The sequence below is a fragment of the Cyclobacterium sp. SYSU L10401 genome (genome assembly GCF_010993705.1).
Taxonomy (GTDB): Bacteria; Bacteroidota; Bacteroidia; order Cytophagales; family Cyclobacteriaceae; genus Cyclobacterium.
The window spans coordinates 115343-173013 of sequence record NZ_WOFO01000001.1; the positions used below are offsets into that span (position 1 = coordinate 115343).

General features: G+C 45.1%; 44 protein-coding genes, 1 tRNA gene and 1 pseudogene (2 of these 46 running past the window's edge). 34 read left to right on the forward strand and 12 right to left on the reverse strand.

Going from position 1 to position 57671, the window contains the following annotated elements; translation table 11 throughout:
• The 3 genes from pheS to GL182_RS00530 all read left to right on the forward strand — a co-directional run.
• Positions 1-537: the 3' portion of a phenylalanine--tRNA ligase subunit alpha gene (pheS, locus tag GL182_RS00520; protein ID WP_163377620.1), read on the forward strand. It extends 492 nt beyond the left edge of the window; only the last 537 of its 1029 coding nucleotides appear in the window; its start codon lies beyond the left edge, outside the window; the stop codon is at positions 535-537.
• 85 nt (positions 538-622) lie between these two features.
• Positions 623-1456 (forward strand): FkbM family methyltransferase, encoded by an 834-nt coding sequence (locus GL182_RS00525; RefSeq protein ID WP_163377621.1) that lies wholly within the window; start codon positions 623-625, stop codon positions 1454-1456.
• Entirely contained in the window at positions 1453-2232 is a 780-nt protein-coding gene (locus GL182_RS00530; RefSeq protein ID WP_163377622.1) for a glycosyltransferase family 2 protein, read from the forward strand. Before GL182_RS00525 ends, GL182_RS00530 begins: the two co-directional genes overlap by 4 nt.
• A 343-nt stretch (positions 2233-2575) precedes the next feature.
• Here the strand turns inward: GL182_RS00530 and GL182_RS00535 are convergent, their stop codons facing one another.
• A complete protein-coding gene (locus GL182_RS00535) occupies positions 2576-3220 on the reverse strand; it encodes a collagen-like protein (protein ID WP_163377623.1) in 645 nt (214 codons plus the stop codon).
• 552 nt (positions 3221-3772) lie between these two features.
• Positions 3773-3844, reverse strand: a tRNA-Arg gene (locus tag GL182_RS00540).
• 344 nt (positions 3845-4188) lie between these two features.
• On the opposite strand from GL182_RS00540, the pseudogene GL182_RS00545 reads away from it, so the two are divergent.
• From GL182_RS00545 to GL182_RS00655, 23 genes and pseudogenes are all read left to right on the forward strand, one after another.
• Positions 4189-4755, forward strand: a pseudogene (locus GL182_RS00545) (30S ribosomal protein S16); the annotation flags it as partial.
• Positions 4756-4937: 182 nt separating this feature from the next.
• The gene (gene rimM / locus GL182_RS00550) at positions 4938-5468 is read left to right on the forward strand and encodes a ribosome maturation factor RimM (protein ID WP_163377625.1); all 531 of its coding nucleotides are present in this window, start codon (positions 4938-4940) and stop codon (positions 5466-5468) included.
• A 1-nt stretch (position 5469) separates the two neighbouring features.
• The gene (trmD, locus tag GL182_RS00555; RefSeq protein WP_163377626.1) at positions 5470-6195 is read left to right on the forward strand and encodes a tRNA (guanosine(37)-N1)-methyltransferase TrmD; all 726 of its coding nucleotides are present in this window, start codon (positions 5470-5472) and stop codon (positions 6193-6195) included.
• Between the two features lie 57 nt (positions 6196-6252).
• A complete protein-coding gene (rplS, locus tag GL182_RS00560; protein ID WP_163377627.1) occupies positions 6253-6618 on the forward strand; it encodes a 50S ribosomal protein L19 in 366 nt (121 codons plus the stop codon).
• Between the two features lie 313 nt (positions 6619-6931).
• Complete coding sequence (locus GL182_RS00565) at positions 6932-10009, forward strand: SusC/RagA family TonB-linked outer membrane protein (RefSeq protein WP_240469491.1); 3078 nt, start codon at positions 6932-6934, stop codon at positions 10007-10009.
• A 19-nt stretch (positions 10010-10028) separates the two neighbouring features.
• Positions 10029-11537: a RagB/SusD family nutrient uptake outer membrane protein gene (locus GL182_RS00570; protein ID WP_163377628.1), complete on the forward strand. Its 1509-nt coding sequence runs from the start codon at positions 10029-10031 to the stop codon at positions 11535-11537.
• A gap of 360 nt (positions 11538-11897) precedes the next feature.
• Positions 11898-14993, forward strand: a complete 3096-nt coding sequence (locus GL182_RS00575; protein ID WP_163377629.1) for a SusC/RagA family TonB-linked outer membrane protein — start codon at positions 11898-11900, stop codon at positions 14991-14993.
• 30 nt (positions 14994-15023) lie between these two features.
• Positions 15024-16529, forward strand: a complete 1506-nt coding sequence (locus tag GL182_RS00580) for a RagB/SusD family nutrient uptake outer membrane protein (RefSeq protein ID WP_163377630.1) — start codon at positions 15024-15026, stop codon at positions 16527-16529.
• A 205-nt stretch (positions 16530-16734) separates the two neighbouring features.
• Entirely contained in the window at positions 16735-19395 is a 2661-nt protein-coding gene (locus GL182_RS00585) for a c-type cytochrome (RefSeq protein ID WP_163377631.1), read from the forward strand.
• A 77-nt stretch (positions 19396-19472) separates the two neighbouring features.
• Positions 19473-20270, forward strand: a complete 798-nt coding sequence (locus GL182_RS00590; RefSeq protein ID WP_163377632.1) for a DUF1080 domain-containing protein — start codon at positions 19473-19475, stop codon at positions 20268-20270.
• Positions 20271-20374: 104 nt separating this feature from the next.
• Complete coding sequence (locus GL182_RS00595; RefSeq protein ID WP_163377633.1) at positions 20375-21442, forward strand: aldose 1-epimerase family protein; 1068 nt, start codon at positions 20375-20377, stop codon at positions 21440-21442.
• A gap of 28 nt (positions 21443-21470) precedes the next feature.
• Positions 21471-22676, forward strand: coding sequence for a hypothetical protein (locus GL182_RS00600; RefSeq protein WP_163377634.1), 1206 nt, complete (start codon positions 21471-21473; stop codon positions 22674-22676).
• A gap of 173 nt (positions 22677-22849) precedes the next feature.
• Positions 22850-23881, forward strand: a complete 1032-nt coding sequence (locus GL182_RS00605) for a sugar phosphate isomerase/epimerase family protein (RefSeq protein ID WP_163377635.1) — start codon at positions 22850-22852, stop codon at positions 23879-23881.
• Between the two features lie 48 nt (positions 23882-23929).
• The gene (locus GL182_RS00610) at positions 23930-25084 is read left to right on the forward strand and encodes a Gfo/Idh/MocA family protein (protein ID WP_163377636.1); all 1155 of its coding nucleotides are present in this window, start codon (positions 23930-23932) and stop codon (positions 25082-25084) included.
• 166 nt (positions 25085-25250) lie between these two features.
• The gene (locus GL182_RS00615; RefSeq protein ID WP_163377637.1) at positions 25251-26135 is read left to right on the forward strand and encodes an EboA domain-containing protein; all 885 of its coding nucleotides are present in this window, start codon (positions 25251-25253) and stop codon (positions 26133-26135) included.
• 105 nt (positions 26136-26240) lie between these two features.
• Positions 26241-27152 carry a TatD family hydrolase gene (locus tag GL182_RS00620; protein ID WP_205603558.1) on the forward strand — a complete coding sequence of 304 codons (912 nt, stop codon included), beginning with the start codon at positions 26241-26243 and terminating at the stop codon, positions 27150-27152.
• 8 nt (positions 27153-27160) lie between these two features.
• Positions 27161-28051, forward strand: coding sequence for a UbiA-like protein EboC (eboC, locus tag GL182_RS00625; protein WP_163377638.1), 891 nt, complete (start codon positions 27161-27163; stop codon positions 28049-28051).
• Positions 28052-28121: 70 nt separating this feature from the next.
• Positions 28122-29282, forward strand: a complete 1161-nt coding sequence (locus GL182_RS00630) for a 3-dehydroquinate synthase (protein ID WP_205603559.1) — start codon at positions 28122-28124, stop codon at positions 29280-29282.
• 37 nt (positions 29283-29319) lie between these two features.
• Positions 29320-30528 (forward strand): metabolite traffic protein EboE, encoded by a 1209-nt coding sequence (gene eboE, locus GL182_RS00635; protein ID WP_163377639.1) that lies wholly within the window; start codon positions 29320-29322, stop codon positions 30526-30528.
• Complete coding sequence (locus GL182_RS00640; RefSeq protein ID WP_163377640.1) at positions 30525-31892, forward strand: alkaline phosphatase family protein; 1368 nt, start codon at positions 30525-30527, stop codon at positions 31890-31892. The genes eboE and GL182_RS00640 overlap by 4 nt, the downstream gene beginning before the upstream one ends.
• A gap of 47 nt (positions 31893-31939) precedes the next feature.
• Complete coding sequence (locus tag GL182_RS00645; RefSeq protein WP_163377641.1) at positions 31940-32350, forward strand: transmembrane 220 family protein; 411 nt, start codon at positions 31940-31942, stop codon at positions 32348-32350.
• Between the two features lie 49 nt (positions 32351-32399).
• Entirely contained in the window at positions 32400-33407 is a 1008-nt protein-coding gene (locus GL182_RS00650) for an adenosine kinase (protein WP_163377642.1), read from the forward strand.
• Positions 33408-33528: 121 nt separating this feature from the next.
• Positions 33529-33930, forward strand: a complete 402-nt coding sequence (locus GL182_RS00655) for a hypothetical protein (RefSeq protein WP_163377643.1) — start codon at positions 33529-33531, stop codon at positions 33928-33930.
• Positions 33931-33985: 55 nt separating this feature from the next.
• Here the strand turns inward: GL182_RS00655 and GL182_RS00660 are convergent, their stop codons facing one another.
• The 6 genes from GL182_RS00660 to GL182_RS00685 all read right to left on the reverse strand — a co-directional run bounded on the left by GL182_RS00660 (position 33986) and on the right by GL182_RS00685 (position 39447).
• Positions 33986-34402 (reverse strand): hypothetical protein, encoded by a 417-nt coding sequence (locus GL182_RS00660; RefSeq protein WP_163377644.1) that lies wholly within the window; start codon positions 34400-34402, stop codon positions 33986-33988.
• Positions 34403-34506: 104 nt separating this feature from the next.
• The gene (gene mnmD / locus GL182_RS00665; RefSeq protein WP_163377645.1) at positions 34507-35196 is read right to left on the reverse strand and encodes a tRNA (5-methylaminomethyl-2-thiouridine)(34)-methyltransferase MnmD; all 690 of its coding nucleotides are present in this window, start codon (positions 35194-35196) and stop codon (positions 34507-34509) included.
• A 10-nt stretch (positions 35197-35206) separates the two neighbouring features.
• Positions 35207-35686 carry a 2-C-methyl-D-erythritol 2,4-cyclodiphosphate synthase gene (ispF, locus tag GL182_RS00670; protein WP_163377646.1) on the reverse strand — a complete coding sequence of 160 codons (480 nt, stop codon included), beginning with the start codon at positions 35684-35686 and terminating at the stop codon, positions 35207-35209.
• Positions 35687-35732: 46 nt separating this feature from the next.
• On the reverse strand, positions 35733-36971 hold the full coding sequence (locus tag GL182_RS00675; protein ID WP_163377647.1) for a M16 family metallopeptidase: 1239 nt from the start codon (positions 36969-36971) through the stop codon (positions 35733-35735).
• A 48-nt stretch (positions 36972-37019) separates the two neighbouring features.
• Positions 37020-37226 (reverse strand): heavy-metal-associated domain-containing protein, encoded by a 207-nt coding sequence (locus GL182_RS00680; RefSeq protein WP_163377648.1) that lies wholly within the window; start codon positions 37224-37226, stop codon positions 37020-37022.
• Positions 37227-37233: 7 nt separating this feature from the next.
• A complete protein-coding gene (locus tag GL182_RS00685; RefSeq protein ID WP_410492700.1) occupies positions 37234-39447 on the reverse strand; it encodes a heavy metal translocating P-type ATPase in 2214 nt (737 codons plus the stop codon).
• A 182-nt stretch (positions 39448-39629) separates the two neighbouring features.
• Between GL182_RS00685 and bshC the strand changes: the two genes are divergently transcribed.
• Genes bshC through GL182_RS00700 form a run of 3 tightly spaced genes read left to right on the forward strand, consistent with a single transcriptional unit; the run spans position 39630 to position 42273 of the window.
• Positions 39630-41219, forward strand: coding sequence for a bacillithiol biosynthesis cysteine-adding enzyme BshC (gene bshC, locus GL182_RS00690; protein ID WP_163377649.1), 1590 nt, complete (start codon positions 39630-39632; stop codon positions 41217-41219).
• A complete protein-coding gene (locus GL182_RS00695) occupies positions 41185-41760 on the forward strand; it encodes a 5-formyltetrahydrofolate cyclo-ligase (RefSeq protein WP_163377650.1) in 576 nt (191 codons plus the stop codon). The genes bshC and GL182_RS00695 overlap by 35 nt, the downstream gene beginning before the upstream one ends.
• Before the next feature lie 21 nt (positions 41761-41781).
• Complete coding sequence (locus GL182_RS00700) at positions 41782-42273, forward strand: hypothetical protein (RefSeq protein WP_163377651.1); 492 nt, start codon at positions 41782-41784, stop codon at positions 42271-42273.
• A gap of 49 nt (positions 42274-42322) precedes the next feature.
• Here GL182_RS00700 and GL182_RS00705 read toward each other — a convergent pair whose 3' ends face one another.
• Positions 42323-43468, reverse strand: a complete 1146-nt coding sequence (locus GL182_RS00705; protein WP_163377652.1) for a PQQ-dependent sugar dehydrogenase — start codon at positions 43466-43468, stop codon at positions 42323-42325.
• Between the two features lie 491 nt (positions 43469-43959).
• Between GL182_RS00705 and GL182_RS00710 the strand changes: the two genes are divergently transcribed.
• The 5 genes from GL182_RS00710 to GL182_RS00730 all read left to right on the forward strand — a co-directional run bounded on the left by GL182_RS00710 (position 43960) and on the right by GL182_RS00730 (position 52527).
• On the forward strand, positions 43960-44394 hold the full coding sequence (locus tag GL182_RS00710) for a hypothetical protein (RefSeq protein ID WP_163377653.1): 435 nt from the start codon (positions 43960-43962) through the stop codon (positions 44392-44394).
• Between the two features lie 56 nt (positions 44395-44450).
• Positions 44451-45998: an LruC domain-containing protein gene (locus GL182_RS00715; protein ID WP_163377654.1), complete on the forward strand. Its 1548-nt coding sequence runs from the start codon at positions 44451-44453 to the stop codon at positions 45996-45998.
• 274 nt (positions 45999-46272) lie between these two features.
• Positions 46273-49134, forward strand: coding sequence for a gliding motility-associated C-terminal domain-containing protein (locus tag GL182_RS00720; protein ID WP_163377655.1), 2862 nt, complete (start codon positions 46273-46275; stop codon positions 49132-49134).
• Between the two features lie 40 nt (positions 49135-49174).
• Complete coding sequence (locus GL182_RS00725) at positions 49175-50149, forward strand: type IX secretion system membrane protein PorP/SprF (RefSeq protein WP_163377656.1); 975 nt, start codon at positions 49175-49177, stop codon at positions 50147-50149.
• 2 nt (positions 50150-50151) lie between these two features.
• The gene (locus tag GL182_RS00730; protein ID WP_163377657.1) at positions 50152-52527 is read left to right on the forward strand and encodes an OmpA family protein; all 2376 of its coding nucleotides are present in this window, start codon (positions 50152-50154) and stop codon (positions 52525-52527) included.
• A gap of 70 nt (positions 52528-52597) precedes the next feature.
• On the opposite strand, the gene GL182_RS00735 is transcribed toward GL182_RS00730, so the two are convergent.
• The 3 genes in view from GL182_RS00735 to GL182_RS00745 are tightly spaced (at most 28 nt apart) and all read right to left on the reverse strand, a layout consistent with a single transcriptional unit that may run on beyond the window.
• Complete coding sequence (locus tag GL182_RS00735) at positions 52598-53170, reverse strand: hypothetical protein (RefSeq protein ID WP_163377658.1); 573 nt, start codon at positions 53168-53170, stop codon at positions 52598-52600.
• A gap of 28 nt (positions 53171-53198) precedes the next feature.
• Positions 53199-54827: a SusD/RagB family nutrient-binding outer membrane lipoprotein gene (locus GL182_RS00740; protein ID WP_163377659.1), complete on the reverse strand. Its 1629-nt coding sequence runs from the start codon at positions 54825-54827 to the stop codon at positions 53199-53201.
• A gap of 12 nt (positions 54828-54839) precedes the next feature.
• Positions 54840-57671 carry the 3' portion of a SusC/RagA family TonB-linked outer membrane protein gene (locus tag GL182_RS00745; protein ID WP_163377660.1) on the reverse strand. Its footprint extends 453 nt past the window's final position, so only the last 2832 of its 3285 coding nucleotides appear in the window; its start codon lies beyond the right edge, outside the window; its stop codon occupies positions 54840-54842.

The window sequence follows — 57671 nt, forward strand, 5'->3', positions numbered from 1 at the left end:
GCTTTGAGGACGCACACCTCCTCGGTACAGGTGAGGGTAATGGAAAATGAACAACCACCGATCCGAACCCTTTCCCCGGGAAGGGTATTCCGGAATGAAGCCATTTCCGCCCGGGCGCATTGTATTTTCCATCAGGTCGAGGGCCTCTATGTGGATGAGAATGTCAGTTTTGCCAATTTGAAGCAAACCCTGTATCACTTTGCCAAAGAAATGTTTGGCAAAAACACCCAGGTACGGTTCAGGCCCTCCTTTTTCCCTTTTACGGAACCCAGTGCAGAAATAGACATTTCCTGCCAACTTTGTGGAGGTAAAGGATGTAACATTTGTAAGGGGACCGGTTGGGTAGAAATTGGCGGTTCAGGCATGGTGGATCCCAATGTGCTGGAAAATTGTGGCATAGATTCGGAAAAGTATACCGGCTTTGCCTTTGGTATGGGTATAGAGCGGATCGCCATGCTCAAATACCAGATCAATGATCTCAGGTTGTTTACCGAAAATGACATCCGCTTTTTGCAGCAGTTTAGGGGTTTGCTTTAGGCATGATTCCCATCAGCAAAGCTTTGATGTAAATGATGGGCCTGAGGGAAAGCTAATAGAATAGGAGTTTCTGGACAGAAGGACTATGCAATCAATATTTTTGCCACTCAAGAGAAAATTACAAAGCCAGTGGAAAACCTTGCGTTTTCAGTTGAGCGCTTCCAATAACCCGGCTTTTGTAGGCTTCTACAAGTATTTTTACCAACCCGGTAAAGGAAGCCTGAGTGAATTTCTCAGTGTGTATTCCTTGTCCGGAAAACCGGACTTTACTGTGATCCAGATAGGGGCAAACGATGGCATTACCCATGATCCTATCCATAAATTCATCAAAAGGGATGGCTGGAAAGGTGTATTGCTGGAACCGCAATCTGAGGTGTACCACCAGTTTCTGAAAAAGATCTACGCCAAAAATAAAGGGATAAAAACGGTTTGTGCGGCTATAGGTGAGGAAGATGGCACCCAATCCATTTATAAAATAGGTTTCTCCGGGATGCGTTGGGCCACTGGATTGACTTCCTTTTCCAGGGAAAAAATCGAACAGGCCTTTGAAGAGGGGATTGTGGCAAGCAATTGTGAAAAATTCGGTATTCAAATTCCGGAAGATAAAAATCAATGGATCAGTCGGGAAGAGGTGGAAGTTATTTCCCCGCAAACCCTGATGCACCGGTATGGTATCGATCACATAGACCTGCTCCAGATCGACGCAGAGGGCTATGACCTGGAGGTGATCCGCATTTTTGATATAGCCAAAAGCCAACCTGAGGCCATCGTTTTCGAAAACGTAGGCTTGAAGGAGGCTGATTACGCTTCCTGTCTTTCCCTTTTGCAGGAAAATGAATATGGGACCCGGAAGTTTGGTCCCAATACCCTGGCCCTGAAGCGATCCAACCCGCTTTTCTCTCAATTTTTTGATCAATGAAAAATCCATTGGTTTCCGTAGTCATCCCCTGCTACAACCAGGGAAAGTACCTGCCGGAAACCCTGTATGCGGTTTTGGCTTCGGATTACCGACCCATTGAAGTGCTGATTGTCAATGATGGCTCTACCGACCATTCCCTGGAGGTAGCCCTTGAGCTGGAAAAGCAGCACCAGGAGATTCGGGTCATCGAGCAGCCAAACGGAGGAGTGGCCAAGGCCAGGAATACCGGGATAAAGGCAGCACAGGGAGGGATTATCTTGCCGCTGGATGGGGACGATAAAATTTCCAGGGATTACATCCGGCAGGGGGTGGCCGTTCTTCAGCAGCGTGCGGCGGTAAAAGTCGTCTATTGCCGGGCCGTTAAATTTTCTGCTGCAGGGCAAAAACCCTGGAAATTAAAGCCCTTCAGCCTTCGGGCCCTGGCCAGGGACAATATGATCTTTGTGGCGGCCTTGTTCCGGAAAGCAGATGCAGAGGCTGTTGGTGGTTTTTCGGAAGACATGCACATGGGCAGGGAAGATTGGGAATTCTGGATCAAAATGCTCAAAAACGGCGGCGAGGTAGTACAACTACCATTCGTAGGTTTTTATTACCGGATGACGCCGGATAGCAAAAGGAAAAAAACCGGCACCGGCCGGAAAAAGCGGGAGCGAATTGATTATTTGAATAGAAAGCACGCTGATTTTTTTCGGCAGCAGCTGAACGGCCCCCTGCGGTTTCAGCGCAGCTGGTCCAGGGCATACAATACCTTGTTGAGTTGGTTGGGGAGGAGCTGATCCTGGGAGGCCGTCCCTCAAATGGGATAAAATCCGGATAGGTGCCCTAAGGGGAACTTTTTGGCCCAATTGAGCAAATGCAGCCAAACCTTTCATGGGCTTATCCACATAGAAAAAAGGCCCACAGGGCAAAATCCTCAAGACGGATGTTTCGGTAGCTGAAAACCACCTGAACGAAAAAGAGTTCAGCATAGAGCGGACCTTTGAGCTACTGGTTTTTGAGCATGCCAATACGCTTTATGGACAGGGAAGTTTGCGCATAGATGTCAAGAAGAAAATTGACCATCAGTCGCTTGGGGCTACTATTCCGGATGCTTTCCTGTTTGGCAAAAATCAACTTAAATCATTCTTGTATTCCCAAAATTTTCCTAAACTGGTTAAAGTCCCTTATATCGGTAGTAGGTTGAATGACGGTTGGAACCAAATTTTCCGTGGTTTCGATGGCCACTACTTTTACTTCTTCGTAAGTTTCTCCCGGTCCGGTTGTGTTCACCCGTGCTATGGTAATCTGGGCAGCACTCCTGTTTGAAATATACTGATGATAGGTTCTGTAATAAGTCCGTCCAGCATTACCATAATTCGGCAAAATGTACCAGACGTTACCCCTTTTCATATAGGTATAGAAAAGCTTTTTGTTAAAAGCGTCAATTGACATTGAAATTTCTAATTGTTTGAGGCTATTTATAGCAAAGTCTTGTCCATCAAAGGTATATACCGTTACATTGGCATTTCCCGGAGCACCTTGTTCACCTTTGGGACCTTGAGCTCCCCTTGGTCCAGCCGGACCAATTTCTCCCTGATCGCCCTTCTGACCCGGCTCCCCTCTCTCTCCCCGGGGGCCAACCGGGCCCATTTCACCCTGTGGGCCTACCGGACCTGTCTCTCCCTGTGGGCCTTCAAACAAACTACATGACCCAAATAAACTCATTGTAAAAGCCAAGGTCATAATGGTCAGAAATTTTTCACTTAAAATTCGGTTCATTTTCATAGGAATTAAGTTTTAAATTTTAAAATAATTTTATTTTTTGGATTTATGGGCTGACCAAGTGAATTTTTTAATTGGTTCTTAGTTGTTATTATATATCCTCAAAAATGAGCAATAAACCGGAAATCCTATTTAGTCATTGTTGCCATCGTTTTATATCATGTTGCAAACTGAAAAGAAACAACTGTTTTTAGCCTTAATAGGTCCGTCTTTAAAAATTGGCTATCCCTGATAATCAACTGACACTTTTACCCTATTTTCGTTAATTTCTTACAAGAAAGCCAGCCATCAGGTGGTTGGTTTGACTCCTTTCTTAGATGCCGTTATTGCTGTTCAACAGATTTGTTATATTACCTATAAAAATTGGGTCGTTACGATATAAAGATCCCCGGAGCGATTAATTTTCTTGCTTAAAAACGATTTATTATTAAAATTCAAAAAGTGAATTCGAAAAAGCGGTATTACCAGCTTTTGTCCAATTATTTTGGGAGCCAAAGTTAAACTGTCCCCCAAAACACAAAAACCCCAAACACAGCTTGTATAAGGGGTTTTTTGTAGCCTCGACAGGAATCGAACCTGTATCTAAAGTTTAGGAAACTTCTATTCTATCCATTGAACTACGAGGCCATATTACTATTACTCCAATGATTTCAAAAATTCTTTACCAATTCCAGAATTCAGGTATTTTTCTTTATCTCGTACTTTCTTCCTGCCGGCAGGTACTCTATCCATTGAATTACGAGGCCATGCTATCTTGAAGGGGCTAATTTATTGAAAAACAGCCCTTAAGGTTTTATTTAAGCCAAAATCAAGGGCTTATCCCCCGAAAAACACCGCAATTTAAACCATTATTTTACTATTTCACAAATAAAATATAGCCTTATTATTCTTTTTAATATTAATGCCTTATCTTTGCAGTCCAAAAAATAAAGATGGACGGGTTCCATCAATTCACTAAAAGTCAATATAATATGGCAGTAAAAATCAGATTAGCACGTAGGGGCCGGAAAAAAATGGCCATCTATGATGTAGTAGTAGCTGATGCAAGGGCTCCACGGGATGGACGCTTTATTGAAAAGATCGGGTCTTATAACCCCAATACTGACCCTGCATCCATTAACATCAACAACGACCGGGCGTTGAAATGGTTGATGAATGGAGCTCAGCCCACCGATACGGTGAAAGCCATGCTTTCCTACCGGGGTGTGATGTTGAAAAAACACCTGCAAATCGGTGTGGTTAAGGGTGCCATCACCCAGGAACAGGCAGATGAAAAATTCAATGCCTGGTTAGAAACCAAGGAAAAGGCCATCGCCAGCAAGGTGGATAAAATTCAGTCTGCAAGAGATAGTGTCAAAAAGGCTGCATTGGAAGCGGAAGCTGCCAAGAATCAGGCCCGACTTGATGCCATCAAGAAGCGCGAAGACGATGCCGCCGCTGCGGTTGCAGCTGCTGAAGCTGAAGCCAGAGCCGCCGAAGCACCTAAGGAGGAAGCTCCCAAGGAAGAACCGGTAGCCGCTGAAGAACCTAAGGAAGAGGCTCCGGCACCTGCAGCAGAAGCACCTAAGGAAGAAGAAGCACCTAAGGAAGAAGAAGCACCTAAAAAAGAGGATGCACCAAAAGCCGAAACCAAAGCCGCTGATGCTCCTCAGGAGGAGACTCCTTCAGCTGATAAGTCTGCTGATTCAGAAGACAAAAAAGATTAAATCTACCTTCAGCCATGAACAAAGACAATTGTTTTCAATTGGGCCATATAGCCAAGGTTCATGGATTGCAAGGGGAGTTATTGTTGGTTTTGGATGTGGATTTTCCGGAAGACTATGAGGATTTGAATCATGTTTTCGTAGAGAAATCCGACCGGTTGGTTCCTTTCATTCTGGAACATATGGTACCACAACCCAACAATAGGTTCCTGGCTAAATTTGAGGAGTTTGACCATGTAGATCAGGTCAAGCCCATGGTGGGAGCAGCTCTTTTTCTTCCCCTGTCTTCCTTACCGGAACTCAAGGAGGACCAATATTATTTTCATGAACTGGTAGGTTTTACCGTAATAGATGAGAATATGGGCGAATTGGGAAAGGTAAAGGTGATTTATGACCTGGATACCCAGGACCTGATAGGAATGGAATACCGGGAAAAAGAGGTGCTTATTCCCATTCAGGAAGGAATCTTACAAAAAGTAGATAAGGCAGAAAAAAAAGTTTTCTGCCGTTTGCCGGAAGGCTTACTTGACATTTATCTGGAAGATTGATATGCGGATTGATATCATTACCGTGCTACCGGGACTCCTGGAAGGACCCTTCTCCCATTCCATATTGAAAAGAGCGGAAGATAAGGGTTTGGCTGAGGTCAGGCTCCATGATTTGCGAAAGTATGGTATCGGTAAGCAGAAAAATGTGGACGATTATGCCTTTGGCGGAGGAGCCGGAATGGTCATGATGGTAGAACCCATTATCAATTGCATAGCCGACTTGAAAAAGCAGCGCCCATATGATGAGGTCATCTACATGACTCCGGATGGGGACTGTTTCAATCAGTCTATGGCCAATAATCTCTCCCTTAAAAAAAACCTGATCATCCTTTGCGGTCATTACAAAGGCGTAGATGAGCGGGTTAGGGAACATGTGATCACCAAAGAAATCAGTATTGGTGACTTTGTGCTTTCCGGAGGAGAATTGGCTGCAGCGGTGGTGACGGATGCCATCATCCGTTTACTTCCGGGAGTGTTGAACGATGAGACTTCCGCACTCACAGATTCCTTTCAGGACGGTCTTTTGGCCCCTCCTGTTTATACCCGACCGGCCAATTTTGAAGGCTGGAAGGTACCTGAAGTCCTGCTGTCAGGCCATGCGGCAAAAATCGAATCATGGAGATTTGAACAATCGGTTCGCCGGACCAGGGAAAGAAGACCAGATTTGATTGCTGGGGACTTTTCCTCTGAAAAAGGCGAGATTAATAAAGAACGAAACGATAATTGAGACAATCAAGGGCATCCCCCGGGTGTCCATATAAGCGAGAAGCAAAATAGTAAAGCAATGAGCGAACTACTTAAATTCGTAGAACAGGATTACAAGGACGCAAGATCGAAATTCCCTGCTTTCAAAGCCGGCGACACCGTCAATGTTCACGTGAAAATTACTGAGGGAACCAAAGAGCGTATCCAGCAGTTTCAGGGAACTGTAATTCAGAGAAAGAATGTCAATACCAACGGGGAAACTTTCACAGTAAGGAAAGTATCCAATGGCATTGGTGTGGAAAGAATTTTTCCTATCATTTCTCCCAGTCTGGAAAAGATTGAAGTACTCCGAGAGGGTAAGGTAAGAAGGGCAAGACTTTTCTACCTGAGAGGCAGACAGGGAAAATCCGCCAAGATCAAAGAGAAAATCAGGGTAAAGAAATAAGCTTTATCTTGCATCTGAAACAAAAAAGAGGGCCATATGGCCCTCTTTTTTGTTTCACTAGCTGTAACATTTCCTAACAAGCCAGATGCGGAAAAATATTTTTTACCTTCAGATCCCTCATTTAATTGGCTGGCTTATCCATCAGCTTAAACTTTCACTATTGAATTTTTATTTGTCAAAAACCATATAAAGCACTTTTTAATTAGTTATATGCCGGTATATAATTTTATTTAAGCAGGATAGTGCAGGATAGTATTCCATTAGAATATGAGTTTATTTATTGGTATGAATCAATATTAACTAAACTCAAAAGATGATGAAAAAATGTTACTATTCTGCCCTGCGAGGGTCTGGAATTGCAGTAATGGCTTTTCTGATGTTACTCACCTTTAATGGCTATGCCCAGCAGGCAGGTCAGATTACAGGAAAGGTTGTAGCAGCAGAAGATGCCGAACCCCTACCGGGGGTTTCCATCCTGGTCAAGGGATCCACCCGTGGCACAGTCACCAATATGGACGGGGATTTTGCCATACAGGCAGCCTCCGGGGAAACCCTTACCGTAAGTTTTATTGGCTTCGAAACCAAAGAAGTAGCCGTTACAGGAGGGCAAACCAACTATGAAATTTCCATGGAAGCCTCTATCGGCGACCTGGGTGAGGTTGTGGTCGTAGGATACGGCTCACAAAGAAAAGCAGATATCACTTCTGCGGTCTCCGTTATCAACATGGAAAATATTGGAGATGTGCCGACTACCAATGTTTCCCGTTTGCTTCAGGGGCAGGCAGCAGGTGTGCAGGTAAGGCAACCGACCGGAAGGCCGGGTCAGGAAATGGAAGTAACCATTAGGGGTATAGGTTCTCTAGGTGCCGGTAGCCAGCCGCTTTATGTAGTGGATGGGTTTCCGGTGGGTACCTCCCTGGGTCAGAACCTGAACCCCGCTGATATTGAAAGCATGACCGTACTGAAGGACGCTGCTTCTACCGCGATTTACGGAGCCAGGGGTTCCAATGGGGTGATCCTGATTACCACCAAATCTGCTAAGGAAGGCACGGTAAACCTGGATTTTGTGGTCAATCACGGGATTCAGAATGTACCGGATGGACGCAGAACCCGGATGATGAACGGGCCGGAATTTGCGCAGTTCAAGCATGATAGCTTTGTGGACAGGATCCGGTATTTCGAACAAAGGGAGCCTGATCTGGAAGAAATCCCCATGGAATTCAGGTTCCCGGAGCAGACCACCATCTCTACCGATTGGTTTGAGGAAATCATGAACCAGAATGCCAGGTTCCAGAATTACAATGCCACCTTATCAGCAGGAAAAGGAGATATCCGCTCCCTGGTTTCGGTGGGATATGTCAACCAGGAAGGGGCTGTCATTGAAACCGGTTTCGAAAGATTCAACGTAAGGGCCAATATTGATGGCAAGATCAATGACTTTATCAGCATGGGTTGGAACATTGCTGCCTCCCATTCCAGAGAGGATTATGCTTCCACAGAGGGAAGGGATGCCCTGATCGGCAGGGCTTTGTGGGCAGACCCCAGGAATCCCGTTTATAATGAGGATGGCAGTTTCAATGACTTTATCGGCGGTACCCATGGTGTGTTTGGGACAGCCAATGTGGTACAGGAACTACACGAGATGGAGCGTACCTTGAATGAAAACAACCTTTTGACCAACGGTTATCTGGAGTTTTCCTTTCTGAAAAATTTCAAATTCCGGACATCGGTCAATGCCATCCTTGAAAATACAGATCAGAAGGAATTCAGACCATCCACCTTGGCCGGTACCGGATTCAATCAGGCACCTCCCAGAGAGGCTACCCTTTACCAAAGAAGGAACGAGGTCCTGAATATTTCTGCAGACCAGTTGTTGTCTTACAGTAAGATTCTGGGTAATCACCGGGTGGAGGGCCTGGTAGGGTTTTCAGCCCAGGAAGAAACGTTTAAATATTTGCAAGGCAATGGCAATGAATTTGCCAACGACCAGGTGCGCTACCTGAGCGCAGCTATCCGGCAGGTATCCACTTCCGGTGAGGCGGACTGGAGCCTGTTGGCCTATTTCGCCAGGGCCAATTATTCTTTCAATGATCGGTACCTTTTTTCAGCATCCTTCAGGAGAGAGGGAAGCTCCCGATTTGGTGCCAACAACAAATGGGGAAACTTTCCTGCTTTTTCTGCAGGTTGGAGAATATCTGAAGAATCCTTTATGCCCCAGACCAACTGGATCACGGATCTAAAGTTACGGGCAAGTTATGGTGTGACCGGCAACAATGCCATCGGTAACTATTCCAGTTTGTCTAATATGAGTATTTCCAACTATGTATTGGGAGGATCTATTGCCAATGGTCAGGTGCTGGCCAATTTTGCGAATGCCAACCTGGGTTGGGAGCAGTCCCAACAAACAGATATCGGCCTGGACTTGGCCATGTTTGACAACCGCCTTATTTTCACCGCTGAATATTACAACCGGTTAACTGATAACATGTTGCTTTCTGTAGAAATGCCGGTCATCTCGGGTTTTACCCAATCGCTGGATAATGTGGGACAGGTTCAAAATAGAGGCTTGGAACTGGCCCTGGATTACAGGACCCGGATCAACCAACTCAACCTGAGAAGTAACCTGAACCTGACCATCAACAGAAATAAAGTGCTTGAAATCAGGGGTGAGAATGACGAAATCTGGTCCGGAGGCTTCTACAGTACCTATAATGTTTCCAAGGTAGGTCGTCCTCTGGCCATGTTGCATGGTTTCCGAATGTTAGGTATTTTCGATACCGAAGATGAAATCGAAGCCTGGCCAACCCAGGATGGGGCGATTCCAGGTACCTACAAATATTTTGATGCGAATGGCGACGGAGAGATTTCCTACGATCAGCAAGACATGATAGAGATCGGTAATCCCCATCCGGCTTATATACTGGGATTCACCCTGGGAGGAGATTACAGGAATTTTGATTTTAATTTCATGTTTACCGGAGCTTTCGACTACGATGTTTTCCGGAATATAGAAGCCACCACCATGAACATGGATGGGGTGTTCAATATCCTTCAGTCAGGTGTCAACCGGTGGAGGTCAGCAGAAAATCCCGGAGACGGCCGTGGCGCTACCACCAACACCTGGAAGTGGCAACGGGAGTCCAATTCCAGGTATGTGTACGATGCGTCACATGTGTGGTTGCGAAACATCACCCTGGGTTACAGCGTCCCTCAAAATCCGGTGATTCCCAATGCGAGGGTGTTTTTCAGTGCGGAGAATCCTTTCCTTTTCACCTCATTTCCCGGGACCAACCCGGAGATCAACAGAAGGGGAGGAATCAATATCGGGGTAGATGACGAAGCTTATCCCATGCCCAGAACCTTTACCCTGGGTGCGACCATCAGATTCTAAACATAAAACTACCGAAGAGATGAAAAAATACACGCAAATAAAAACATTTTGTTTGGGCACTTTGCTGGCCTTCACGGCTTGCGATGAAGAGTTTCTGAACAAAACCGACCCAACCGTATTGGTAGCCGAGAATTTCTACCAAACCGAGACTCAGGTTATTCAGGCAGTAAATGGGGTATACGGACAATTACGTCCATTGCACTTAAACCAGTGGCAATACACAGAATTTATTTCCGACAATACCACCCTGCATTTTAATCCCGGGAACAGAGGTTCCGGACCCTCGCTGGAAGCCCTGGAATTTTGGCAATACAATCCCGCTACTCCTAACATTACCAACCTGTATAACAGTACCTATGGGATCCTGGTAAATGTAAATACCACGCTTCAAAAACTTCCGGAGTCTAATGCAGGCGATGCCATCAAAAGCCGTTCGGAAGGAGAATTGAAATTTATACGTGCATATCTATATTTCCATCTGGTACAACATTTTGGAGATGTGATTGTCATCACCGAACCGGTGAGTTCGCCAGCGGAAGCCTTCGAATACCAGAGACAACCGGTAGAAACGGTTTACCAGCAGGTTTTTTCCGATTTGAATGCTGCTGTAAATGCACTGCCCGCAAGCTATGATGGGGATAATATAGGCCGTGTCACTAAAGGTGCTGCCTTGAGTCTTCTTGGGAAAGTTCATTTGACGAGAAAAGAATATCCTCAGGCGATTGAAGCACTGAATCAGGTCACCACACTGGGATACGATTTATTGTCTGATTATGCAGATATTTTTGACCCCCAGAACAAAAACCACCAGGAATCTATCTGGGATATTCAGTACCAGGGAGACAATCAGTTTGGCGTAAATAGTAATTTCATTTATACTTTTGCGCCCAGGGAGTCCTTTGGAGCAGTGATTGATTTTCCCGGGCAGGAAGGCGGAGGCTGGAATACGCCCAGCAATGATATCATTGCCGCCTATGAAGAGGGTGACCTGAGAAAAGAGGTTTCCCTGAAAGAAGGCTATACCAATCTGGAGGGAGAATACGTAGCTGTTCCTTTTATCAACAAATACAATCACCCCCATTCTATTCGGGGTGTCACCAATGATAACTGGCCGGTGATCCGGTATGCAGATGTTTTACTGATGCTGGCGGAGGCCATTAATGAATCAGATGGTCCTACCGGAACAGCCTATGGCTACCTGAATGAGGTGAGAGAAAGAGCAGGCCTGGATCCCTTAAGTGGTCTGGGGCAGGATGCTTTCCGTGAAGCCCTGATGCAGGAACGAAGGATAGAGCTGGCATTTGAAAATCACCGCTGGTTTGATTTGAAGAGGACCATGGGTACCCAGGAGTTGGTAAGTTTTCTGAATGATTATGGATTGAGAGAACGGGCAGACCCCACTACATCCAGGGAAGGCATTCCATTTTCCAACGGAGATTTTATCTTTGAGGCGCATGAAATTTTGTTTCCCATCCCTCAGGATCAAATCAGGATCAATTCGGAACTGACCCAGAATCCAGGCTACTAGGCCACAAAATAAATTCATGATTTTTATCACCGGAAACCAAAGGTTTTGGCTTTGTTTTCCGGTGATCTTTTTTTTGCCGTTGCTTAAATTTCAGTAGTAAATTTCTTGTAGATGGAAATTTTTCGACAAAATTTTATTTATTCCATTTTTATTTCTACAAATCAAAATTAAATTTTTATTTAGAATGATTTTCCCATTAAAATTATAGACTTGATAATTTTTTCAAAATGAGTATCGGAAAAATTCGTTCAGCACAGTACAGGATGGCTGTAATAAAAATATATGATTAATTTAGGAAGATTTTCACAGGTACAACTGTGGGAATGCTTGAATAAATCCATGTAAATTAACCTATGTATTATGAAAAAAGATTGTTACCCAATTTTGGATAGCAGGCGCCTGATTGCTTTTATGGCGGCCATGCTATTGACTTTCGTTTCCTATGCCCAGAGCACCGTTTCCGGTGTGGTGCGCTCTGAGGGAGACAATGAAACATTACCGGGAGTTTCCGTCCTGGTAAAAGGAACCACCCGCGGGACGGTTACCGACCTGGACGGTAGGTTTCAGGTAGAAGCGGCTGCCGGTGAAATACTGTCCGTAAGCTATATCGGATATACTACACAGGAAATTCCAGTACAGGGAGGCCAGACGGAATACGAAATCGTACTGGCTTCCTCCATGAGTGACCTGACAGAAGTAGTGGTAGTAGGTTACGGTAGCCAGTTAAAAAAGGAAATCACTGGTTCGGTACAAACCGTCCAGGGAGATGACCTGATGGACATCCCGGTTCCACAGATGGCCCAAAAACTACAAGGGCAGCTTGCCGGTGTGCAGATCAACCAAACAACTGGAAAACCCGGTCAGGGAATGAATGTTCGGATACGTGGACAGTTATCTGTTTCCGCAGGAAGTTCCCCCCTATATGTAGTGGATGGATTCCCTATCACGGGAGATATATCCACCCTGAATCCGGATGAGATTCAGGATATCACCATCCTCAAAGATGCTGCATCTACTTCTTTATATGGATCAAGAGCGGCTAATGGTGTAGTACTTATCACGACCAAAAGAGGCAAGGCCGGACAATCGACCGTTTCTTTGAATGTGTATAAGGGTTTGCAAAATGTGCCGCATTATAACCGTCTTGAAATGATGGATGCGGTGGAATTTGCTCAGTTTAAAAAGGAATACTTTGAAGATGCAGGAAGATCCGTTCCTGACATGTTTCAGAATCCCTCGCAATACGAAGGTCAAACTCAGGATTGGTACGATGCCTTGCTTCAGACCGCTCCTATTTCCAACTATAACCTGACCATTAATTCCAACACAGAAAAAATGAGAACATCTGTGGTAGCTGGTTACTTTGATCAGGAGGGTGTGGTCTTGAATACTGACTATGAGCGGTTTTCTTTGCGTATCAATTCCGATTATACAGCATCTGATAAGTTAACGCTAGGATTTAACCTGGCGCCAACCTATGTTCAGGATAACACTCCCAGGACAGATGGTTCCAGAGGTACCGGGATACTGTTCAATGCGCTGCATACCTGGCCTAACATGCCCATTTACGATGATGAGGGTGAGTTGACCTATTTCAACCGATTCCCAGGTGAAACTGGAAATATTTTCGCTTATCCAAATTACGTGCGTTCTGCGCTTGAAATTACCAATGAAACCAAGCAGACCAATCTGCTTTCCAATGCCTATGTGCAATACCAGCCAATAGAGGGTCTTGAAATCAAATCAACATTTAATGCGGAAATCAGGAATAGTAAGTATTTCTATTTCAACCCTTCTACTGCTACTCCAGGTATGAACCAGGCCATTCCTACTGTAGCATCATCGGTTAGGGACAACCGGGAAGTTTTCAGCTGGTTGAATGAAAATACCATCACTTATACCAAATCCATTAACGACCATAATTTCCAGTTGTTGGGAGGTTTTACCAACCAGAAATTCCGTTTGGACCGTACGCAGGTAGCCGCCAATACTTATGCGGATGACCGGCTGCCTACTGTTCAGGGAGCCATCAACATCAACAGGGGAAGTACCATTTCCGATGTTCAGGAGTGGGCATTGACTTCTTTCCTTAGCCGATTGACATACAATTATCAGGGTAAATACCTGGTGACTGCGGCCATCAGGGCGGATGGTTCTTCCCGATTCGGTTCAGAGAACCGCTGGGGTGTATTCCCTTCTGTTTCTGCCGGCTGGGTAATGTCTGATGAAGGTTTTTTAAATACCAGCGATAAGGTTTCTTTCATGAAATTGAGAGGTAGCTATGGGGTAACCGGAAACAACAATATCGGTAACTATACCCAATATGCCTTGGTAAACAATACCGTTAACCACGTTTTCAATAATTCGGTGGTTCCGGGTGCTGCGATTACCTCGCTGCAAAACCCATTCCTTGGATGGGAGACCACCCAGCAGTTTGACATTGGATTAGACCTGGGATTATTGGACGATCGCATCCAGTTTGTTTATGATTTCTATACCAAAAACACCACCAACCTGTTGTACAATGTGCAGATTCCACAGGAAGCTGGGTTTGGCAGCTTTACCGACAACATTGGAGAAATCAAGTTCTGGGGCCATGAATTTGCCATAACTTCCCGAAATACCCAGGGAAAACTGTTATGGACGACCAATGCCAACATATCGTTTAACCGTAACCAGGTAATGGATCTTGCCGAAGGTATTGACCGTGTATATGGTCAATTTCATATCACACAGGTAGGGCAACCATTCGGACAGTTCTACGGATTGAGGAAGCTGGGAAATTACATGAACGAAGAGGATCTGAATAACTCTCCTCAAGTTCCCGGAAGGTCCACAGTGGGTTCCATCAAATTGGAAGATGTCAACGGAGATGGTATCATTACCATTGGTGGTGACAACGATGACCGTACCATTATTGGAAATCCGTTCCCGGATTTTACTTATGGTATCACCAATAATTTCAAATATGGAAAGTGGGACCTGAATATCATTGGCTCCGGATCCCATGGAAATCAGTTGTACATGAGACATCTTTTCAGTACGGCGAACCTGGACGGTGTATTTAACATGGTTCGTAAGGCCAATGACAGATTCCGTTCTCCTGAAAATCCGGGTGAAGGAATATTCGGAACCACAGTAGGTGGAGGAAACGTGACCGGTATCGAGCGGGACTGGGCAAATAGCAACTTCGTCTGGGATGCTTCATTCTTTAGCATCAAAAACATCACCCTGGGTTACAATGCCGGTCCCATAGCCAATGTGGTAAAATCAGCCAGGTTCTATGCATCTGTTCAGAATGTGTATATTTTCACGAATTATTGGGGTGGGCCCAATCCCGAAGTAAGTCAGCAGGACAATGGACAAGGTGACGGTGGTAACTTAAGTCCCGGAATAGACCTTACAGGCTACCCCGTTCCACGCACGTTCACCGTAGGCGCTAATTTTACGTTCTAATGAACCTTTTCATCTAAAATTGACTGGAAAATGAAAAAAATATATATCATCATAGCACTCTTGGGAATTACGCTGTCAAGCTGCGAAGAATTCCTGACCATAGCTCCTGAAACTGCATTGAGTTCTGCCACCTTCTATCAGACGGAGACAGATTTTGAGCAAGCGGTGAATGCAGCCTATGCCCCCATGCGGACCATTGCCAACGACCGGTCCTGGTTATTGTGTGAGATGCGTTCAGACAATACCATCTATGCACGGAACATTAACTTTGGCGCTACGGAACAGCAGGAAGACCTTTCGGATCATGCACTGCCTGAAGCTCAGGGGATCACGTCCAATGTGCATGTACTGAATCAATACCGTCAGGACTACCTGATCATTGCGAGAACCAATCAGATATTGTCCCAGATAGACGATGTGGAGTTTAATCAGACAGCTAAAGATAACCTGAAAGGTCAGGCGTTATTCCTACGCGGTTATGCCTATTATGAATTGGCCCGATACTTCGGTAGTGTTCCCCTGCACCTGACTCCGGTGACTACCCGGGAGGAAGCAGCTTTGCCTTTGACACCAGAAGCCGAAATTTATACCCAGCTGATCGGTGACATTCAGTCTGCGGTTAATTTATTGCCTGTTAGGTCTCAGCAAGCCGTGGGCAGGGCATCCAAGGGAGCTGCTCAGATGCTATTGGCGGATGTGTTTATTACCCAGAAGCGATGGGCAGAAGCAGAAACCTTGCTGAAGGCGATTGAGAGCAGTGGAGAATATGAATTGATAGAAAACTACGAAGATGTGTTTTCAGAAAGCGTGGGCAATAAGAACAATGCAGAATCTTTGTTCGAAGTGCAGTACCTTGAAGGACCTGAAGGTTTGAACAGCAGTTTTCTATATAGCTTTATGCCACGACCTATTTCTCCTCAGGAGTTATCTCCCATCACCGGCACCTCCAATGCACAGCCTTTGGATGGAGAGGGTAATAACATTCCTACTCCTGATATCATCGCAGCCTATGAGGAAGGTGATTTAAGAAAGGATGCTTCCATTGATTATGTGGAAATTGCAGGTAGTGACCGGGATGACAAAGTGTATCCTTATATTAAAAAATATGCCAAGCACCATGATTTGCATGGCAATCACGGAATTAACTGGCCCATTTATCGTTATGCGGAAGTATTGCTTTTCCTGGCAGAAGCGCTAAATGAGCAGGGTAAGACCGAAGAGGCTGCCGGATACTTGAATCAGATACGAAACCGTGCCGGATTGGCAGATACCAATGCATCTGGTCAGGCCGATATGAGAGAAGCCATCTTCAAGGAGAGAAGGGTGGAACTGGCCTTTGAAAACAAAAGGTGGTTTGACATCACCCGTGCCGACAGGGTACAGGAAATCATTGGCGATTTCGGACAAAGGGCTTTGGCCAATCCTCTGGATTATTACTATCCTGACGGAGCAACTTTCCGGTCCAATGCTTTTACCAATATCACCAAATATTATGCGCTACCTGCTGCAGAAGCGGAGATTACACCTCATTTCTGATCTCCATGGTAACATGACAATAACGGTATAACCCAGCCTTTAAGATACAGCGGAGAGCATACAGGCTTTCCGCTGTTTTTGGTTAATTATGACCAAAGGTATAATTTTCCTATTACTGGCTTTAATTAACGGGGTATTTGGGTTAATTTTAAGCAGGTTTCTTTACAATTACTTGAATAAAGAATTGCCAATTAATGATAAACATATGTATAATAAAAATTCAATGAAAAACTGGCTGATGGCTGCCCTTATCCTGCTGATTGCAGGAGCTTGTGGGGATGGGGGCAGTGGTGAGCAAAAGGATGTACACCCCAAGGTAGCCAAATTAAAATTGCCGTCTGGTTTTGAGGCGGAGCACCTGTACAGCCCCGGGGCCAACGAGCAGGGATCCTGGGTCGGTATGACTTTTGATGATAAGGACAGGTTGTTAACCGTAGATCAATACGGTGCCATTTATCGGCTTGAGGTTCCAGCCATTGGTTCTGATTCCCTGAGCCCAAAGGTGGAAAAACTCATTATCGGAGAAAATGGAGACGATAAGATAGGTATGGGCTATGCCCAGGCCCTTTTATATGCGTTTAATAGCCTTTACGTGATGGTGAATCACCGGGCAAACGATGAATTCGATAAAAATACGGGCATCTACAGGCTTCAGGATACCAACGGAGACGATCAGTATGATCAGATCACTACCCTGAGGGAATTCACTGGTAGCCCTGGAGAACACGGGCCCCACAGCATGGTGGTTTCTCCTGATGGACAATCCATTTATATCGTGGTAGGAAACCACATTGACGTACCGGAAATGGATCATTACCGTATACCCAGAGTCTGGGCGGATGATAACCTGATCCCGGAAATCAAAGATCCCAGAGGGCATGCGAATAACAGAGGTGCTCCGGGAGGATGGGTAGCTAAAATTGACCCTGAAGGGAAAGAATGGGAGCTGATCAGTGTGGGTTACCGAAATCCATTTGATATCGCATTCAATGAAGTTGGAGATCTTTTTACCTATGATTCCGATATGGAATGGGATTTTGGTATGCCCTGGTACCGACCTACCCGTATCAACCATGTAACCAGCGGAAGTGAATACGGATGGAGAACAGGAAACAAGAAGTGGTCTCCCGACTATACAGACAACCTCCCTGCCATCCTTAACATTGGCCAGGGCTCTCCTACCAATGTGTTTTATGGTACCAATGCCAAATTTCCAGCGGACTACAGAAATGCGCTGTACGCCTTTGACTGGAGTTTTGGGATCATGTACAAAATCAACCTGGAGCCTGAAGGAGGCTCTTATAAAGCTACCGGAGAAGAGTTTATTTCAGGATCACCCCTGCCCCTTACTGATGGGGTAATTGGGCCTGATGGGGCTTTGTATTTTATGACCGGAGGGAGACGACTGGAGTCTGACCTGTACCGGGTTCATTATACAGGCGATTTAAGTGGGGATGATAATGGAGGGCTTACAGAAGCCGATTTGCCGGAAGAACATCAGATCCGCAGAAGCCTGGAGGCATACCATGATGGACCCCAGGCAGGTGCGGTAGATTTTGCCTGGCCTTACCTGAAGCATGCAGACAGGTTTGTTCAGTATGCGGCCAGGATTGCTGTAGAGCATCAGCCTATTTCAGAATGGCAAAGCAAAGCCCTCAATGAAAAGGATCCAAGAACACTGACTCAAGCCATGATTGCCATGGCAAGGCACGGAAATGCCTCTCAAAGAAATGCCATGATACAGGCCCTGATGGGGATAGACTATGCGGCCCTTAATGAAGAAGATCAGTTAAATCTTTCCAGAGCCATCGAGGTAGTGATAGACCGGCATGGCAACCCTACGGGTGCTGTAAGAAATCAGCTGATCAGCTATCTGGATGAGCATTTTCCTGCTGAGAGTAACAGCCTGAACCGGGTACTTGGTAAGGTAATGGTTGCCCTGGAGGCTCCATCCGCCGTACCACAGTTGCTAAGTCTGCTTGAAAGTGCAGAGGACGATCCGAATTTCCAGAAAACACTAACGGCTTCTTCCGATTTGATCATGAGAAACCCGCAATACGGATTGGATATTGCCAATATGTTGGCCAATGTTCCTCCAGCGCAGCAAACCTATTACGCCACGGTATTGGGTGGTGCCAAGGCCGGTTGGGATGAGGAGTCTTACGAAAAATATTTCAACTGGACCCACAATGCTTTTCAATACAAGGGAGGAAGAAGTTATGTAGGCTTTATCGACCGGGCGAGGAAAATGGCCCTGAGTACTGTTCCCCAAAGCGAATTTGACCGATATGATGAACTTTCCGGTGGCAAGCTGTTGACCGGATCGGGCAATGATATTGCCGCTTCGGAAATACAGCCTGAAGGCCCCGGAAGACGATGGACGATGGATGAGGCCACACCACTGGTGGAGGACCTGGAAAACCGGGACCTGGAAAAAGGAAAGGCCATGTACGCCGCAGCACTTTGTAGTTCCTGCCATGCCATAGGCGGAGAAGGTGGTGCCGTAGGTCCGGACCTGACCCAGTTGGGCAACAGGTTTACTCCTAAAGATATTCTGGAGGCTACCCTTGACCCAAGTGCGGTGATCTCGGATCAATACGCAGCCATGGTTTTCGTTATGGGAGATAAATCTTCTGTAGTGGGCAGGTTGATCAGGGAAGATGATGATACTTATTATGTGTCTCAAAATCCTTTCGCACCTGAAGTGATCAAAGAAGTTTCTAAAGATGAGGTGACCAGTATCAAAGAATCTGATGTATCTGTCATGATGCCTGGTTTGGTTAACCGATTGAATGAAGAGGAGCTAAAAGATCTGATGGCTTACCTGGTCTCCGGAGGCAATCCAAACCATGAAGTTTACCAATAGCATCTCACAATAACTTAAAATTTCAGGCCAGGCAGCATTTGTTTGGCCTGAAAAATTTAAACCTAAACCAGTACCCAATGAAGAAATTTTCACAAGTAGCCTTGCTGGCTGCGATTTCCACGTTTGCATTTGCCTGTGGTTCAGGACAGCAAAATGATACCGAAACTGAAAGTGTGGCAGAGGCCATACAAGTTCAGGACGACAATGACGGATTTGTACAGATTTTTGACGGAAGCAGCTTAAATGGCTGGGATGGTGACCCGACCTATTGGCGGGTGGAAGATGGAACCCTGGTGGGAGAAATTACTGAAGAGACCACCCTGGATAGGAACCACTTTATCATCTGGCAAGGTGGACAGCCGGCTGATTTCGAATTCAAGGCAGAATTTAAAATAACGGAAGCAGGAAATTCGGGGGTGAATTACCGCAGTGAGCCGGTAGAGGGCCTGGCCCATGCATTGAAAGGCTACCAGGCGGATATTGATGGCCAAAACAATTATACCGGGCAAAACTATGAAGAAAGAAAAAGGACTACCCTGGCCTATATCGGACAAAAAACCAAAATCAATCCCCAGGAAAAGGAGGGGGACCTGAGAGCCAATGTTGAAAGAAATGCCTGGCTTGGGCTGGAAGTAGTTGAGGAACTTGGAGATCGGGAAGAGATGAAAAAGGAGGTCAAATCCAATGACTGGAATGAAATCCATATCATCGCCAGGGGTAACAGGCTGCAGCATTTTATCAACGGTACCCTGATGAGTGACGTTACGGATGAAGATCCGGCCAACCGGACCATGGAGGGATACCTGGGCATGCAGGTACATGTAGGTCCGCCCATGCAGGTTGCCTACAAAAACATCTATTTAAAGGAACTTTGATCATTTACTGCGATTTTTATGACCATTTTTTCGGGGGCAAACCCGAAAGAACAGGATGGTTGGAAAAGTTAGAATAATTAAATTGAATCCATTATTCATATTTTATGGGTGAAGGCAACAAACCATGGGAAGGAAAAGTAGGTAATGCCCAACAAATAGGAGGCATTGAAACGGCTGTTTTAGATAATGGCTCAGGTAAAGGTGTACGCATTGCCTGGATTGATACCGGAGCAGGCTTGCGATACAAGCTGGTACTTGACCGTGCCATGGATGTTGCTTCGGCATCCTTTGGGGCTCATGCCTTGTCATGGATCAGCCAGGTAGGTATTACTCCCCCTTCTCCGTTCACATCCGAAGGCTTGGATTGGTTGCGTACTTTTGGCGGCGGACTGGTCACCACCTGTGGCTTGAGTCACGTAGGCGGTCCGGAGGAGGATGAGCAGGGAAAACGAGGCCTGCATGGCAGTATTTCCAATCTTCCCGCTGAAATTTGTTCTGTCAAGCAGCCGGATTTAGGCAATGGAGATTTGGACATGCACATTAGCGGTATTATCAGGGAAAGCAGCGTGTTTGGCCCTCATCTGGTATTGAAAAGGACCATTTCCGGAACCCTGGGGAAACCTTATCTTAAAATCAGGGATGAGGTCACCAATGACTCCAATCTGGCGGCTCCTCACATGTTGTTGTACCATGTTAATTTTGGCTGGCCGCTGATTGACGAGGGAAGCCAGATCATTTGGAGTGGGAAATGGGAATCCAGGGATGGGGATCTGGAAAATCGGATATTTAATGAAAAGAATGACTTTAAATCCTGCCCTCCTCCCCTAAAGGCCCATGCAGGTTTTGGAGAGGATGTAGCCTTCATTCAACCGGAGCCGGAATCCGACGGCTTGTGCCGGGCAGGAATATATAATCCTGACCTGGGATTTGCCCTTCGGATGAGTTTCAGCAAAAATCAATTGCCCTGGTTGATCAATTGGCAACACTGGGGCGAAAATGAATATGTGACAGCCCTGGAGCCGGGAACGCATCCACCTATTGGTCAGCAGCAGGCCAGGAAGGATGGTAGCCTGATCATGCTCAAACCCGGAGAAAAGCGTCAATATGAGCTGCAATTCGATATCATAACGGGTCAAAACGACATTGCATCATTTGTAAATCATAATCAATAAGCAACAACAATAAATCTAATTAGAACCTATGAGTTTGGCAAAAAAAGCATTAGAAGAGGGACAGGGCATTTTACGTTTGGCTCCTACCTGGGTACCCAGGTCTTTTTGCGTTCCCGGAAGAAGGATAAAACTGCATCCGGATGATTATTATGTACTTGGAGGAGAAAGAGGCGGTATAGATGAGCGTTGGCTTTCTTCCACTACACCGGCTGAAAATGGCCCCCTTACCGGAAAGCATGAAGGCCTGAGCAAGGTCGTAGTCGGCGCAGCGGGTAAGGAAGAGCAGCTCCTTTTGAAAGATGTCATTGATGAATTACAAGGGGAAATTATTGGAGACCGGATCTGGGGAGAGCACCAAAGTTGGCCCATGTATTCCAAATTTTTTGACAATATGGGTCCTTTGCCTCATCACATCCATCACAATGATGAACATGCGGCTAAAATTGGCATGAAAGGAAAGCCGGAAGCCTACTATTTCCCACCGCAGTTAAATAACCACGGAGGTGATTTTCCTTATACATTCTTCGGTATTGCCCCAGGTACTACCAGGGAGCAAATCAAGGAATGCCTGATGAATTTCAACAAAGGGGACAACAAAATAACCAGTTTCTCCCAGGCCTTTAAACTGGATCCGGGTACGGGTTGGGATGTGCCTCCGGGCATGCTGCATGCGCCTGGTAGCATGTGTACCTATGAGCCCCAAAAGGCTTCCGATGTATTTGCCATGTACCAATCATTGGTCAACGAAGCCATTATTCCGGAGGAGCTCCTATGGAAGGGAACTCCGAAAGACCGGATGGGTGATTTTGACCAGCTGATGGAAGTCATTGACTGGGATTTGAATGTGGATCCAAATATCCTGGAGACCAGATTCATGGCTCCTGTTCCTGTGAAAGATACCACTGCGATGGAAGCAGAAGGATTTATTGAAAACTGGATATGCTATCGGTCCGATGCTTTCAGTGCCAAAGAGCTGACGGTCATGCCCGGACAAACGGTTACGATTAAGGACAATGCGGCTTATGGCATGATCATGATGCAAGGTCATGGGACCATGGGTGTTTGGGATGTAGAGACCCCTGCCCTCATCCGATATGGACAATTGACCCATGACGAGTACTTTGTTACTGAAAAGGCGGCCAGAGAGGGAGTAAAAATCAGCAATCACTCTAAAACAGATCCGATTGTGATGCTCAAACATTTTGGTCCAGGAAATCCAGACCTTAAACTATAAGTATATCCTTATATATAGCGGCAGAATCCTGTTTTATACTGGGATTCTTTCAGTTATTTATTAAATTGAAGGGGATTTTTGGAGGAAGATCTCCGGTAAAGAGCTGGAGACTCCTCTCAAACAGAGTTTTATTTTAATTTCAATCAATTATTCATAGTAAAAAAAATAATATTATGTCCCAAAATAATTTTCCAAAGTTACATAATGCCACCTGGCCTGGAATCGTAGGAAAGGGGCCCGATTCGGAACCCATCATTTCTTTTGATGAGATGTTGGAAAACACCGCCAAAGCGGAAGTTGACGGAGTAAAGTTTGATGGAGTGGACATAGGTCTTTTTGATCCGCATATCGATCTGGAAATGGGCGATGATGGGGTGAAAAAGCTTGTTGACAAGGTATCTTCCTACAATCTTGAAATCGGCTCGGTAGTGGCTCCTATCTGGGGAGGTCCCATATTGGGTTCAAAAGAAGACCGGGCTACCTACCTGGATTTACTGGAGAAATCCTGTAAACTGGCTTCAAAGCTCCGGGAAGCAGGAATCCGACCGAATGGAATTGTCCGGGTGGATACGGCCAGTAGTCCCGAACAATGGGCAAAGGATCCCAAAGGCAGTCAGAAGATCATCGTGGAGACCTTTAAAGAGGCTTGCAAAATTGCCGAGAATTACGGCGAAAAGTTGGCGGCTGAAGGAGAGATTTGCTGGGGAGGCATGCACAGCTGGAAAACCATGCTGGAAACCCTGGAATCCGTAGACAGTCCATACCTGGGCTTCCAGGCGGATATGGCCCACACCCTCTTATATACCCTGGGTTATAACTACCCAGAACACAGGATTTTGCCTGAGGGCTACGATTGGAAGGATAAATCCGTATGGAAAGCGGCATTGAAGGAAATGACCGATGCCTTGCGCCCCTGGACCATAGACTTTCATGTGGCTCAGAATGATGCCACTGTTTTTGGTTCCGGATCTCATGACAAAACAGGCCGGCATTGTCTGGCCAATGACCCCAATGGGAAATTGGACATTGCTGAAGATGCGGGATACTGGCTGAGGGATGAAAAAGGTGAACTCACCAAAGCCTTTAACCATATCTGCTGGGACGGTTGTATGTTTCCCAATGCGGTGATGAGTAAGCAGGACACCTGGAATAACATTCTGGCTGCACTGATTCAGGTTCGCAACGCACACGGCTGGAAGGCTTGATCTAGATTTTCCGGATGAATCTTTATTTTCCAACAAAAATCAAAAAACATGTCAGAAAAGAAGAAAATTAGAATTGCAATGATCGGTACGGGTCTGATGGGAAGGATCCATACCAACGGATATAAGAGATTGGGAGACTTTTTCCCTGAATATGAGTACCGGCCTGTCTTGCAGGTAGCTTGCTCCAGAAGAGAAGAAAAGATCAAGGCTTTTGCCGAACAGTGGGGATATGCTTCCTATGAGACGGATTGGAAGAAGGTGATCGAACGGGATGACGTGGATGCAATAGACATTTGCACCCCGAATGATACCCATGCAGAAATCGCCATCGCCGCTGCAAAGGCAGGAAAAATGATCCTTTGTGAAAAGCCTTTGGCCAGGACCCTGGAAGAAGCCGAGGAAATGGTGAAGGTCATAGAAGGAGCCGGGGTAAGGAATACCGTATGGTACAATTACCGGAGGGTTCCGGCAGTAACCCTGGCCAAACAATTGGTGGATTCCGGAAAACTGGGTAAAATTTTTCATTACAGAGCCAATTTCCTTCAGGACTGGACCATAAGTCCTGATCTGCCTCAGGGTGGCGATGCCCTTTGGAGACTGGATGCAGATGCAGCCGGTTCAGGAGTTACGGGTGACTTATTGGCCCATTGTATCGATACAGCCATGTGGCTGAATGGGGGGATCAAAGATGTATCGGCGATGGCCGAAACATTCATCAAGGAAAGGGTCCATCAGAGTAGTGGAGAGAAGAAAAAGGTGGGTATAGATGATGCCTGTACCTTCCATTGCCATTTTGACAATGGATCCCTTGGTTTGTTTGAAGCTACCCGCTATGCCAGGGGGCACAAAGCCCTTTATACCTTTGAAATCAATGGGGAGCATGCCTCCATCCGTTGGGACCTGCATGATTTGAACCGCTTGGAATATTTTGATCATCGGGATGAATCTGTGGTCAGAGGCTGGCGTTCCATACATGTAACCGATGCCGACCAACCTTACATGGATCGTTGGTGGATTCCAGGCACCTCCATAGGCTATGAGCATTCCTTTATTCACCAGGTGGCTGATTTCTTTAAGAGCCTGGAGGGGGACGGACCTTGTGCACCTACGTTTAAGGATGCCTATGAAACCCAAAAGGTCTGCCAGGCGGTATTGGATTCGGCAGCTTCCAGAAGCTGGAAAGATACCGGTGTGGATTGGTAATTCTCGGGAGACCGAGTTAAAGACTGTATTTAATCCGGGTCAATTTGGCCCGGATTTTTTTGCTTTTACCTTTTCCGATCAGGTGAAAATATGATTATTCTCAGGATTAAAAAATGGAAATATAATAAGTGTTATATTTACAGAGAATTAAAATGAACAATTGATTATGGCGCTTTCTTCCATCAGGCAATTTTTGATTGCCATACTTTCCCAGGCGGCTAAGGCGGAATCCATGGGCTGGCTGGATGATCAAATAGCAAGGATAAATGGTGCCAGAGGAAATATGAAGTTATTTCTGGCATTCAGCCAGGCATCCAGGTATTTCTCAAAGGATACCTTTCAGCTTACTGATCAGCAAGTGGCTGCTGCTCAAGAATTAAGACCCGGTTTTCAGCCTTCATTCTGGACAGCACTGCAAACGGCCCGAACGGTACTGGTATTGGGGGTATTATCAGAGGAAAATGAAAGCTGGATGCCCACTTTGGACCAGTTGTTCGAATCGGCTGACATGCACGAACTGGAGGCGCTTTATGCAGCCCTTCCTTTATATCCTTTTCCTGAAAAACTTAAAAAAAGAGCATCGGAAGGTCTCAGAACCAATATTACTTCTGTATTTGATGCCATTGCCCTGAACAACCCCTATCCATCGGAATATTTAGATGAACCTGCCTGGAATCAATTACTGCTGAAAGCGATATTCATGCAGCGCCCACTTTACAGGATTACCGGAGCGGAGGAGAGAGCCAATGCTAATCTGGCCAAAACTTTGGTGGATTACGTTCACGAGCGTTGGTCGGCCGGGAGAAATGTGATGCCCGAATTATGGCGCTTTCTTTCCCCTTTCGTAGATCAGGAAACATTAGGCATGTTTGAAAAAGTATTGAAAGAAGGTGATGAATTGGACCGTAAGGCGGTATCACTGGCTTGCTTTCATGGTAAGGGAGCGGAATGCAGGGAGCTGTTGGATCAGTTTCCGGATCATCTGGAAGCGATAGAAAAGGGGGAGCTGAATTGGGTGCTGGTAGGTAAAGCCTTTGATTCGGAAAGGTGATATTTATCTGGTAGCAACCGTTTCCCCTTAATATGGTCCGTTCATTTGTTATTGCTATGATTTGCATATAAAAAAGTTTAGGTTAGCAGGTAAATTTGATTCATTATGATGTATATCGATCCACACATACATGTGACATCCAGGACAACAGATGACTATGAAGCCATGCAAAAAGCAGGCATTGTAGCTGTGATAGAACCGGCTTTCTGGCTGGGTCAGCCGAGGACTAAAGTAGGTAGTTTTCAGGATTATTTCAGTAGTCTGGTAGGTTGGGAAAGATTCAGGGCCAAGCAGTTCGGGATCGTCCACTATTGCACCATTGGCTTGAATTCCAAAGAGGCCAATAATGAGGCCCTCGCTGAAGAGGTGATGGAGCTCCTGCCCCTGTATGTGGGCAAGGAAGGAGTGGTGGCCATTGGAGAGATCGGTTACGATGACCAGACTCCTGCTGAAGACAAGTTTTACCGCTTGCAACTGGAGTTGGCCAAGGAAGTTGACTTACCGGTAATGATCCACACCCCTCACAGGGATAAAAGGAAAGGTACGGTCCGCAGTATGGATGTGAGTGAAGAGCATGGCCTGGACCCAAAAATGGTCATTGTTGACCACAATAATGAAGAAACGGTCAAAGAAGTACTCGATAGGGGTTATTGGGCGGCATTTACCATTTACCCTCACACCAAAATGGGAAGCGAGCGGATGGTAGAAATAGTCCGGCAATATGGTCCGGAAAGAATCATTGTGGACAGTGCTGCTGATTGGGGTATCAGCGATCCACTGGCCGTTCCCAAAACAGCTGCCTTGATGAAGGAGAAAGGGATTCCGGAAGCGCACATACAGATGACCTGTTATGGGAATGCCTTAGAGGCTTACGGGCAAAGTGGTCAAATGGAAGAAAAAGACTGGCTGGAAAAAGAGCCCATTGATCAAACCAAAAAGCACGGGGGTAATACAGTTTTGAGAGGAGGGCAAAAGCCGCGGGTAGATAACGATTCCTCCAATATCATAGAGAATTAGTCTGTTTGATGTCGGTAATCACTGCACACCTCAGACTCACCAGGCCTGCCAATATTGTAACGGCGATTGCCGATATTTTGGCCGGAGCTGCCATTTCTGGCGGATTGATCCTTTTCAGTCCTGAGGTAGACTGGAGCAAAATCGGTTGGTTGGTATTGTCTACTATAGGACTTTACGGTGGAGGGGTTGCTTTCAATGATGTTTTTGATGCGGAGCTGGATAAGGTGGAACGCCCGGAGCGTCCCATTCCCAGTGGGAAAGCCAGCGTAAAAAGTGCTGGTCTGATGGCCTTTTTGCTGCTTTTGGTAGGAGTATTGGCTGCCTGGCAGGTCAGTGATCAATCTGCATTTCTGGCGTTTTCGGTGGGGGTCCTGGCAGTCGTATATGATGCCTGGGGAAAACACCAATCCTTTATAGGCCCAATAAATATGGGTCTTTGCCGGGCAGGAAATTTATTGTTGGGCATGAGTTTGGTTCAGGGGGCATGGGGAGAATTCTGGTTTATTGCCTTTATACCACTATTTTATGTCGCTGCCATTACCATGGTAAGTCGGGGGGAAGTGCACGGTAAAAACTTGAGTGCCCTGCAAGGAGGTGCATTTATTTACGGCTGCATCATTGTGTTTATTTTTGGAGTAGCTTATTTGTACAATGACCACTGGTGGGAAAGTTTGCCATTCCTGGTATTGCTGGCTGCTTTCATTTTTCCACCATTGCTCAAGGCAATAAGGTATCAGGAGCCGGCCTTGATTGGAAAATCGGTTAAGGCAGCTGTATTGGCATTGATTATCGTTAATGCCGCCCTGGCAGCTGCCTTTGCGGGTTGGATGGTGGCTTTGGCGATCTTGCTATTACTGCCCCTTTCCCTTTTACTGGCCAAGGCATTTGCTGTCACCTAGTGAACCAAAACAGGGTTTTATTACTTATTTATATTGAAATGAAAAGTTCTTGGGAACTGTCAAAATAAAAATGAAAAAATTGGCACATCAATCGATTGAGCAGGCTTTTAATGTTCCTTTCAGGTACAAGGTGTTTTTTACCAAAAGTTTGTTTTCACCAGAAAATCAGCTTTTTGCTGACCTTGTCAAAGGGGATAAAATTCCCAAGGTTTATTTTGTTCTGGACGAAGGTGTTGTCCAACATCATCCCCATCTGATTACGGCTATTGAATCATATGCTCAGGCGAATACAACCTCCTTTACTTTGTGCGCAGAACCATTGGTGGTTCCCGGAGGGGAGCAGGTAAAAAACGATCAAAAGTATTTCCAGGAGGTTTTGAAAGCCACCCATACCTATGGCATCGACCGGCACTCCTATATCATTGGAATAGGCGGAGGAGCTTTATTGGATATGGTTGGTTTTGCAGCTGCCGTAGCCCACAGAGGGATCAGGCATATTCGCATTCCGACTACTGTTCTATCACAAAATGATTCAGGGGTAGGGGTCAAAAATGGTATCAATGCTTACGGAAAGAAAAATTACCTGGGCACCTTTGCGCCTCCTTTTGCTGTGATCAACGACCCGGAGTTTCTTCAAACCCTTGAAGAAAGGGATTGGCGTTCAGGTATTTCTGAAGCCCTTAAAGTAGCCTTGATTAAGGACGCCTCTTTTTTCGTATGGATAGAAGAACAGGCAGTCGATTTGATGGACAAAAGCCATCACTCCATGACAGAATTAATCTATCGTTGTGCCCAAATGCACCTGGATCACATTGCTTCCGGGGATCCTTTTGAAACAGGTTCATCCAGGCCCCTGGATTTTGGACATTGGGCGGCACATAAATTGGAACACCTGAGTGACTACAAAATCCGGCACGGTGAGGCAGTAGCTATAGGTATCGCATTGGATACTACCTATTCTTTCCTTGCTGGCATGATTTCGGAGAATGAGTTGAACAGAGTTTTGGATCTCATCATTAAGTTGGGGTTTGATTTGTATGTGCCCGAATTGTCAGGGGATGCGCTATTAAGGGGATTGAATGAATTCCGGGAGCACCTGGGTGGGGAATTGACCATCATGCTGCTGGATAAAATTGGTAGTGGGGTGGAGGTCCATCAGATGGATCCTGCATTAATTTTCAAGGCAGTAGAAAAATTAAACCAACTACAGGTGGCCTATCAAAAAGCCTGATCAGCTCTTTTACAAATTTTAAAGGAAATACCGGACCATGCAAATTGAAGATTATCACCTTACTTATTGTACCAACATACATCCAGGAGAAAGCTGGGAGGCTACTTTCAACAACCTGAAAAACCATGTACTTAAGATAAAAGCTGAACTTGCTCCTGATAAGCCCTTTGCCATTGGTCTCAGAATATCGGATGAGGCCAGCAAGGAACTGGTAGCCAATAATGAATTGGAAATACTTACTTCCTGGCTTGATGCCCACAATTGCTATGTATTTACCCTAAACGGTTTTCCATACGGTGGTTTTCACAGGCAAGTGGTCAAGGATGAAGTACATCATCCGGATTGGTCCAGCAGTGCCAGAAAAGAATATACCCTTCGCTTATTTGATATCCTTTCCGCCATCATGCCGGATGATATGGATGCCGGAATTTCTACTTCCCCTTTGAGTTACAAACATTGGCATAAAAGTGAAGCAGCCAGGAATGAAGTTTTGCAAAAATCCTGCACCCATATCATGGAAGTGGTGGACCGGCTGTACCAGCTTAAGTTGGAAAAGAATCAAATCCTGCACCTGGATATAGAGCCGGAACCCGATGGAATGATTGAGAATTCCTCCGGGCTGCAGGCCTTTTTCGAAAATTGGCTGCTTCCGCAAGGCATTCCGCTGCTGACCAAAATGCACGGTGTTTCTCCCGGGGAAGCCAGGGGAATTATCCTGGATCATGTGCGGGTTTGTTATGATGTATGCCACTTTGCTGTAGCTTATGAAGATCATCAGACCGTATTGGATAATTTCAAAAAAGAAGGCATTAAAATTGGAAAGTTCCAGCTGAGTGCGGCTTTAAAAATAGCGATTCCAGAGGAGATCAGCGAAAGGAAGATGGTGGAAAAGGCCTTGTTGCCCTTTGTAGAATCCACCTATCTGCACCAGGTAATAGGTAAATCAGCTGGCGAAAAACTGACCGCCTACCCCGACCTGCCGGATGCCCTGCTGGGCCTGGCCGATACCCGGGAAAAGGAGTGGCGCATACATTTTCACGTTCCGGTATTTTTGCCTAACTATGGCACCCTTCAATCCACCCAGGAGGATATTCTGGCCGTTTTGGATCTGAACGGACAACACCACTTTACCAGTCAGCTGGAAGTAGAAACCTATACCTGGGAGGTCTTGCCGGAAGATATCCATTTATCCCTTGACCAGTCCATTATAAGAGAGTTGGAATGGGTGAAAAAACATATCAAATGAAAAAAACTGTAGTACTAAATGTCGTGGCACTTTCTGGTAGGGTGCTCGGGGAGCACACGCCCTTCCTGAGCCAATGGATAGGAAAGCGCAAGCAATCTGCCATCAAACCGGTACTTCCTGCTGTCACTTGTTCCTCCCAATCTGTTTATTTGACAGGTAAGTGGCCTCAGGAAAACGGGATTGTCGGTAATGGTTGGTATTTTAAGGATGAATGTGAAATTAAATTTTGGAGGCAGTCCAATCATTTGGTACAATCTCCCAAGGTCTGGGATGCGCTGAAGGCTGAGGATCCCAATTTTACTTGTGCCAACATGTTTTGGTGGTACAACATGTATTCTACGGTCGATTATGCCGTTACGCCAAGGCCTTTATACCCTTCAGATGGCAGAAAGCTACCGGATATCCACAGTCAGCCCATGGATTTGCGGGACCGTTTACAAAAGGAGCTGGGCCAGTTCCCTCTTTTTTCTTTCTGGGGTCCAAACGCCAACATTGCCTCCTCCAGGTGGATTGCAGAAGCCTCCATGAAGGTAGACGAATGGCATGATCCCACCCTTACTTTCATTTACCTTCCGCACCTGGACTACAGCTTGCAAAAATACGGAATTGATTTTGACCATATCGGTAAGGAACTGAAGGAAATTGATGCCTTGTGTGAGCGGTTGATTAATTATTATGAAAATCAGGGGGCAGAGGTCATCCTGCTTTCCGAATATGCCATCACCTCAGTGAGCCAACCCATACACATCAACCGGGCCCTCAGAAAGGCCGGTTACATACAAGTGAAGCAGGAGTTGGGATTGGAAACCCTGGATGCCGGGACGAGCAAGGCATTTGCCGTTTCAGACCATCAGATCGCCCATATTTACATCAATGATCCAGCAGAAAAAGAAACCGTAAAAGCCTTGGTCCAGGAAATCCCCGGTGTGGAAATGGTTTTGGATAGGGACGAAAAGGAATCCTATCACCTGAATCATGAAAGGGCTGGAGACCTGGTGGCAGTAGCAGACAAGGATTCCTGGTTTACTTATTATTATTGGCTGGACGACCAAAAGGCGCCTGACTATGCGCGGACAGTGGATATTCACCGGAAGCCCGGTTATGACCCGGTAGAAATGTTTGCCAATCCGGACATCAAATTTTTAAAGGCCAAATTGGGTTGGACCCTGTTGAAGAAAAAGCTGGGCTTCAGGTATTTGATGGATGTCATTCCTCTGGATGCTTCCCTGGTTAAAGGTTCTCATGGAAGGGTTAGCGAAAGCGAGCTTGATTGGCCAGTTTTGGTTACTCCTGGTGAGACCCAGGGAAATGTTGAACCGACAGCGATTTTTTCCCTGATATACGATCAGGTGATGGAAAAATGAGTTTGTCCTGCTGCTTTTTTGCTTAAAATCCTTAATTTAGTAACATTATGACCAAAGGTTGGAAAACGTTTTTCGGTATCAGTTCCCTGTTGTTTTTGTTGTTTGCCTTTTGGCAGATCAATGATCCGGACCCTGAATGGTGGGTGCCGGTCTATTTGATTGCGGCGGTCACGGCGGGGTTCGCATTTTTTGGTAAATTCAATGTGAATATCCTGGTAATTTTTACCTTTACTTACCTGATAGCGGCCGTTTTCTTCTGGCCAGAGGGTATTTTTTCCTGGATAGGTCAGGAATGGGAACAAAAAGACCTTTCCATGAAAACACAGGGCATGGAAACCAATAGGGAATTTTTTGGTTTGGTAGTAGCAGCTGTAGTATTTGCCTTGGAAGCCATCATCGGCAGAAGGAAACGCTTGTTGGAAAACCGGGATAGATCTAAAGAAAATGCAGGTATTTAATTATTTATAGGCTTTACTCGAAGCCTGGTAAATTTCTTAAAATGATGTAATGGTAAAAAAATATGATGTAACGGGTATAGGAAATGCCCTCGTGGATATTGAATTTGAAATTAGCGATGCTTTTTTAGAAAAGAACGGGATAGAAAAAGGGGTTATGACCCTGGTAGACGAGGAGCGACAAAGTACCCTCATGGCTACCATCAATACCAAAACCTCCAAGCTTCAGTGTGGGGGCTCTGCTGCCAATACCATCATTGCCTTGAGCCAATTTGGAGGGGAGGCGTACTATTGCTGCAAGGTAGGCGATGATGAGCTGGGTAGGTTTTTCATGGATGATCTCCGGGAGTCCGGAGTCAATCACAACCTGGATCCCTACCAGTTGGAGAAAGGAATCACCGGGAAGTGTTTGGTGATGGTGACGGCAGATGCAGAGCGAACCATGAATACCTTTTTAGGAATTACCCAAACCTTTGGTACTGCCCAGCTGAACGAACAAGCCATCAAAGATTCCAAGTACCTTTACATTGAAGGATATTTGATTACCTCTCCTGATGCGAAGGAGGCCATGATTCGGGCCAGGAAAGTGGCAGAGGAGAATGGTGTCAAAATAGCCCTTACCTTTTCTGATCCGGCCATGGTGAAATATTTTGGAGAAAGTTTTAAGGAAGTGATTGGTTCAGGGGTTGATTTGCTCTTTGCCAATGAAGAAGAGGCCATGATCTATACCGGCAAGGACAATTTGTCTGAAGCCAGGGAAGCCATGAAAAAGCTGGCCAGGCATTTTGTCATTACCCAGGGGAAAAATGGTGCAATGATTTATGATGGTGATACCTTTATAGACATAGAGCCTTATCCCACAGTAGCCGTGGACAGCAATGGTGCCGGCGACATGTTTGCCGGGGCCTTTCTATATGGGATCACCAACGGCCATTCTTATGCTTCCAGTGGGAAGCTGGCCAGCATGGCTTCATCCAAAATAGTCAGTCAATTTGGTCCCCGCCTTAACTGGAAGGAGGCCGGAGAAATTCTGGATAGGCTCAGCCCGAAACAGACATAAGAATGAATTAAACGAATATGTTTAAGGTAGTCATGTACCCGCTATATTCCTGAAAAAGTTGCTATTGTAGTCATTAATAGATAAATTGATTTGCAAATTCGTAAACCCAAACCATTTTATCATGACAAGTCACGCAAATTCAAAAAGTTCATTTCGCTATGGCCTGCTATTGTTGGCCATAGGCTGTTTCGTTTTCTTCCAGGTCGATGCTTTTGAAAAAGAAGGGGACGGAGAAGAAATAAGTGTTAGCGGAGAAGTTTTGGATCTTTCCTGCTTTATGGCTAGTGGTGCCAAAGGAGAAGGACATAAAGGTTGTGCCGAAAAATGCATGGCCAATGGCATGCCTATTGGTTTGCTTGGATCAGATGGCAAAGTCTACCTCCTGGTAGAAGACCACAAGAATGCAAGCCCGTATCAATCTTTAAAGGAACTCGCAGCTGCTAATGTGGAGGTAACAGGAAATTATTTTGTTAGAAACGGCATGCCTGGTATCGTCATTAAGAAGGTATCTGAAAAGGGCTGATTTAGCAAAAACGATTGTATGAGAGTCCAGGGGTGGGAATATTTCCGCCCCTTTTTTATTCCCCGTACACCACATGTGTAAAGCAATAGTCGGTGTGTACCAGGCTGTCCTTTTCGGATGGAAGATATTGTAAATCAAAAACCACGCGGTTTAGGTCCAATGCGTTATTGATAACTATTTGGTAGGCTTGTTCACCGATTTTGGTGAGTACATAATCAGGGTATTCCGGAAAAGTAAATTCGATTTTGCCACTAAAGCCCAATGGAAACCGGGCCTTTAAATAGAATTTGTCCTCAAAAAGGAATGCATCCTGTACTTGTGGATAAAATTTATTGTAAATCCTTTCTTTGTTAACCAATAGGCTTTCAAATAAGGTGATTTTGCCTTCCAGGTGTTTTTGTCTGGTACTGTCCCCATCCTTTTCTGCTACCCACCCGTTTTGGTTCGCTGAAGGTTTGCTATTCTGAGCCATAACCTCTTCTGTTGTATTATTTCCGGAAGTTTTCGCTTCCTTTTTTGGGTTGCAGCCTAAGGGTCCTATCGAGCACAATAGGAATAGTTGAAAAATTACCTTATTTAATTTTTTTTCCATGCCCGGGTCATTTCTTTTTTTCCGGGAGGGCCGGGAACCTCATCCAAAGTCATTTCCAAAGATACCAGATTTTTTTTGAGATGCCCTGCTGCGCAATAGGTGACAAAAACCCCTTGCGGATTCATGCGCTCATGAATCTTTTGAAGCAAGGCATGCTCCCATAATTCAGGTTGTTTTTTAGGAGAAAAGGCATCAAAGTACACAATATCGGCAGGATACAATTTAACTTCCTGTAGGCTTATTTTGTCTTTTTTGATATTGAAATAATCTGTCATAGGCTTTCCTGAATCCCAATCCATTTGGTGCAGCCGCTTGAAATACCCGTTGTAGTGTGTCAGGGTTTCATCCATTTGCGTAAAATTGAGTTCATTGTAAATATCCGCAGAGAGGGGAAAGGGTTCTATGGTATGGTACAGTACCGGTACCTGGTTTTGTTCTGCCCAAATCAATGTCAGCCAGGCATTTAATCCGGTACCAAAGCCCACCTCAAAAATTCTGATGGGAAATTTCCCCCGGTTTCTGGCATACCAGGCTTCCAGCCCATAAAGTAAAAAAACATGGATAGATTCTCTGTAGGCTCCATGGGAGGAATGGTAGCTCTCATTGATGTCAGGGAGATAAACAGAATGTGAACCGTCTTCTGTGGTAATGATTTTAGGTCCTTTATTTGTCATTGTTCTTTTATTACTGATGGATCAGGGCCACGCAGTAGGCAGATACTCCTTCCTCCCTACCTACAAACCCAAGTCTTTCGGTGGTGGTGGCCTTGATGGAAATCTTGCTTTCTGCTACTTTCATGACACCGGCCAGGCAGACTTTCATGTCCGGTATGAATGGATTGATTTTAGGTTGTTGAAGGCAAAGGGTAACATCCAGGTTACCCAGCTGAAATCCATTGTCCTCCAACAGCTCCATGACCCTTTTCAAAAGTAATTTGCTGTCAATTCCTTTGTATTGAGGGTCCTGATCGGAAAAGTGATAACCAATGTCCCGGAGATTGGCAGCCCCGAGCAGCGCATCACAGATTACATGTATGACCACATCGGCATCGGAATGTCCAGTAGCCCCTTTTTCATGCGGCACCTGGATACCGCCCAGCCAAAATGCTGCTCCTTTTTTCAGTTGGTGCACATCATATCCGAATCCCACACGGAATGTACTCATAGGTCAAGCTTTTTGAATTTTATAATTAGTTTTTGTTTTAAACCCTTTACGCCTGGCATTTGTAGTAAACCACAGAGGAAACATCATTATCCAGGTAGGTCATGGCTGCCTGTTGGATTTGTTCCCCTGAAATTTCCATTTTTCTGTCATATTCATCATTGATCAGGGAAGTGTTTCCCAAATAAGCGTAATAGGCAAGCCTCATGGCCCTTCCCAATAAAGATACAGATTCATAGGTTTTCATGGCCTCAGTCTGATTTTTTATTTTTTGCAAAACCTGATCCGGAATGGCTCGCTTTTTGAAATCTTCTAAAACCTTTTCAAGGGCTATTTCTCCTTCTTCTGCCGCTACTCCTTTTTCCAGTTTTCCGGTGACTACCAAAAGACCCGGATCAATATTTCCCAACACATAGGCCTGACAACTGGCAAAAATGGCATCGTTCTTTACCAGTTTTTGCTCCAAAACAGCTGACCTGCCAAAGCTCAATACATCTGTAATGAGATCGCAGGATAAAAAGCCTTCTTCCAACCTGCCTGGAATGCGGTATACTTTATACAAGGCTTCTGTGGGGACATTTCCAAAAACCTGTTTGCTTTTTTTCTTTTTTTGCAAGGGTTCTGAAACCGGAGCCTCCTTTGCCTGTGCCCCTCTTGGAATCTCCCCAAACCAATGGTCTACCCGCCTACGAACATCCTCAAAATTCACCTTTCCGGCAATACAGAGTACAGCATTATCCGGGGTGTAATGATTTTGGTAAAAATCCACCAGGTCAATTTTTTCGAATTGTTCTATATCCGCTATCTTTTCCCCGATCGTGGGCCAGCGATAGGGGTGTTGTTCGAAGGCCAGGCTACGCAAATGGTGCATGGCATCCCCATACGGTTGGTTCAGGTATCTTTGTTTAAACTCCTCGATGACCACCTGTTTCTGCGTATGGATATGCTTGTCTTGCAAGCTGAGCTGCAGCATGCGGTCAGACTCCAGCCATAAGGCTGTTTCCAGATTCACAGCCGGTAGGGTAATGTAGTAATTGGTGATGTCCGTATTGGTGAACGCATTGCTTGAACCTCCTGCCCTTTCCAAGGCACTGTCAAATGCTGGAATATTTTGCGACCCCGAAAACATGAGGTGCTCAAAATAATGGGCCAGTCCGGTTTTGCCCGTTTTTTCATTTCTTGAGCCCACTTTGTAAAGCAGGTTGACAACGGCCATTTCAGAGGAAGGGTCTTCATGCACTAAAACCTGTAAGCCATTGTCTAATACAAATTCCTTATAGTTGATCATAACAATGGGTCAAAAGTAATCAATTCCCCTACCTTTTCTGCTATTCGATCAGATAGATTCTCCTTTATAGCCAGATTTTTCAAGGGCCATTTTGATGGCTTCGGTGTCTACATTTCCCTGCACTGTCAGGATGCGGTCTGGTGATTTTAGGTCTACTTCCCAGTGCTCAGCCGGCAGGCTGTCCATGGCTGGTTTGATAGTTGCCACACAAGCAGCACATTTGACGTTGGTCTTTAGTTTGATGGAATTTTCCATAGTTGTATTATATTTTTGTTTGATTTTTGAATTTTAATCTCAAGCTGTTACTTACCACTGATACGGAACTTAAAGCCATCGCCGCACCTGCAATCATGGGGTTAAGCAGAAATCCGGAGACGGGGTACAATACGCCTGCTGCAAGGGGAATGCCGATGACATTGTAAATAAAAGCCCAGAAAAGGTTTTGCCTGATGGTACTCACGGTATCCTTACTTAGTTGAAGGAGTTTTGGTATGTCCATCAAGCTGGAATGCATCAGGGTGGCTTTTGCTGTTTCCATGGCAATGTCAGTACCTGCACCCATGGCAATGCCCAGGTCTGCCAAAACCAGGGCCTCACTGTCATTGATGCCATCTCCTGCCATGGCGACCACATGGCCCTGCTTCTTGAGGGCTTGAATGTATTTCCCCTTGTCTTGAGGGAGCATGCCGCTTTGAAATTTTTTGATCCCCACTGCTGCAGCCACTGCCGCAGCCGTTTTTTCCTGGTCTCCCGTTAGCATGTGTACTGCTATGCCCATTTTCTGAATGCTGGCAATGGCCTCCCGGGAGTCTTCCCTGACCTGGTCGGCAATGCCTACCATTCCTACCAGGATTTTTTCTTCAGCCATATAGACTACAATGTCCCCATTTTCCAGCATTTTTTCTCCGGCCTGAATGAATGACTCCTGCACCATTATACCCTCTGATTTCAGCCATTTCAATGTGCCGATGCGGTAAGTGATTCCTTCATGAACAGCCTGCACCCCTTTTCCGGTAGCGGACTGAAAGTTTGTAAATGGCAATCCGGATTTGGAGGGATTGAAATGCTGGGCGATGGCTGTTGCCAAAGGATGTTCACTCCTTGATTCCAGGGCCTGGAAAACGGACTGTAACTTATTATCATCCACCTCCTTTTGCCAGATTACTTCTTTTACTTTTGGCTTTCCCATGGTGATGGTACCGGTCTTGTCAAGGAGCAGCACATCCGTTTTCTTGCCGGTTTCCAGGCTTTCAGCGTCTTTGATCAGAATGCCCATGGAGGCAGCTTTACCAATACCCACCATGATGGCAGTAGGCGTAGCAAGGCCCAAAGCACAGGGACAGGCAATGACCAGCACTGTAATGGCGGAAAGCATGCCTCTCAGTGCGGCATCATCAATGCCGCTGAAGGCCCAAACCAGAAAGGTGATGAGGGCAACCACCAAAACCGCAGGCACAAATACCGCAGTCACTTTGTCCACCATTTTCTGAATGGGGGCCTTGCTTCCCTGAGCCTGTTTAACGCGGGTAATGATAGAAGCCAATAAGGTGTCAGCGGCTGTTTTCGAGACACTGAACTGAAAGCTCCCTTTTTGGTTGATGGTGCCTGCAAAAACCTCGTCGCCAGGTTGTTTTGTAACAGGTATGGGCTCTCCACTAAGCATGCTTTCATCCACAAAAGATTCTCCTTCTGTCACCATGCCATCCAGAGGGATTTTCTGTCCAGGTTTTACCAATACGATGTCTCCGGTTCCTGCTTCGCTTACCGGCACCAGCATTTCTTTTCCATCTTTGACAAGAGTCAATTCTTTTGGTTGTAGGCCGATCAATTTTTTTAAAGCCTCAGAGGTACCTGCTTTTGCCCCGGACTCCAGCATGCGACCCAATAGGATAAAAAACACGATTACAGCCGCTGTTTCGAAATAAACATGGGGATCCAGACCCCTGGCTTCCAGCCATTGGGGGAAGAAGGTATTGAATGTACTGTAACCATAGGCAATGCCGGTACTGAGAGCTACCAGCGTGTCCATGTTGGCTTTTTTGGCTTTGCTCTGCTTATAGGCGTTGATGAAGAAAGTCCTTCCAAAAATGAATAGGACGGGAGTTGTCAGGACCCACATGATCCAATTGCCATAGGGCAGGCTCATCCAGAACATGCCAATGATAAAAACTGGAAAGGCCAGAATTCCGGCCGCAATGGTGTTTTTACGGAGTTGCCGGTGAGCCAATTTCTGAAGTTCCTCTACATTTTCCTTTTCGTGAAGTTCTATCAACAATTCATAACCAATTTCATGTACGTTTTTTTTGGCCTGATTTAGATCCGTTTTGGCTTCATCCAGGACCAGGGTGGCTGACTGGGTGGCATAATTGACTTGGGCTGATTGAATGCCTGGGGTTTGCTTCAATGTGGATTCTACACTTACTGCACAAGCTGCGCAGCTCATTCCCGATACCGGAACTTCTATGGTTTTCATCATTATGCGATCATCTGAATTTCAGTCCAAAATTACAAGGAATAGGTAGTTACCTGTTATATAATTTTTAAAAAAATGTACAAGGTGATTTCCAATAAATCGATAAAAATGTTGAACTTTAGCCTTATTATCCAGGTTTTTGAACACGAAAAACTTCAGGTATAAAAGTTTAAAATTCACTTTCAATGTTAAAATCTACCATAGACCCGGCCTGTACCGGTTTGTTTTCAACTTTATTTTTAGACTATATTCAACATAAAAAGGAATTAAAACACTTTTATCAGGAGTTTCCGGAACTGGGGCATTTCAAAAAAGCCATTGCAGAGAAGGCTTTTGACCAGGAAAAGAGAAATACCCTTGTAAGGGTTTTGAAGGAGCAATATACTGGCTTTGATTCCTCCCGGGTCAGTAGCAATATTGACAAACTAAAGCAGCCCAATACCTTTACCGTGACCACCGGGCACCAATTGAACCTGATGACAGGGCCTTCTTTTTTTATCTACAAAATAGTTTCCACCCTTTTATTGGCCAAAAAGCTACAGGAGACTTATCCAGATTGTCACTTTGTGCCCGTTTATTGGATGGCCTCTGAGGACCATGATTTTGAAGAAATCAATCATTTTCATTTTGACGGAAAGGAATATCGCTGGGATTCCGATCAGAAAGGGCCTGTGGGTGATTTTGTATTGGACAAGTCTGTTAAGCAACTGATGCAGGAATGGGATTTTCTGCCCGATTTTTTTAGGGAAGCCTATACCCACAGCAAATGCCTGAAAGAAGCGGTTAGAAAATACGTGCACCATTTATTTGCCGATCAGGGTTTGGTGATTCTCGATGCCAACGATAAGGCATTGAAAAAATCATTCTTGCCCATTATTAAGGATGATCTGTATTCCCAAAAGGCCAATGAGCTGGTCAAACAGCGCAATGAGGCATTGCAAGCTGCCGGGTACCCTACACAGATATTCCCCAGAGAGATAAATTTTTTCTACATGGAGCCAGGAAGAAGGGAACGATTGATTCACCAGCAAGGTCTGTTCAGGACCCATGATGGGAAGGATGAATGGACAGAAAAGGAGATGGAGTCCCTGCTGGAAGAATATCCGGAAAAATTCAGTCCTAATGTAGTCATGCGTCCCTTATATCAGGAAGTCGTTCTTCCCAATTTGGCTTACCTGGGAGGGCCGGCAGAAATTGCTTATTGGTTTCAACTGAAGGGAGTTTTTGACCACTATAAGGTCGATTTTCCTTTCCTTTTGCCGAGAAATTTTGCCTTGATCGTTCCAAGGGTAATCCAGCGAAAGATAAAAAAGTTGGGTTTCAAACCCGAAGAGCTTTTTTTATCCGTCGATAAGCTAAGGGTTGATTACGTTTATGAGCACTCAGAGGAAGATTTAAAATTATTGCAGGAAAAAGAACAGCTGAAAAGCCTGTTTTTGTCCCTGGAAGAAAAGGCTGGTGGTCTGGACAGTACTTTGATATATGCGGTGAAGGCCGCACTGAACAGGACTGATAAGATTATCAATCAGTTGGGGGTGAAATTCAGGAAAGCTGCGGAGCGCAAGCAAGAGGATGCTGTCAGGCAGATATTTGAAATAAAAGAAGGTTTGTTTCCCAACGGAACCTTGCAGGAAAGAAAGGTCAATTTTCTGGAATTTTATTTAAAGGATAAAAGTTTTATTGACGGGCTTTACAAAACATTTGATCCTTTGGATTTTAATTTCATAATTTTGCAGGAGGATGGAAGCGAAGAAAGAGCTAAGGAAGACTTTTAAGACCCATAGAGAAGCACTGGGAGCAGGTGAGCGGGAATTACGTTCTCAGAAAATTACCAGCCAAGCCCTGGCTTTTCTAGCTCATTTTCCTGAAGTACAGCATATTCATTTATTTTTACCCATCAAAAAACTGTATGAAATCAATACGGTATTATTATTGCAGAGGCTTTTTGATAGTGGGTATCAGGTGTATGGTTCCATTACGGACAGGGCGGCGCATCGGCTAAAAACGGTGCGGTTTTCCACCAATACATTTTTCCGGGAAGATCCGATGGGAATACCGGTTCCGGAACAGCCTGAATATGCCAATGAGGAGTTGATAGATTTGGTATTTGTACCCCTACTTGGAGTAGATGCGGAAGGTAACAGAATAGGTTACGGTTTGGGTTTTTATGACCGGTTTTTTCCACAGCTAAGAAAAGAGGTGGTCAAAGTGGGGCTGTCTTATTTCAAGCCTGAAGGTAGTTTGCCGAAAGATGCGCATGATGTGCCCTTAAATGCTTGTGTGTTTCCAGATGGATTTGTAATTTTTAATCAATAGTTTTTCTAAAAAAGCAGTATTATGGTAAAAAAATCGATGATTGTAGTTTTTGCCCTCCTTATGGGATTATCCCTGATAAATGAGAGCAAAGCCCAGACCTATGCCACAGGGATAGGGCTAAGAGCAGGTGTAAGCAATGGATTGACGGTCAAGCATTTTATCCAAAGCGATGTAGCTCTGGAAGGAATACTTCATACCCGATGGAGGGGATTGGTCATCACCGGATTATATGAAGTGCACAAAAATATCCGAGAAGTCAGGGGCTTGCGTTGGTTTTACGGTGGTGGTGCCCATATTGGGAGCTGGAATAGTGGGAATCCTCCACCACCTTGGGCAGATTCCGGATACAGGGGGTCTACCATTGTAGGGATAGATGGGATCATCGGTCTGGATTATAAGTTTGAGGATGCACCGATCAACTTATCCCTGGATTATAAACCCGCCTTTAATATCATCAATGGAGGTGGTTTCTGGGGGGATGAGGTAGCTCTTTCTATCCGATTTACCTTCTAAAAAAAGAAAAACCGCTGAAAACCCTTCAGCGGTTTTTTATCATCTTTTTTTATTCCTGGGGGACCAATTTGATCAACAAACCTGTCCCCTCTGTAACAGCATAAATGTATCCGTCAGGGCTTTCGGCCACATGTCTTACGCGGCCAATGTCCTGCAATAATTTTTCTTCATTTGCATAGTTGTTACCAGCTAGTTCAACCCGGGCTATATGTTGGCTTTTGAGAGCACCTACCAATAAGTTTCCTTTCCATTCAGGGTATCGGTCAGAGGTGACGATCATAGAACCACAGGGAGCAATGGATGGCCTCCAGAAATGAATGGGCTGCTCCATACCCGCTTTCACGGTGTCTTCGGTGATAATGCTGTCGTCATAATCAATGCCATAGGTGATTTCAGGCCAGCCGTAATTTTTTCCTTTCTCAAGGATATTGATTTCATCTCCTCCCTTGGGACCATGTTCTATACCAAAAATCCGATCATTGGCCTTGTCATAGACCAAGCCCTGAGGATTTCGGTTGCCATAGGTCCAGATAGAAGCTACAGCCCCTGTTTCGTTGACAAATGGATTGTCTTCAGGGACCCGTCCATCATCATGTATCCGATGGATTTTTCCATGGAAGTTCTCCAATGTTTGGGCATTTTCAGGATTGCTTCCTCTTTCACCATTACTAAAATAAAGGTAATTGTCTTTGTCAAAAACTATCCGGCTGCCAAAATGTCTGCCACCTTCTACAGCAGGAGCGGTGATGATCAAGTCTTCCTTTTCGACCAGTGAATTTCCCTGAACTTTGGCCCTCATGATGGCAGTAGCTCCGCCACCTTCCACCGGTTTGGCATAGGATAGGTAAATCCAACCATTGTCCGCATGATTGGGATGGGTTTGAATGTCAAGCAAACCTGCCTGATTTACCTCATGTACAGCAGGCACTCCTGCTAATTTTTCTCCTGTGTATTGATCATCTTTGAATACCAGGATTTCACCTTTCCTTTCTGTAATCAGCATGGTACCATCTGAAAGCCAGGTCATTCCCCATGGGTTTTCCAATTCCTGATACAGCGTATCCACCTTGAAAGAAAGCTTTTCAGAACTTATGGCAAAGGGATCAGGGGCCGCCTGCTTTTCCTTTCCTGACTGACATGCTGCTATCAGGCCAGCTGAAATTAAAATAATATTACTAATAAGTTTTGTTTTCATTATTATTTAGTTTTATAAAGTGCGAATATACGATTTTTTCAGTAATTTCTTCGGGTCTTTGCCTGAGTTTAAAATTTCACCCGCTGGTAATTTAACCTTTCATTATCCTGTAGTCGTTGCAGCTACCAGCAAGGCTTCTACCCCTATAAATATCCAGAAAGGATAAAATGCATTTGGTAGGATATTAACGTCAAAATTCATTATTTCAATGAATACGTAAATAATATATTGTGTTTTACACTAATAAAAAAATTTTGTACTTCATATTTCACTTATTTTTTATATTTATCTTTTATGCAGGTGTAATTTATTTTACTTTTATCACTGGAAACCAACGCCTACCAAACTATTTAACCTTTCAAAATCTCAATTGAACTGCCCAAAAACTATGTTCATCGAATATTTTCATTTGCCTTGATAAGATTTCGGATCTTAGAGGTATTAAACAGCAGCATGAATTAAGAAAGAGAAAGATTTTAACACCAAATAAAATGAAAAACAGCAAAAAATTTAACGGATTGAAATTATTGTTAGTATTTGGATTGTCTGTTATTACTATGGTCTCCTGCATAGATCAGCCCATAGAAGGACCAGCGGGATCAGGTAATACGCAATCCATCGAGACACTACAGGCTTCCAATGCCTTTGATTGGAAAACGTCAGAAAAGGTACTTGTTTCAGTAAAGGGCTTATCTGCGGATATTGCGATCAGCAGGACCCTTACTTTTGAAACCGAAAATGGCAACGAATTTTATGCAGGGGTGCAGCAGATGGGAGCCGATTTTGAGATGGCTTTTGATTTGCCTGCACACATCAGGGAAGTCACCATGAGGTTTGGTAGTTTGGAAAAAAAGGCCGAGGTAACCAACAACAAGGTTTCATTTGACTTTATCGTAGACATGGGACAGGATGATGTTGAGCCATAGCCGAGGGGTTTAGATCCATAAAGGAAATTGTTTTAAAAATTTTTAAAATTTAAATCATGAAAAAAACAGCGATATTAACTTATATTTTAAGCTTTTTGGTCTATCCATTATTTGCACAGGATCATACCGTGGAAATAGATGCTGAGTTGGGAGACAGAAACAACTATTTCGCTACCTGCTGGTCTATGGGAGCGGTTACTGTTAGTGACAACGGGGAGACCCTAATTTCTGGCGATTATAGTTTAAGGACCAATCAGGTTACCAACGAATCCAATACCGCTACCTGGATAAAATCTCCCTGGCTGAAGCTTGAAGACGGAAACGTAACTTTCAAAACGAGGCTTGATGGCAATGCTGGTGGCAATAGAAATATCCTGGTACAAATTATTGCTTACGACCCTGACAATGAAAGTACAGGTGAAGGTGATGTGGCTGAAATTGGCTCTTTTGAATTTCCCAATCCCATTAACCGTCAAACTGAAGTTCACGAAGTGGCTGTAAGTATTCCAGAGAATTATATTGGAGAAACGGTCAGGGTTTTTATCAGTTTTGTGGGTTCCGGAGGATCTGCCAGAATCGGGATGGATGAGTTGGTGATTCCAGGAGAATATGCTTCGGACCCATCTGAGAGTTGTTTGCCAGTTAGCCCAAAGAGTGATGCTGATGGAGATGGAGTGGCTGATGATGAGGAGTCCTATCCGGAGGACAAGTACAGGGCTTTCAATAATTACTTATCTGGATCAGACTATGGAACGCTTATGTTTGAAGATTTATGGCCTGCAAAAGGAGATTATGATTTTAATGATCTGGTGGTAGACTACAGGATCAATCGGATTACAGATGCTGAGGGAGATGTAGTAGAGGTTGTGATAGAGCTTATAACAAGAGCTGCGGGAGCCGGTTTCAGCAATGGATTTGGAATAGAGTTCACTGGTTTGGCTCCTGAGAAAGTGATAAAGGTAGAGGGAATAAAAACCAAGTCAGGAAGCATCCATACTTTTACTGAAAATGGATTGGAAGCAGGCAATGAGTTCGCTACCATTATTCCCTTTGACGATGTGGATTTGGTTCTTACACATCCCGGAAAAGGTGCATTGGGTATCAATACAGACCCCAAATTTGGTTTTCAGGAGGTGAAATTGCAAACCATTGTAATGACACTGAAAGAAAATGGAGAAACCACTGAAGCAGGTCCTACCCCTCTGGAGGACCTGGAAATGGAAAACTTCAATCCCTTTTTGATAGTAGATCAAAACAGAGCTGTTGAAGTACACTTACCTGGAAAAAGGCCAACCAGGCATGCCGATCAATCCCTCTTTGGAACCAAGGAAGACGGTAGTACAGCAGGTGGGAAAAGTTATTATAGGAATAAAGAAAACGGTTTACCCTGGGGACTGAATGTATCCGTAAGTATTCCATACATGGTAAATAAGGAACCGATCACCAAAGGTTATACCCAATTTTTCGAATGGGTAACCTCCGGAGGAACGGCTTATCCGGACTGGTACGTTAATAAGAGTGGATACCGGGATAATAAGCTCCTGCTGAATGCAAATTTAACGGAACATGTTATCATCAGGCCCACACGACCTACCCACAGGTAAGCAATTGTGGTCATATTCAGGAAGAGAAAATTCAGGTAGGCTTAGGCACTGCCTGAATTTTCTTCCTCATTTTAATAAACCACGCTTCAATTATTATGTTGTTGATGGTCAGAGTTTAGATTTATTTTTGGTTTTAGGATAAAAGGACTATTTTAGCATTATAATTATTTATTTTGTGTTTTTACCGTAGGAATAACAGCAGGTTTTTAATAGAAATTTCATGGGATATTTAACTTTAAACAGGCAGCTTGTTTTTTTTAATAGGTTTCTGCCGATGATGGCAATGCTTTTTTTGATTGTTTTTACAGGTAAGGCACAGGTTGTCACCGTCACCGGAGAGGAAAACAATGTAGCGATTGAACAGGTAAACTATTTAATTAATGGTGAAGAGTTGATACAAACTTCTCCTGAAGGGAACCAAAACCCCAGCCCTGAAGATGCACCGGTGGTGATCAGTTCCATCTTGACAGCGGAAGGAAGAACCATTTTTGCGACCACAAGAAATCCTTCCGTTACCAATCCTAACCCTGCCATAGGCAGTAATGAAATCAGGCCTGCTGCCATTCAAATAGTCCGGTCCGACAATACCATCATTTCACACAGAGATGCCGCATTTATTGAAAATCTGGAAGCGGTGGTTTCCACTCCTGATATCAGGTCCTACTGGGACATCAATGCCCAGCCTTCTATTCCAAGGGGAGAACAATTTGTTGATTTGATGTACAATGGACCTGTAGTAACTTCCGGTTACCTCCTCTATACAGAACGAGATGGCAATTCACCTACTGACTTTATTGCTCTGGGTAGGGATGGAGAGCCCATTGAAGGGGCAAATGTCATCGAAGTTAGGGGGTTTCAATGGCAAACAGGAATCAATCACGTTGAAAATGTCCCTGAACAGGCACAGGAAATGATCCTTTTTTCTCCGGGCATATTTGAGTCCGGGGAACCCATTTATGGGATACGGATTATTGCTGTAAACGAACCCGATGGAAAGCTCGTGTTTTTTGTGAACGCTATTTCTGCCAGTCCGGATGTAGCGGAGCGGGTAAATAGTGAACTTGGCGGCGAGGCAGTTCTGAATATTTTCGACAATGATGAACTCAATGGTTTGCCTTTGAATCCCATAGATGTGCAGCTCAACATCATTGAAGACTTTCCCGCGGGTACAGCTGTCTTGAACCCGGATGGTACAGTAGATGTCCCGCCCAATACTGCACCCGGTGATTATACACTTATTTATGAAATCAGTGCGGGCAGTGATTCAGATCAGACGGAAGTGACCATTGAAGTTATCGAATACAAACCTGAGGCATTTGATGATGCCGCTGAGTTGGAGGATAGTTTTGCGCAGGACAGTTTGTTGAATGTACTGGACAATGACATGTTGAACGGACTACCGGCTCTGATTGAGAATGTTAATCTAAGCACAGTAAGCAATGATGCACCGGATTTTATCGAACTTACAGCCGATGGCTCCATTGATATTGCCGTAGGTATTCCTTCAGGTAGCTACAACCTGGTGTATCAGATTTGTGATGCAGCAGACCCTGGCAAATGTGATCAGGCAGAGGTAAGTATTGTAGTAGCCCCAACCCTGTTGGTAGCCGTGGATGATAATTTTGGTAATGTGAATCTCAACCGCGCCGGTGTAATTGGGGACGTGGTAGCCAATGATCTTTTGAATGGAGAACCTATTGGAGAGGATCGGGTAGTCGTTGATTTGCTGGATGCTGACGGATTAGTAGGCATCAGTCTTTCACCTGAAGGAGCGTTATCCATTCCCGAAGGTCTGCCCAACGGAAACTACGAACTGCTTTATGAGTTGAAAGAAATCATTAATCCAGGAAATTCGGATCAGGGAACCATCAGGTTTTCACTGCTAGATATACAGTTGGAAGCCAATGACGATGAGTCCGTGACCAACCAAAACCAACCTGTGGATATCCATTTGCTTGAAAATGATTTTATCAATACCGGTGAGTTGCTGCCTGAAACCCTGGTGATTATTACAGATCCGGAGAATGGCAGTCTTGAACAGCAGGAGAATGGTTCGGTCACTTACAGCCCGGATGTCAACTTTTCCGGCTCGGACAGCTTTACTTATGAAATTTGTGAAAATACAGACAGGCAATTTTGCGATCGCGCTGTGGTCAACATTACTGTAAGGCCAATACAGCTGGAAGTATCAAAGGTTCCTAATGTAACGGAGATTCCCGTTGGAGGCATGCTCTCCTATACCCTACAATTGACTAACAACTCAGCATTTGATCTGGAAAACGTTCGAATAGAGGATATACTTCCTGAGGGCTTGATGTTTTTATCAGCTGTACCTGCGCAGACGGAGGATAATGTTTGGTTGCTTGAAAATATCGGCTCAGGAGAAGCTTTCATGATCAATTTGGAAGTCATGGGATCAGCTTTGGGACAGGTGGTCAATATTGCTGAAATCAGTATTGGCGAATACGAGAATTTGGCACAGGCGGTACCGGTTAGCATCCTGGCCAGGCCTGTGGATATCAGTATCACCAAATCATCATTTGATATTGATATCTATGAGGGCAATGAATTTGAATATGAGATCCGGGTCGTAAACAATGGTGAGGGACCAGGGGAGGGAATTACGGTAAATGATGCCTTGCCTTCAGGTCTGACCTATCTTGGTTTTACAGGAGATGCAGAGGCATCCGTTTCAGGGAATACGATAAGTTGGACCATTGGCAGCATTGGAGCAGGTGAGGAGATGGTTTTCCGGATCCGGGTTCAAGCTACCGGCACCGGAGCGATTACCAATACAGTGACTTTGCAGGTGCCTGAAGATCAGGAGAATGTTTCCCTTGTTCAGGAAGCGAGTGATACCAATCAGGTGAATCCTTTCTTTATACCCAATGTCATCACTCCGGGAGCGGTAGATGGGAAGAATGATACCTTTGAGATCAGGGGAATTGAAAGATTTACTCAAAGCAGTTTGACCATTCTGAATAGAAATGGTGACCATGTGTTTGCTTCGGACGATTACCAGAATGATTGGGCCGCAGGCGGACTCAATGCCGGATCTTACTATTACGTATTGGTCATTACGGACAGTATGGGAGATGCCCAAACTTATAAGGGATGGGTTCAGGTAGTCAAATAATTATTTTGTGTTTATCGGGAGCATTTAAAATGGGAAATCAATGAAGAATATTTTTAGCGTTTTTGGATTTTTAATGGTTTTTAGTGGATTGGGGTTTAATATTGCTGAAGCCCAGCAGTTGCCCCAATTCAGCCAGTACATGTTCAATGGATTGCATATCAATCCGGCTTATGCAGGATATAAGGGAGAGCACTACATTCAATCTACTTACCGTAGTCAGTGGGCCGGATTGCCAGGAGCCCCCACTACTTTTACCCTTACAGCTGATTTGAGTGCCAATGAGGGTTTGATGGGCTTTGGTGCTTCTATACTCGCCGATGAGCAAGGTCCTGCCAAAACCAATTCCGGTTTATTGACGTATGCCTACAGGATCCAAACGGGGAGTGCCTCATTTTTGGGCTTTGGAATAAGCGGAGGCGTCACGGAATATGCCATTGACGGTTCCATGTTTAATCCCAATGATTTTGATGATGCAGAAATTCCTGAAGGAAGGATCAACTTATTTACTCCGAATTTGAATACCGGGGTGTTTTTTCACAGTCCGGATTTTTTCGCTGGTTTTAGTGCCTATAACCTGATCGGTCGGAATGCTTTGGAAAATGAAGCGGTAGCACTGGCTTACCACAATGTGCATTATTACCTGACCGCAGGTGGCTTGTTGCCCCTTTCCGATCAGGTGCAGTTCAAGCCTTCCTTTTTATTGAGAAATGGAGGAAGCGGGCCGAGCAATCTGGATTTAAATGGGATGTTTTTGTTTATGGACAGGATATGGGCAGGGGCTTCCTACCGTACCAATCTCAAGTTGGGACAAAATGAATTGCCTGAAGGTTTGTCTGCCAGAAATGCCGTAGCATTGATCCTTGAATTGTTTGCCACAGAAAACCTCAGGTTAGGTTACGCCTATGATGTGCAGACCAATGCATTCAGTGGTTTAAGAAATAATTCCCATGAAATCTCCATTGGCTACTATATTTCTCCAAGAAAAGTGAATATGAACAACCCTAGATGGTTCTAAATATGAAAAATATTTTTACATATCTGATTCCCACGTTATTATTTGGATTTTTGTCCGTTTCAGCTACTGCGCAAAGTGGTTTACTACGATATGCGGACAGGAAGCTTGCAGAAGAAAATTATTTTGAAGCTGGCCAGGGATTTGTCGATGCCTATGCCCGGAAGCCTACCTATCAGGCGGCAAAAGGTGCGGCCATGGCTTTTGATGTGTTAAGAGATTATCCTAAATCTTACAATTGGTGGGAAAAGGCAGTCGCTTTTGCAGATGCCGATGAAAATGATTGGTTATACTATATCGCTGCGGCCAATAGGGCAGGTGAAAAAAATGCGGTTTTTGCAGCGTTGGATTCCCTGAAGTCAGGTGAGTATGATGCCATCAAAAACCTGCATTTGGATTCATTGCAGTACTGGTACCGGTCGGAAGGTAATGCCGGACTCAAAAGGCTGGAAGGTATCAACAGTTCAAGTACAGAGTTTGGTTGGGTAAAGGATCAGCGGGGCAGGATATACTTTACCTCTGACAGGGGAGGGGAATCTGACCGTGAGAAAAAGGCTTTACGAATTGACAAGGGTTATAAATATTACAATAAATCGTCCGACTGGACAGGAAGGGATTATTTAGGAATATACCGCATGGAAGAAGATGGAACGGTATCCCCGTTCGAAGTTCCGGTTCCCGAGGTTTTTCATGCCTCGGATCCATATGTGTTGCAGGAGCAGGAAGTAATTTTTTATACGTTGACACGTGACATCAGGCGACCCAAAAATTATGAAGTTCACTCAGAAGTTTATTTCAGCCGCTTGGATGATGCAGGAAATCCTGGTGATTTCAGGGGACTGCCTGTCAATGCAGCACTGGAATACAGTGTAAAGAGCCCCTTTGTGGACGAAAGCAACAACAGGCTATATTTCTCTTCAGATATGCCTGGGGGTCAGGGAGGTTTTGACCTATACTACATGGCATTTGATGATGATTTTGAATTTCAGGAGCCTGTGAATTTAGGTCCTTTGGTAAATTCGGAAGGCAATGAGATAGACCCTTTCATGCAGGACGACAAGTTTTATTTTGCTTCTGATGGGCATCCCGGACTTGGAGCTTTGGATATTTTCGTTTCAGATATCAGCAATGAGGCTTTTGCAGGAGTCAAAAATATGGGGCTTCCCTATAATTCACCTCAAGATGATTTTGGTTTTTATGAGACAGCAGAAAACAGGGTTTTGATTTCATCCAACCGACCGGAAAGCAGTGGATGGGATGATATATTTGAGTTGGAGACTTTGTATAAGGATTTCCAGGCACTGGTATTGGGTTGTGATGGAGAAAGGGTTTCAGGTCCTCTGGAGGTATCCCTGACGGAAGGGGCTCAAAAAGTCAATATTGATGTAAACCAAGAAGAAGAAGGCATGCTGCTGGCCGAGATGGCCCCTGACCAAGACCATGAAATCCAGATTAAAAAACCAGGTTTTTTTGCTGTGCAGGATAAAAATCTGACTACTAAGGGATTGAGCTCGGGTACATTGGAAAAGACTTATCAGATGGTTAGAATTCCTTACAATACGGCAGTACATGTAGACTTGGTGTATTACAACCTGGATGAATCAGCCATCAGGTCTGATGCGGAAGCTCCCCTGGATAAAGTAGCAGAACTATTGAAATCCTATTCATTTTTAAATATTGTGGTAAGGTCCCATACGGATGCCAGGGCCAGTGAGGCCTATAATGAAGCCCTAAGTGAAAAAAGAGCTGACGCAGTAAGGGATTATCTGGGCAAATATGGTGTGGCCAGGTCAAGGATAGAATCAGAGTGGCTGGGAGAAACTGAGCTGGCCAATGACTGTGGAGATGGGAAGCCATGTCCGGAAGACTACCACCAATTGAACAGAAGGACCGAATTGTTGCTGCTGGCATTTCCGGAAGAAGGAAGGGCCTACCAAATACCGCCGGAATTGCAGGAGGTAGATTTGTGCGATATCAGTAACATTCAGATTCCGGAGGAATTGCCTACCATTTATTTTGGTTTTGACAAAGCAGAGCTAAAAGTGGAAGACATGATGGCTTTGGAAAGGGTGGCACTGATGCTGAGAAACATGATTAATCGTCGGCTTGCCATTATGGGTCATACCGATTCCAGAGGTTCGGCAGCCTATAACGAAGAGTTGTCTAAAAGGAGAGCCCTGGTGGTGAAAAACTACCTGGAAGGAAAAGGAATTGCATCCGATCGGTTGGTATATGAATTTTTTGGTAAGACCAAACCCGTCAACGATTGCGATGAGGTCCCCTGTACACCGGAAATGCATCAACGCAATCGAAGAACGGAAATGGTACTTCCCAGCATCCCCAATCCTAAGAAAAGCTGGACAAAAAAGCAGGACCAATAAGAAGGGAACAGGATATAAAAAAAGGAGCTGATTTTAGCTCCTTTTTTTATGTCCTGAATTTTACCTTTATCTATTGCTCATTTGGATTTTGTGGATTGGGTGGTCTTACATCCAATACCAGCGTACCAAATCCAGGCAAATTGGTATAATATTGGGCATACCTTCCGGTAAACCGACCATCCAGGGAGGGATTGTAGTTGTAATACTGCCCATACTGAGAATAGGTTTCCCCATCACTCGTTGTAATTTCATAGGTGATCCGAAACTCATCCCTGGAAATGCCCGACTCCAATATGCTTGTTGGTGTCTCTCCAAAATAGGCATAGGCTTCTGCTCCGGTCATGGTAATGGTGGAGGGGAAATCAGTAAAAGTTCCCAAAGAAACCTGGCTGGAACCTCTGCTCAGAAATAATTCTATGGAGGAAGCGGTGTGTACCTCAAAACCTTCGTAACTAAGGTCAAAAGAAACTTCCGAACCGGCCAGTTCATTGATGTTGAACCAGTATTTTCCCGGAGCTATGGTAGCCCTGGCAATGATTCCTACTTCATAGTCGGGCTCCTTGATGGAGTCCTCTTCAATGCAACTGCTAAATAGCATGGACAGGCTTGCAGATAGTATTAAGGTATATGACTTTATATTCATGTTGTTTTTCGTTTAGGTGGATAGAAAATCAGGGCTGACTCCAAAAAACCGGCTCAAACGGGTCTGGAGAATAATCTGACAAAGCCGGGTTGGTCTCAAGTTCTGAAACAGGAATGATGAACCTCCTGGGGTAAGGAGGGTTTCCCATCACCGGTGAGGTTTCTGCAAAGTCAGGAAAACCTGTCCTCCTGTAATTGTTGTAGGCTTCTATTCCATTGCCCCAGAGTGCCAACTGATATTCAGTTATGATGATGTTTAGTCTTTCTGCTTCATTTTCAGCGCTCTCGTACTGTAGGGTTACATCCGCAATGTAATCAGCGATGGCTTCATCGGACATCTCATAATCACTTCCTGAGATGGAAGGCATTTCCGAGGCTCCAAAATCCCTTACTTTTTCCATAGAGAGACCAATAGCTTCTCTCAACAGGGTCAGGGGATCTCCTTCAACAGGAGTAGTTAGCGCCATCTCTGCGTGTAGGAATTTGACCATAAAGGAGGTGAGCATGGGGAAAATGCCCCTACCGGTACCGTCGGATGCTGATACTGTTTTGGGCTCGTCCGTATCCACCAGTCCAGCCACCGGATACACACCAAAAGTAGCGATCAATGCGCCTTCATTGGAAAAAGCGGAAGGATCACCAGCATCCCGACCCAGGTAGCCGTTTCCAATCAATCCTATCGGACAACCTCCTCCGGCACAGGTGACCACAGATCCTCCTCCATCACCGGGTACCTGGCGGAATATGTAGTACCTCAATCTGGGGTCTTGAACATTTCGGTAAGAAACCCTTCGTCCGGTCACGGCACTGGTAGTTCCATCATTGAGCAGGTTGGCCATGGTCCAGTTGTCCATCCAGTAAGCCGTAGCTTGATTGTAGTGGTTTACGTGCAGTGGATGACGGTTTTGGTTTGGCGTTTGCTGGGATCCGTATTTCAATTGAAAATCGTCTGCCAGCTCGGTAATCAGATCACTATTAAGCATTTGAGAGAAACCCTGAGCTGAATTGATGGAATTCTCTTTTCTGGTTTGGGCGTACATTTTCAACTTTAAGGAATTGCCCATTTTGATCCATTTGCTTTTTTCACCGCCGTAGATCATATCTCCCTGAATCAGTTCGGAGGAAGCATTGATTTCCTGAATGGCCTGATCTACCTGAAGCAAAAGATCGGCATAAATTTCCGCTCCCTGATCTATTTCAGGAAATGTGATTTCAGGATTCAGGGCTTCGAAGTAAGGGACATCTCCATACAAGTCCACCAAAAGGCTGAATGTATAAGCTTTGAGTAGCCTGGCGATTCCCTTGTATCCGGATGCTCCTTCCTCGGTACCATCCAGGATTGCCTGCAGGTTAGCCAAAGGTCTGGAGTACAGATTAACCCAGGAACTGCTGTAGGTGCCCTGATTTTGTTCGTAGTTTCTGATGGCAGTCGTATACCACATCCTGCTGAAGGAACCGGCATTGGTATTGGGTTCATCCAAAAGGTTGGAAACCAGGGATACCTGGGCAAAGGCCAATGTGTTTGGCAAGGACAACTGGGTGGAGGTATTGGGATCCTGGTTGATGTCCAGCAGGTCCTCACTGCAAGAATGCAGCAGCAGGCTGCCAATCGTTATCAGGAAAAATGCGATGTAATATTTGAATTTATTTTTCAACATGTTCAGGGAAATTTAAAAGGTAAAGGATAAGTTCATGCTGTATCTCCTTGCTGAGGGTACACCGATAAAGTCAATACCTCTCAGGCCGGGAAATGAACTGGTCTCAGGGTCCAGGTTTAGTCCCTCATGCATATTCGGGGTTATAAACCACAGGTTCCTTCCTGACATACCGATTCTGGCACTGCCAAAGAGCGTTTTTTCAAGCCATTTGGATGGGAAATTATAGTTTAGTGCTACTTCTCTAAGTCTAAGAACCGTAGCATCAAAGGTGTGAAATTCCTCTGCTGCATTCCAGCCAAAACCTCCCCTGTCATACCACCAATTGAAGTTGGTGATGTTGATTTTATTCCTGATCTTTTCTCCATTGGCATCAACAGCTGCCAGGTAGTTGCCATTTTCATCTCTAATTAATCCACCGTCATCATTTCTTGCGGCGATGTATCCGGGCATGATCCTGGAAACCATCCGATCACCGGAGTCGTGGGTGAGCCCCCTGCCCACAATTTCCCGGTTGGATTTGGAGTATAGGTCGCCTCCCTGCACCCAGTCCAGAACAACATCAAGGGTCAAGCCTTTGTAGGAGAAATCATTGGTGATTCCTACTACAAAGTCGGGATTTGGATCACCGATGATCTGCGGTTCCGGATTATCAATATACTTGCCGTAGGTAGTACCGGGAAGTCCATCGATCAGTAAATTCCCCTCAGCATCCCGGATGGCTTTTCTTCCGATTAAAACACCAAAGGGCTGCCCATTGCGATGAGCAATCTGCACAATTTCGCTGCTGCCGGCATTGCTGGTCAGCACAATTTGATCTACCCCTTCCTGTAATTCCAGTACCTCATTTCTATTTCGGGTAAAGGCAGTAAATATATTCCAGTTGAATCCATCGGGTCTTTCCAGTACCTTGAGGTTTAATCCCACTTCTATTCCCCTGTTTCTTACCTTACCGATATTGACTACCTGAGTGGCAGAACCACTGGAGGGAGGTACATCAATGGCCGTAATGCCATTTTTTGTGGTCCGGTCATAATAGGTCAGGTCCAGGCCTATGCGTTGTTTCAGGAAGAGCAGCTCAGCACCCAACTCCGTTTCTGTCGTAAGTTCAGGTTTTAGGATAGGGTTGCCCCGGTTACTATTGATAGCGGAGCCATTTACGGTACCAATTTGATTGTTAAAGGGAAACTGGGTAGCTCCTCCGGAACTATTGACAGGTTGGTTAAGGAGAAAGTTATTGGTGGTCAGATAGGGATCTGCATCATTACCCACCTGGCCTACTCCGGCCCGTAATTTGGCATAATCCAGAAAACTGCTATTCAGGGAAAGTGCATCACTGATGATCACTGATGTACTGATCCCGGGATAGAAGTAGCTCCTGCTATCTTCTGGAAGAGTGGAAGACCAGTCATTCCGGGCTGTTACATTAACAAAAGCCCATTCCTGATAGGCCAGGGATATGTCGGTAAACAAACCTGCAAAGCGTCTTCTTACGAACCTATCCTCAACAATGAATTGAGAGGAAGTATTGGAAAAGGAGCGGATGCCTCTTTCGATGACCCCATTTCCGCCAAACTGATTGGCCGTATTGGTACGTTGATTGATATTCCAGCCTGTGATGGTACGCAAATAGAAATCTTCATTCAGTTCCTTATTGATATTGATCAGTAAGTTTCCATCCAATTCTGCATTGTAAAACGTAGAGCGGCGCATGAAACCGGATTGCTCAATGGCAGAACCGAAACCTCCGGGCTCCATCATGAAAAACCGCCGGTCTGTGTAAGCATTGAAACCCAATTGGTAACCAATATTTATCCAGTCATTGATGTCGTATCCAATCTTTACATTCCCATAATATCGGTCTACATTGCTTTCATTCATGGAATTGTCGGCCACCCAATAAGGATTGTTGGCGGTACGGTAGTACATGGCACCGCCATCTTCCTCTCTTTGATAGGGATAGCCATCCAGGTCAAAACTGGTTGGTGCCCACAAGACCAACTGGGAAGCCGACTGATTGAATCCTCCGAAATTTCCACTGCCCAAAGCTGGATTATTCTGAACCGTACTGACATAATTCAAACCTGCACTCAATTTCAATCCGTTGTCCAATTGAGCATTACCACCTAAATTGGCAGCTATCCTGTTGACCGATGAATTGGGAATAATGCCAGTATTATCCATCCAGGAAATACCCGCCGAGAGGTTGGTTTTTTCTCCGCCGGATTGAACCGAAATCGCATGTTCCTGCAATTTACCACTACTGAAAAAATTGCGGTATTTGTCCGTAAAGGGTTGATACAAGACATTATCTCCCCGGGTGGCCACGTTTTGATAGGAAGGTGAATTCAAAAAAGGGCCCAGTGCGGGGTTGGTATAAGGGTGAGGAACCGAATCATAGGCGGTGTAGGGAGCGCCGAATGAGCCAAAATAATTCTCTATGTAGACATTACCATTACCCCCTTGTCCATATTCATTTTGATAATCTGGAAGCTTGGCCACTTCCTCCATTCCAAAGGAGCTGCTGTAATTTACTTCCAGTCCCTTTTTGGAAGCACCGCTGCCGCTTTTGGTGGTGATGATCACTACCCCATTCTGTGCTCTTGACCCATACAAGGCCGCTGCAGCCGCCCCCTTTAAAACTGTCATGGAGGCCACATTGTTAGGATCTATATCAAATGCCCGGTTGGCCACACTATTTCCTCCCTGATCTGTATAGCCCTGGGTTGAATTGTCAAAAGGAATCCCGTCCACCACAAACAGGGGTTGGTTGTTACCGGTAAGGGAGGAACTTCCCCTGATGGTGATATTGGTATTTCCGCCGGTAACTCCCCCGGCTCCCTGGAT

Excerpts from the sequence above, each read along its gene's own strand:
- GL182_RS00525 (WP_163377621.1), top strand. The coding sequence starts at position 623 with ATGCAATCAATATTTTTGCCACTCAAGAGAAAATTACAAAGCCAGTGG.
- GL182_RS00530 (WP_163377622.1), top strand. The coding sequence starts at position 1,453 with ATGAAAAATCCATTGGTTTCCGTAGTCATCCCCTGCTACAACCAGGGA.
- GL182_RS00535 (WP_163377623.1), bottom strand. The coding sequence starts at position 3,220 with ATGAAAATGAACCGAATTTTAAGTGAAAAATTTCTGACCATTATGACC.
- rimM (WP_163377625.1), top strand. The coding sequence starts at position 4,938 with ATGAACAAAGACAATTGTTTTCAATTGGGCCATATAGCCAAGGTTCAT.
- trmD (WP_163377626.1), top strand. The coding sequence starts at position 5,470 with ATGCGGATTGATATCATTACCGTGCTACCGGGACTCCTGGAAGGACCC.
- rplS (WP_163377627.1), top strand. The coding sequence starts at position 6,253 with ATGAGCGAACTACTTAAATTCGTAGAACAGGATTACAAGGACGCAAGA.
- GL182_RS00565 (WP_240469491.1), top strand. The coding sequence starts at position 6,932 with ATGATGAAAAAATGTTACTATTCTGCCCTGCGAGGGTCTGGAATTGCA.
- GL182_RS00570 (WP_163377628.1), top strand. The coding sequence starts at position 10,029 with ATGAAAAAATACACGCAAATAAAAACATTTTGTTTGGGCACTTTGCTG.
- GL182_RS00575 (WP_163377629.1), top strand. The coding sequence starts at position 11,898 with ATGAAAAAAGATTGTTACCCAATTTTGGATAGCAGGCGCCTGATTGCT.
- GL182_RS00580 (WP_163377630.1), top strand. The coding sequence starts at position 15,024 with ATGAAAAAAATATATATCATCATAGCACTCTTGGGAATTACGCTGTCA.
- GL182_RS00585 (WP_163377631.1), top strand. The coding sequence starts at position 16,735 with ATGTATAATAAAAATTCAATGAAAAACTGGCTGATGGCTGCCCTTATC.
- GL182_RS00590 (WP_163377632.1), top strand. The coding sequence starts at position 19,473 with ATGAAGAAATTTTCACAAGTAGCCTTGCTGGCTGCGATTTCCACGTTT.
- GL182_RS00595 (WP_163377633.1), top strand. The coding sequence starts at position 20,375 with ATGGGTGAAGGCAACAAACCATGGGAAGGAAAAGTAGGTAATGCCCAA.
- GL182_RS00600 (WP_163377634.1), top strand. The coding sequence starts at position 21,471 with ATGAGTTTGGCAAAAAAAGCATTAGAAGAGGGACAGGGCATTTTACGT.
- GL182_RS00605 (WP_163377635.1), top strand. The coding sequence starts at position 22,850 with ATGTCCCAAAATAATTTTCCAAAGTTACATAATGCCACCTGGCCTGGA.
- GL182_RS00610 (WP_163377636.1), top strand. The coding sequence starts at position 23,930 with ATGTCAGAAAAGAAGAAAATTAGAATTGCAATGATCGGTACGGGTCTG.
- GL182_RS00615 (WP_163377637.1), top strand. The coding sequence starts at position 25,251 with ATGGCGCTTTCTTCCATCAGGCAATTTTTGATTGCCATACTTTCCCAG.
- GL182_RS00620 (WP_205603558.1), top strand. The coding sequence starts at position 26,241 with ATGATGTATATCGATCCACACATACATGTGACATCCAGGACAACAGAT.
- eboC (WP_163377638.1), top strand. The coding sequence starts at position 27,161 with ATGTCGGTAATCACTGCACACCTCAGACTCACCAGGCCTGCCAATATT.
- GL182_RS00630 (WP_205603559.1), top strand. The coding sequence starts at position 28,122 with ATGAAAAAATTGGCACATCAATCGATTGAGCAGGCTTTTAATGTTCCT.
- eboE (WP_163377639.1), top strand. The coding sequence starts at position 29,320 with ATGCAAATTGAAGATTATCACCTTACTTATTGTACCAACATACATCCA.
- GL182_RS00640 (WP_163377640.1), top strand. The coding sequence starts at position 30,525 with ATGAAAAAAACTGTAGTACTAAATGTCGTGGCACTTTCTGGTAGGGTG.
- GL182_RS00645 (WP_163377641.1), top strand. The coding sequence starts at position 31,940 with ATGACCAAAGGTTGGAAAACGTTTTTCGGTATCAGTTCCCTGTTGTTT.
- GL182_RS00650 (WP_163377642.1), top strand. The coding sequence starts at position 32,400 with ATGGTAAAAAAATATGATGTAACGGGTATAGGAAATGCCCTCGTGGAT.
- GL182_RS00655 (WP_163377643.1), top strand. The coding sequence starts at position 33,529 with ATGACAAGTCACGCAAATTCAAAAAGTTCATTTCGCTATGGCCTGCTA.
- GL182_RS00660 (WP_163377644.1), bottom strand. The coding sequence starts at position 34,402 with ATGGCTCAGAATAGCAAACCTTCAGCGAACCAAAACGGGTGGGTAGCA.
- mnmD (WP_163377645.1), bottom strand. The coding sequence starts at position 35,196 with ATGACAAATAAAGGACCTAAAATCATTACCACAGAAGACGGTTCACAT.
- ispF (WP_163377646.1), bottom strand. The coding sequence starts at position 35,686 with ATGAGTACATTCCGTGTGGGATTCGGATATGATGTGCACCAACTGAAA.
- GL182_RS00675 (WP_163377647.1), bottom strand. The coding sequence starts at position 36,971 with ATGATCAACTATAAGGAATTTGTATTAGACAATGGCTTACAGGTTTTA.
- GL182_RS00680 (WP_163377648.1), bottom strand. The coding sequence starts at position 37,226 with ATGGAAAATTCCATCAAACTAAAGACCAACGTCAAATGTGCTGCTTGT.
- GL182_RS00685 (WP_410492700.1), bottom strand. The coding sequence starts at position 39,447 with ATGATGAAAACCATAGAAGTTCCGGTATCGGGAATGAGCTGCGCAGCT.
- bshC (WP_163377649.1), top strand. The coding sequence starts at position 39,630 with ATGTTAAAATCTACCATAGACCCGGCCTGTACCGGTTTGTTTTCAACT.
- GL182_RS00695 (WP_163377650.1), top strand. The coding sequence starts at position 41,185 with ATGGAAGCGAAGAAAGAGCTAAGGAAGACTTTTAAGACCCATAGAGAA.
- GL182_RS00700 (WP_163377651.1), top strand. The coding sequence starts at position 41,782 with ATGGTAAAAAAATCGATGATTGTAGTTTTTGCCCTCCTTATGGGATTA.
- GL182_RS00705 (WP_163377652.1), bottom strand. The coding sequence starts at position 43,468 with ATGAAAACAAAACTTATTAGTAATATTATTTTAATTTCAGCTGGCCTG.
- GL182_RS00710 (WP_163377653.1), top strand. The coding sequence starts at position 43,960 with ATGAAAAACAGCAAAAAATTTAACGGATTGAAATTATTGTTAGTATTT.
- GL182_RS00715 (WP_163377654.1), top strand. The coding sequence starts at position 44,451 with ATGAAAAAAACAGCGATATTAACTTATATTTTAAGCTTTTTGGTCTAT.
- GL182_RS00720 (WP_163377655.1), top strand. The coding sequence starts at position 46,273 with ATGATGGCAATGCTTTTTTTGATTGTTTTTACAGGTAAGGCACAGGTT.
- GL182_RS00725 (WP_163377656.1), top strand. The coding sequence starts at position 49,175 with ATGAAGAATATTTTTAGCGTTTTTGGATTTTTAATGGTTTTTAGTGGA.
- GL182_RS00730 (WP_163377657.1), top strand. The coding sequence starts at position 50,152 with ATGAAAAATATTTTTACATATCTGATTCCCACGTTATTATTTGGATTT.
- GL182_RS00735 (WP_163377658.1), bottom strand. The coding sequence starts at position 53,170 with ATGAATATAAAGTCATATACCTTAATACTATCTGCAAGCCTGTCCATG.
- GL182_RS00740 (WP_163377659.1), bottom strand. The coding sequence starts at position 54,827 with ATGTTGAAAAATAAATTCAAATATTACATCGCATTTTTCCTGATAACG.